This is a genomic window from Glutamicibacter sp. TV12E, from assembly GCF_052441935.1.
Lineage (GTDB): Bacteria > Actinomycetota > Actinomycetes > Actinomycetales > Micrococcaceae > Glutamicibacter.
Map to the genome: position 1 here is coordinate 3,428,911 of NZ_JBQVVF010000001.1, position 57,671 is coordinate 3,486,581.

At 56.2% G+C, this 57,671-nt stretch carries 48 protein-coding genes, 2 tRNA genes and 1 pseudogene (2 of these 51 only partly in view); 14 read left to right on the forward strand and 37 right to left on the reverse strand.

What is annotated here, in order from left to right; all coding sequences use genetic code 11:
* Positions 1-590 carry the beginning of a polysaccharide pyruvyl transferase family protein gene (locus ACT7DV_RS16345; RefSeq protein WP_444664162.1) on the reverse strand. The gene continues 634 nt to the left of window position 1, outside the view, so only the first 590 of its 1,224 coding nucleotides appear in the window; its start codon is at positions 588-590; its stop codon lies beyond the left edge, outside the window.
* 328 nt (positions 591-918) lie between these two features.
* On the opposite strand from ACT7DV_RS16345, the gene ACT7DV_RS16350 reads away from it, so the two are divergent.
* On the forward strand, positions 919-2,187 hold the full coding sequence (locus tag ACT7DV_RS16350) for an MFS transporter (RefSeq protein WP_444664164.1): 1,269 nt from the start codon (positions 919-921) through the stop codon (positions 2,185-2,187).
* 102 nt (positions 2,188-2,289) lie between these two features.
* Here the strand turns inward: ACT7DV_RS16350 and ACT7DV_RS16355 are convergent, their stop codons facing one another.
* Positions 2,290-3,750 carry a glycosyltransferase family 2 protein gene (locus ACT7DV_RS16355; protein WP_444664166.1) on the reverse strand — a complete coding sequence of 487 codons (1,461 nt, stop codon included), beginning with the start codon at positions 3,748-3,750 and terminating at the stop codon, positions 2,290-2,292.
* A 346-nt stretch (positions 3,751-4,096) separates the two neighbouring features.
* Between ACT7DV_RS16355 and ACT7DV_RS16360 the strand changes: the two genes are divergently transcribed.
* Positions 4,097-5,698 carry a tetratricopeptide repeat protein gene (locus ACT7DV_RS16360; RefSeq protein WP_444664168.1) on the forward strand — a complete coding sequence of 534 codons (1,602 nt, stop codon included), beginning with the start codon at positions 4,097-4,099 and terminating at the stop codon, positions 5,696-5,698.
* 100 nt (positions 5,699-5,798) lie between these two features.
* Here ACT7DV_RS16360 and smc read toward each other — a convergent pair whose 3' ends face one another.
* Positions 5,799-9,368, reverse strand: coding sequence for a chromosome segregation protein SMC (gene smc / locus ACT7DV_RS16365; protein ID WP_444664170.1), 3,570 nt, complete (start codon positions 9,366-9,368; stop codon positions 5,799-5,801).
* A 149-nt stretch (positions 9,369-9,517) separates the two neighbouring features.
* Here smc and ACT7DV_RS16370 point away from each other — a divergent pair, with 149 nt between their 5' ends.
* The 3 genes and pseudogenes from ACT7DV_RS16370 (at position 9,518) to ACT7DV_RS16380 (ending at position 11,321) form a co-directional block, all read left to right on the forward strand.
* Positions 9,518-10,333, forward strand: a complete 816-nt coding sequence (locus ACT7DV_RS16370; RefSeq protein WP_444664172.1) for a serine hydrolase domain-containing protein — start codon at positions 9,518-9,520, stop codon at positions 10,331-10,333.
* Positions 10,334-10,479: 146 nt separating this feature from the next.
* Positions 10,480-10,779, forward strand: a pseudogene (locus ACT7DV_RS16375) (sulfurtransferase); the annotation flags it as partial.
* A gap of 137 nt (positions 10,780-10,916) precedes the next feature.
* Positions 10,917-11,321, forward strand: a complete 405-nt coding sequence (locus ACT7DV_RS16380) for a sulfurtransferase (protein WP_444664174.1) — start codon at positions 10,917-10,919, stop codon at positions 11,319-11,321.
* A gap of 1,120 nt (positions 11,322-12,441) precedes the next feature.
* Here the strand turns inward: ACT7DV_RS16380 and ACT7DV_RS16385 are convergent.
* Both ACT7DV_RS16385 and ACT7DV_RS16390 read right to left on the reverse strand, forming a co-directional pair.
* Positions 12,442-13,410, reverse strand: a complete 969-nt coding sequence (locus ACT7DV_RS16385; RefSeq protein WP_444664176.1) for an alpha/beta fold hydrolase — start codon at positions 13,408-13,410, stop codon at positions 12,442-12,444.
* Positions 13,411-13,652: 242 nt separating this feature from the next.
* Positions 13,653-14,228 carry a DUF4190 domain-containing protein gene (locus ACT7DV_RS16390; protein WP_444664177.1) on the reverse strand — a complete coding sequence of 192 codons (576 nt, stop codon included), beginning with the start codon at positions 14,226-14,228 and terminating at the stop codon, positions 13,653-13,655.
* 398 nt (positions 14,229-14,626) lie between these two features.
* On the opposite strand from ACT7DV_RS16390, the gene ACT7DV_RS16395 reads away from it, so the two are divergent.
* Complete coding sequence (locus ACT7DV_RS16395) at positions 14,627-14,914, forward strand: helix-turn-helix domain-containing protein (protein ID WP_444664179.1); 288 nt, start codon at positions 14,627-14,629, stop codon at positions 14,912-14,914.
* Positions 14,911-16,161 carry a type II toxin-antitoxin system HipA family toxin gene (locus tag ACT7DV_RS16400; RefSeq protein ID WP_444664181.1) on the forward strand — a complete coding sequence of 417 codons (1,251 nt, stop codon included), beginning with the start codon at positions 14,911-14,913 and terminating at the stop codon, positions 16,159-16,161. Before ACT7DV_RS16395 ends, ACT7DV_RS16400 begins: the two co-directional genes overlap by 4 nt.
* Before the next feature lie 52 nt (positions 16,162-16,213).
* Here the strand turns inward: ACT7DV_RS16400 and ACT7DV_RS16405 are convergent, their stop codons facing one another.
* From ACT7DV_RS16405 to ACT7DV_RS16425, 5 genes are all read right to left on the reverse strand, one after another.
* Positions 16,214-16,363 (reverse strand): hypothetical protein, encoded by a 150-nt coding sequence (locus tag ACT7DV_RS16405; protein WP_444664183.1) that lies wholly within the window; start codon positions 16,361-16,363, stop codon positions 16,214-16,216.
* A gap of 252 nt (positions 16,364-16,615) precedes the next feature.
* Positions 16,616-17,536: a bifunctional DNA-formamidopyrimidine glycosylase/DNA-(apurinic or apyrimidinic site) lyase gene (gene mutM, locus ACT7DV_RS16410; RefSeq protein WP_444664185.1), complete on the reverse strand. Its 921-nt coding sequence runs from the start codon at positions 17,534-17,536 to the stop codon at positions 16,616-16,618.
* An 11-nt stretch (positions 17,537-17,547) separates the two neighbouring features.
* Positions 17,548-18,225 (reverse strand): ribonuclease III, encoded by a 678-nt coding sequence (gene rnc / locus ACT7DV_RS16415; protein WP_444664187.1) that lies wholly within the window; start codon positions 18,223-18,225, stop codon positions 17,548-17,550.
* Positions 18,226-18,249: 24 nt separating this feature from the next.
* Entirely contained in the window at positions 18,250-18,453 is a 204-nt protein-coding gene (gene rpmF, locus ACT7DV_RS16420; RefSeq protein ID WP_060701450.1) for a 50S ribosomal protein L32, read from the reverse strand.
* A 2-nt stretch (positions 18,454-18,455) separates the two neighbouring features.
* The gene (locus ACT7DV_RS16425; RefSeq protein WP_444664870.1) at positions 18,456-19,019 is read right to left on the reverse strand and encodes a YceD family protein; all 564 of its coding nucleotides are present in this window, start codon (positions 19,017-19,019) and stop codon (positions 18,456-18,458) included.
* Between the two features lie 390 nt (positions 19,020-19,409).
* Between ACT7DV_RS16425 and ACT7DV_RS16430 the strand changes: the two genes are divergently transcribed.
* On the forward strand, positions 19,410-20,645 hold the full coding sequence (locus ACT7DV_RS16430; protein WP_444664189.1) for a CDP-glycerol glycerophosphotransferase family protein: 1,236 nt from the start codon (positions 19,410-19,412) through the stop codon (positions 20,643-20,645).
* A 135-nt stretch (positions 20,646-20,780) separates the two neighbouring features.
* On the forward strand, positions 20,781-21,995 hold the full coding sequence (locus ACT7DV_RS16435; protein ID WP_444664191.1) for a CDP-glycerol glycerophosphotransferase family protein: 1,215 nt from the start codon (positions 20,781-20,783) through the stop codon (positions 21,993-21,995).
* A gap of 76 nt (positions 21,996-22,071) precedes the next feature.
* Here the strand turns inward: ACT7DV_RS16435 and ACT7DV_RS16440 are convergent, their stop codons facing one another.
* The 9 genes from ACT7DV_RS16440 to ACT7DV_RS16480 all read right to left on the reverse strand — a co-directional run bounded on the left by ACT7DV_RS16440 (position 22,072) and on the right by ACT7DV_RS16480 (position 33,696).
* Positions 22,072-25,596: a CDP-glycerol glycerophosphotransferase family protein gene (locus tag ACT7DV_RS16440; RefSeq protein WP_444664193.1), complete on the reverse strand. Its 3,525-nt coding sequence runs from the start codon at positions 25,594-25,596 to the stop codon at positions 22,072-22,074.
* A 297-nt stretch (positions 25,597-25,893) separates the two neighbouring features.
* On the reverse strand, positions 25,894-27,168 hold the full coding sequence (locus ACT7DV_RS16445; protein WP_444664195.1) for a CDP-glycerol glycerophosphotransferase family protein: 1,275 nt from the start codon (positions 27,166-27,168) through the stop codon (positions 25,894-25,896).
* Between the two features lie 48 nt (positions 27,169-27,216).
* Positions 27,217-27,678, reverse strand: coding sequence for an adenylyltransferase/cytidyltransferase family protein (locus ACT7DV_RS16450; RefSeq protein ID WP_022876671.1), 462 nt, complete (start codon positions 27,676-27,678; stop codon positions 27,217-27,219).
* 240 nt (positions 27,679-27,918) lie between these two features.
* Entirely contained in the window at positions 27,919-28,809 is an 891-nt protein-coding gene (locus ACT7DV_RS16455; RefSeq protein ID WP_444664197.1) for a glycosyltransferase family 2 protein, read from the reverse strand.
* Between the two features lie 40 nt (positions 28,810-28,849).
* Positions 28,850-29,671 carry a CDP-alcohol phosphatidyltransferase family protein gene (locus ACT7DV_RS16460; protein WP_444664199.1) on the reverse strand — a complete coding sequence of 274 codons (822 nt, stop codon included), beginning with the start codon at positions 29,669-29,671 and terminating at the stop codon, positions 28,850-28,852.
* Positions 29,668-30,705, reverse strand: a complete 1,038-nt coding sequence (locus ACT7DV_RS16465; protein WP_444664201.1) for a glycosyltransferase family 2 protein — start codon at positions 30,703-30,705, stop codon at positions 29,668-29,670. The genes ACT7DV_RS16460 and ACT7DV_RS16465 overlap by 4 nt, the downstream gene beginning before the upstream one ends.
* A 7-nt stretch (positions 30,706-30,712) precedes the next feature.
* A complete protein-coding gene (locus tag ACT7DV_RS16470; protein WP_444664872.1) occupies positions 30,713-31,570 on the reverse strand; it encodes an ABC transporter ATP-binding protein in 858 nt (285 codons plus the stop codon).
* 10 nt (positions 31,571-31,580) lie between these two features.
* Complete coding sequence (locus ACT7DV_RS16475; RefSeq protein WP_444664203.1) at positions 31,581-32,429, reverse strand: ABC transporter permease; 849 nt, start codon at positions 32,427-32,429, stop codon at positions 31,581-31,583.
* A 136-nt stretch (positions 32,430-32,565) separates the two neighbouring features.
* A complete protein-coding gene (locus ACT7DV_RS16480; RefSeq protein ID WP_444664205.1) occupies positions 32,566-33,696 on the reverse strand; it encodes an LCP family protein in 1,131 nt (376 codons plus the stop codon).
* Between the two features lie 552 nt (positions 33,697-34,248).
* On the opposite strand from ACT7DV_RS16480, the gene ACT7DV_RS16485 reads away from it, so the two are divergent.
* The gene (locus ACT7DV_RS16485) at positions 34,249-34,968 is read left to right on the forward strand and encodes an SGNH/GDSL hydrolase family protein (protein WP_444664207.1); all 720 of its coding nucleotides are present in this window, start codon (positions 34,249-34,251) and stop codon (positions 34,966-34,968) included.
* 188 nt (positions 34,969-35,156) lie between these two features.
* Here ACT7DV_RS16485 and galU read toward each other — a convergent pair whose 3' ends face one another.
* Both galU and coaD read right to left on the reverse strand, forming a co-directional pair.
* Complete coding sequence (galU, locus tag ACT7DV_RS16490; protein WP_444664209.1) at positions 35,157-36,056, reverse strand: UTP--glucose-1-phosphate uridylyltransferase GalU; 900 nt, start codon at positions 36,054-36,056, stop codon at positions 35,157-35,159.
* 92 nt (positions 36,057-36,148) lie between these two features.
* Complete coding sequence (coaD, locus tag ACT7DV_RS16495; RefSeq protein ID WP_146274992.1) at positions 36,149-36,616, reverse strand: pantetheine-phosphate adenylyltransferase; 468 nt, start codon at positions 36,614-36,616, stop codon at positions 36,149-36,151.
* A 112-nt stretch (positions 36,617-36,728) separates the two neighbouring features.
* On the opposite strand from coaD, the gene ACT7DV_RS16500 reads away from it, so the two are divergent.
* On the forward strand, positions 36,729-37,940 hold the full coding sequence (locus tag ACT7DV_RS16500; protein ID WP_444664211.1) for an aminotransferase class I/II-fold pyridoxal phosphate-dependent enzyme: 1,212 nt from the start codon (positions 36,729-36,731) through the stop codon (positions 37,938-37,940).
* Positions 37,937-38,719: a spermidine synthase gene (locus ACT7DV_RS16505; RefSeq protein ID WP_444664213.1), complete on the forward strand. Its 783-nt coding sequence runs from the start codon at positions 37,937-37,939 to the stop codon at positions 38,717-38,719. The genes ACT7DV_RS16500 and ACT7DV_RS16505 overlap by 4 nt, the downstream gene beginning before the upstream one ends.
* Here ACT7DV_RS16505 and rsmD read toward each other — a convergent pair.
* From rsmD to ACT7DV_RS16525, 4 genes are read right to left on the reverse strand one after another with little or no spacing between them, the layout of a single operon-like run.
* Positions 38,690-39,280, reverse strand: coding sequence for a 16S rRNA (guanine(966)-N(2))-methyltransferase RsmD (gene rsmD, locus ACT7DV_RS16510; protein WP_444664215.1), 591 nt, complete (start codon positions 39,278-39,280; stop codon positions 38,690-38,692). The genes ACT7DV_RS16505 and rsmD overlap by 30 nt on opposite strands.
* Positions 39,281-39,294: 14 nt before the next feature.
* Positions 39,295-41,481, reverse strand: a complete 2,187-nt coding sequence (locus ACT7DV_RS16515; protein ID WP_444664217.1) for an ATP-dependent DNA helicase RecG — start codon at positions 41,479-41,481, stop codon at positions 39,295-39,297.
* Positions 41,474-42,442 carry a DAK2 domain-containing protein gene (locus ACT7DV_RS16520; protein ID WP_444664219.1) on the reverse strand — a complete coding sequence of 323 codons (969 nt, stop codon included), beginning with the start codon at positions 42,440-42,442 and terminating at the stop codon, positions 41,474-41,476. Before ACT7DV_RS16520 ends, ACT7DV_RS16515 begins: the two co-directional genes overlap by 8 nt.
* 23 nt (positions 42,443-42,465) lie before the next feature.
* Entirely contained in the window at positions 42,466-43,437 is a 972-nt protein-coding gene (locus tag ACT7DV_RS16525) for an LCP family protein (protein ID WP_444664221.1), read from the reverse strand.
* 135 nt (positions 43,438-43,572) lie between these two features.
* On the opposite strand from ACT7DV_RS16525, the gene ACT7DV_RS16530 reads away from it, so the two are divergent.
* Positions 43,573-44,112 carry a DUF3515 family protein gene (locus ACT7DV_RS16530; protein WP_146274986.1) on the forward strand — a complete coding sequence of 180 codons (540 nt, stop codon included), beginning with the start codon at positions 43,573-43,575 and terminating at the stop codon, positions 44,110-44,112.
* A gap of 87 nt (positions 44,113-44,199) precedes the next feature.
* Here the strand turns inward: ACT7DV_RS16530 and ACT7DV_RS16535 are convergent, their stop codons facing one another.
* The 6 genes from ACT7DV_RS16535 to leuC form a co-directional block, all read right to left on the reverse strand.
* Entirely contained in the window at positions 44,200-45,312 is a 1,113-nt protein-coding gene (locus ACT7DV_RS16535; protein ID WP_444664223.1) for a D-alanine--D-alanine ligase family protein, read from the reverse strand.
* Positions 45,312-46,346 (reverse strand): NAD(P)H-dependent glycerol-3-phosphate dehydrogenase, encoded by a 1,035-nt coding sequence (locus tag ACT7DV_RS16540; RefSeq protein ID WP_253917366.1) that lies wholly within the window; start codon positions 46,344-46,346, stop codon positions 45,312-45,314. The genes ACT7DV_RS16535 and ACT7DV_RS16540 overlap by 1 nt, the downstream gene beginning before the upstream one ends.
* A 37-nt stretch (positions 46,347-46,383) precedes the next feature.
* Positions 46,384-47,148 carry a lysophospholipid acyltransferase family protein gene (locus ACT7DV_RS16545; RefSeq protein ID WP_444664226.1) on the reverse strand — a complete coding sequence of 255 codons (765 nt, stop codon included), beginning with the start codon at positions 47,146-47,148 and terminating at the stop codon, positions 46,384-46,386.
* 17 nt (positions 47,149-47,165) lie between these two features.
* The gene (murA, locus tag ACT7DV_RS16550) at positions 47,166-48,485 is read right to left on the reverse strand and encodes a UDP-N-acetylglucosamine 1-carboxyvinyltransferase (protein WP_444664228.1); all 1,320 of its coding nucleotides are present in this window, start codon (positions 48,483-48,485) and stop codon (positions 47,166-47,168) included.
* Positions 48,486-48,743: 258 nt separating this feature from the next.
* Complete coding sequence (gene leuD / locus ACT7DV_RS16555) at positions 48,744-49,349, reverse strand: 3-isopropylmalate dehydratase small subunit (protein ID WP_444664230.1); 606 nt, start codon at positions 49,347-49,349, stop codon at positions 48,744-48,746.
* A 14-nt stretch (positions 49,350-49,363) separates the two neighbouring features.
* Entirely contained in the window at positions 49,364-50,803 is a 1,440-nt protein-coding gene (gene leuC / locus ACT7DV_RS16560; protein WP_444664874.1) for a 3-isopropylmalate dehydratase large subunit, read from the reverse strand.
* 123 nt (positions 50,804-50,926) lie between these two features.
* Between leuC and ACT7DV_RS16565 the strand changes: the two genes are divergently transcribed.
* The gene (locus ACT7DV_RS16565) at positions 50,927-51,652 is read left to right on the forward strand and encodes an IclR family transcriptional regulator (protein WP_060701426.1); all 726 of its coding nucleotides are present in this window, start codon (positions 50,927-50,929) and stop codon (positions 51,650-51,652) included.
* 27 nt (positions 51,653-51,679) lie between these two features.
* Here ACT7DV_RS16565 and thiL read toward each other — a convergent pair whose 3' ends face one another.
* The 6 genes from thiL to gltX form a co-directional block, all read right to left on the reverse strand.
* On the reverse strand, positions 51,680-52,690 hold the full coding sequence (thiL, locus tag ACT7DV_RS16570) for a thiamine-phosphate kinase (RefSeq protein ID WP_444664232.1): 1,011 nt from the start codon (positions 52,688-52,690) through the stop codon (positions 51,680-51,682).
* Between the two features lie 6 nt (positions 52,691-52,696).
* On the reverse strand, positions 52,697-54,340 hold the full coding sequence (locus ACT7DV_RS16575; protein WP_444664234.1) for a GTPase: 1,644 nt from the start codon (positions 54,338-54,340) through the stop codon (positions 52,697-52,699).
* Positions 54,337-56,106 (reverse strand): ABC transporter, encoded by a 1,770-nt coding sequence (locus ACT7DV_RS16580; protein ID WP_444664236.1) that lies wholly within the window; start codon positions 56,104-56,106, stop codon positions 54,337-54,339. The genes ACT7DV_RS16575 and ACT7DV_RS16580 overlap by 4 nt, the downstream gene beginning before the upstream one ends.
* Before the next feature lie 100 nt (positions 56,107-56,206).
* Positions 56,207-56,282 (reverse strand) — tRNA-Glu (locus ACT7DV_RS16585).
* Positions 56,283-56,328: 46 nt separating this feature from the next.
* A tRNA-Gln gene (locus ACT7DV_RS16590) sits at positions 56,329-56,400 on the reverse strand.
* Between the two features lie 368 nt (positions 56,401-56,768).
* Positions 56,769-57,671 carry the 3' portion of a glutamate--tRNA ligase gene (gene gltX, locus ACT7DV_RS16595; protein ID WP_444664238.1) on the reverse strand. Its footprint extends 603 nt past the window's final position, so the window shows 903 of its 1,506 coding nt (coding positions 604-1,506); its start codon lies off the right edge, out of view; its stop codon occupies positions 56,769-56,771.

A 57,671-nucleotide genomic window follows, 5' to 3' on the forward strand; every position in this document is an offset into this window, starting at 1 on the left:
CGCATCAAGCCACTGCCCCAGACGTCAACATTGTTCCGGTTGATCTTGCCTGCAATCGAACCAACGCTGAATAAGGCCCGGGCATTGGTTCCGGGGCGGTTGAACTGAATAGGTTGACGACCCGAATATGCCTGGACCATTTGAGGCCCCACCCAGTCGCCAAAGTTGAGTTTCGCCGAATACCAATGCATGGGAATGTGGGTCCCCGGGTCGAAATCCCCAACTTCCTCTTGCCTGCGCAATGCCAACAATTTTTGTCCCGCGCGGATCATCTCCGCCGGGACATTTCCGGTTGGCACGCGGGTGGCTAGCGCATGCATTGGATTACCATGCACATCGAATTCCACCGATGCCTGCGTAATCAGCACGTCGTTAAGCCATTGGAGGGCAGCGGCATTAGTTCCGACGCATCCGACAATATATCCCTCGCTCGAAGGCACGCATCGGACTGCAACGGTCGACCCCAGGACAGGTACCGCGGCATGAATCTCGGTTTCGTCACTGGAGAACTTCGTAAAAATTGCGCTACCGATGGGGTCATTAGCCAATTCGGCAATAGCACAATGATGGGCGCTGGCCAGCTCTGCCAAGTTCTTCCTCCATGTAGTTCGACTTCGAATACGAATGAATTGGTTGTAGCTTCATCACGCTGTATAAGACAGAGCTCCGTCCTGCCCGAGGGATGCATGCCCGAATTCCACTCTAGCCAACCATATGCGTGCCCACTTTGCTCAATGTTCCGGCCCATTGTGAACTTGCAGCTGAATGGCCTGGACCAGCCTAGTGGTACCCACACCGAGCCATGATCATGTAGCCAAAATATGAAAGACCAAGAGGACATAGACTTAGTTTGGCCCTATCGCCCTCATCTATCCCGTAGAAAGGCTGGGAGGCCTGTTTAGCTCCAGGCCATCGGCAATGATCAAGTTTTTCAACCGCAAAGCGGCTTCACGCGCCCCGATCCCCCGCGAAATTGGCGTCCTTCTGGTGGCGGCATTCATTATCGCTTTGGGGTTTGGGCTCATCGCCCCGATCCTGCCGCAGTATGCGGTGAGTTTTGATGTGGGCGCGGCGGCGGCCAGTGTCATCGTGAGCATCTTTGCCTTTACCCGTTTGATTTTCGCTCCGGTGGCCGGCGCGTTGGTGGGCAAGCTCGGGGAACCGCGCATCTACGTCACAGGGGTCTTGCTGGTGGCCGTATCAACGCTGTTGTGCGGCATCGTCCAGGATTACACCCAGTTGCTGATCGCTCGCGGGCTCGGTGGATTCGGCTCAACCATGTTCACCATTTCCGCTATGGCCTTGATAGCGAGGCTTTCACCCGAAGAGTCCCGCGGCCGCATTTCCGGGCTGTACGCCGGCGCCTTCTTGCTGGGCAACGTTGCCGGTCCAGTGCTCGGAAGCTTCTTGGCGCCGCTGGGCATGCGCCTGCCGTTCTTCATTTACGGCACCGCCCTGGTCATTGCTGCAGCCGTGGTCTACTTCGCGCTGGGCCGCCGCCGCGACCTGGACCGGGATGCCGAGGATTCTGCCAAGACCCGACAAGCCATTGAAGTAGTCACGACCCGGGAGGCGCTGAGCTCCCCGGCCTATCGCGCGGCGCTGTTCTCCGGTTTCAGCTATGGATGGCTGGCCTTCGGTATTCGAAACAGCATGATTCCGCTCTTTGCCTTATCCGTTTTCGGGCAGGGCTTGGGCACCACGATTGCCGGATTGTCGATGGCGCTGTTTGCCATTGGCAATGGCTGCGCACTGCTTTTCTCCGGGAAGCTGACCGATAAGGTGGGCCGCAAGATGCCGGTCATGATTGGCTTGGCCCTCTTGCTGCTGTCCATCGGATCTATGGGGATTTTCACCTCGGGCGCCGGCTTCGTCATTTGCTCGATTTTCGCCGGCTTCGGCGGCGGCATCCTCGGACCGGCGCAGCAGGCGTCGGTTTCCGATGTCATCGGCACAGGACGCAACGGCGGCAAGGCATTGGCCGGGTTCCAGATGTGCCAGGACTTCGGAGCGATTATCGGTCCACTGCTTGCAGGGTTCCTGGCTGACGCGCTGAACTATGAAATTGCCTTTGGAATCTCAGCTCTGGTTGCGCTGGTGGGCTTGATTGGTTGGGCGATGGTCCCCCGCACGATCCGCCCCGTGGCGTTGGACGTGGACTCCGCAGCTCCAAAGAATCCGAGCTAGTCCCCGGCGGCGGGCAGCAACGCTCGGCACCGGAACCCGGTTTTAAAACGATGGAGTGAATGCCAATTATTGGCATTCACTCCATCGTTTTCTTGTGCGCGCTCAGACGAGCTTTGCCTTGCGCAGATCGATGCTCAACGCACCAGTGACTGTCCGGAACACAATCGCACCGGCATAAGTTGCTTCCTTGACGTTGGCCGGCATGCGAATACGCCGGGTTTCTGCGTGGTCGTACCTGACGTGTATGTCTGCTTTGCCCTTGAGGCTGGCGCCCAACGTTGCATAGGAAATCTTGGCTATGTACTGCCCGGAATCTTGATCCACGATAGGGAACTGCAGACGACGATCGGTTTCGCGTTCGTCAATATAGACTCCACGAGGAGCCGGCCCAATGGCAGGGCTGGCGAAGCGCAGTTCGAAATGATCGCTCTTGCTGGTGGCCTTGATCAGCTCCGGGCGCCCAGCAACGTCATCATCCTTCGCCGCCAGCCGCTTCAGTTCTTCGTAGTCCCCTGCAATAATTGCCGCGGCCTTGGCAGCATCGTGATCGCTGAGCACTTCATTGGTGCGCTCGGCCAGGAATTCCTGGACGTACGGGCCAAATGCCGCCGTCCACAACTTGGCACGGGCTTCACGGTATTTCAAGAACCGCTCCCCGGTGAAGAACTTCAAGCCCTTGCGCTTGAATAGGCCGGCAATCAGGCGGCGGCCCAGCTCTGGATCGTCAAGGGTGTTGCTGCGAATCGTATTGCTGATGTGCGTCATGGATTCGACGTAGCCCATTGGCTCAAAAGGCTGGGCACTGATGTTGTTCCCGTCCCCGCGTTCACGAATGTAGTAGTAGTCGTAATCGCCAAGGACGCTCACGCGCTTGGCATGCAGGTAGCATCCTGCCAGCACCATCCCATCTTCGAGGCGGACTTTTTCCTCAGCAAAGCGCAGGCCGTGATCGAGGATCATCTGGCGCCGAATGAGCTTCTGCGGCATCAAAGTCGCAAAGATCTGTTCGAGTGGCACATCGATCTGGGTTGAGGAGAACAGCGAAGTGCGGATCACTCGACCGCCAACGGGAACGAGTTTTGGGGCGAGGACATCTACATCATGTTCCAAGGCGAAATCGCGCATGCGCCGCAGCGCTTCAGTTCCCAAGGTGTCATCAGAATCCGCGTAGAAAACATACTCGCCCTTGGCTAGTGCAGTTCCGACATTGCGAGGCTTGCCGGGCCACCCGCTGTTTTCCTGATGCACGACGGTGAAGTTGTCGTTGCGCTTGGCATAGACGTCCAGGATCTCACCGCCGAAATCAGTGGATCCGTCATTAACTGCAATGACCTCGTAAAGGCTCTTGTCCAAATCCTGCAGTTCCAGGGAGTTGAGCAATTCAGTTAGGTAGGGCATTGAGTTGTAAACAGGAATGATGACGCTGACGAAAACTCCGACCGCTTTCGGCTCAGCAGTCTTTTCCACCGCTTGAGAATCATCGGAAGTTTGCGGGGCCATGGCCTTGGCGGGCCTCGCGGGGATCACTGGTGCCGCAGGCTCGCCCTGATCCGGCGGGGACACCTCGTGCGAAACATTGCCACTTGAAGCTTTACTGCGCCTTCTAAACAGAGCCATCAATTTCCCAAATTTCAGAACCCTTCCGGGTTCGATGTATGTCTACCCTAATTATATACAGAGAAGCAACACTAGATGCGACCACCTAGGAGGTGCTATTTCCCACCTGATTAGTAATGTTACAAATTCATAACGATCGCTCCGATTGGGCTTTGACCACTCTAATCCTCTCGATGGAAGATCGCGAACCCTCTCCCATCGGCCACCACGGTCCGCTTCACCTCGATAGAAATCGACGCGACACCTCGGTAATGTATTGAACCCGTCATCCTCGCGAAGCTAGGGTTTACCCGTGCTAAAGAATTCCGTTATCCACGAAGAGCTGTTTGTCGGCCACGACCTCGCCCTCGACTATCACGACGGCGGTTTTCCCATATCAATCGTCACTTTCGAGGCGAGGAACAAGTATATTGACGCCATTGAGCCCAGCCCCTTCGAGGGCGGCTATGGGCGTGGCATATTTGCACAACTTGGCATGAATGAATTCCTGGTTAAGCGCAGCAGAAACCACTGGTACCAAACAGATGAAATCGAACAAGTCGTCGACATCATCAAGCAACGTGCCGAGGGGACCACTTTAATCACCTACGGCGGGAGCATGGGTGGCATGGCTGCCATCAGCCTCGCGACGAAACTTGGCGCGAAAACGTTCATTGCCCTTTCGCCGTTGTACGATATCGCCACTGACGGCGAGGTCAAGGACGATCGATGGGGCGATGAAGGACATCTTTTTGACTTCAAGCATAATTACATCCGTTCAGGAGACTGCAAGGACGCCCAAGGCTACGTCTTCTATTGCCCAGATACGGTAGACGTTGAACATGCCCAAGGCATCGAGCGCATGACCAAGGGAACACTGGTTCCATTGGAATATGGCGGGCATCCGGTTTCGTTCTTTTTGAATGACACCTACAAGCTCAAGCGCCTCGTCAGCGAGATTGCCCACGGCGAATTTGACCTGGACAACTTCTATAAAGTAGTGAGAACCAACACCGAGCTCACGCACTATCCGCACGAAAAGCAAGCTGCCGAGTTTTCCCGGCAAGGAAATAGCGCCGCCGCCATTAAGGCCATGCGCACCGCTGAGTCCATGAATCCAAAAATCGCGCGGCTGCCCTATCGGCTTGGCGAAATGCTGCTCACCGCCGGCGAATACGAGGAAGCCAAATTGGCGTTTCAAAGGTCCGTGGCCATTGACCCGTCATTGGCCCGTGCACATGCGCGCCTCAGCAGGATTCACGAAAAACAAGGGAACCTGTCGGATGCCATCCGGGCCATTCGCCAGGCAGTCAAAGCGGCGCCGTCGAAAGCAGATGCCCGCTTGCGCCTAGGAGAGCTGCTGCTGAAGGCTGGCAGATCAAAAGAGGCAGAAGCCTCCATCGGCCGCTCCCTGCAGATCAATGCCAACCAACCGGCGGCGCACGTCCGCTTGAGCTATGCGTACGCAGATCAAAACCACTGGTCCGATGCCGTAGATGAAATGAAGCGCGCCGTCGCGCTGGCACCCGAGAAATCGGAATATTACCTTCGACTGGGTGAATGGCAGCTGAAAGCACAGGACTACCGTTCTGCTCAAGTCTCGATGCAACGGGCCATCGATATGTCCCCCGGGAATTCGCACTACCACGTACGCCTCAGCTACGCCCATGCCGCGCAAAAGGACTACCAGCAGGCGGCAAGCGCCATGGAACTGGCCTGCCGCATTTCACCGGACAAGCCAGCAGCGCATCTGCGCTTGGGCGAATGCCTGATCAAGGCTGGTGACCTCTCCGGAGCAGAAGCCGCCATGGGTGAAGCCGTTCGGCTGGATCCGCAATGGGAGCGAGCCCAAGAACGCTTGGCAGCTGTGCAAACAGCCATCGCTCGGCGCCATTTGGCCAGCGCCGGCCAGTAGGCGCGGTGCTGTTCGCCTATATCCCTAATGCGCTTTTCACTGCAGGAAGGCTCCTCCCCCGTGGCCATGTGATGGCATGGGGCGAGGAGCGGCGACCCCGCTAAGTGAGGGTTCGTTCCATCTTCTGGCTGATGACCGTGGTGACACCGTCACCACGCATGGTGACGCCATAAAGCGCATCGGCCACCTCCATGGTCTTCTTCTGGTGGGTAATGACGATCAGCTGGGAGGACTCGCGAAGCTCCTCGAAAATCGTGATCAGGCGGCCCAGGTTCATGTCATCAAGTGCCGCCTCGACCTCGTCCATGACATAGAAGGGCGAAGGGCGCGCCTTGAAGATGGCAACGAGCAGGGCCACTGCCGTCAGTGACCGCTCGCCACCGGAGAGCAACGACAGGCGCTTGATTTTCTTGCCGGCGGGACGCGCTTCGACTTCGATGCCCGTGGTCAGCATGTGTTCTGGATCGGTGAGCACAAGTTGGCCCTCGCCGCCGGGGAACAGCCGGTCAAAGATCCGCTTGAACTGAACCGCGGTGTCGTTATAGGCCTCGGTGAAGACCCGCTCCACGTGGGCATCCACATCGGCAATGATCTGCTCCAGGTCTCCCCGGGACTTCTTCAGGTCTTCAAGCTGGCCCGAAAGGAACTTGTGCCGTTCTTCAAGGGCCGCAAATTCCTCGAGCGCGAGGGGATTGACCTTGCCCAAGGCCGATAGATCCCGCTCCGCTTTCTTCAGGCGCTTTTCCTGTTCAACGCGGTCAAAGGGCTTGGTTCCAACGGGGTTGCCGTCTTCGTCGACATTTTGGCGCAGGCTCCCCCATTTATCATCTTCATCGATGGCTTCAGGGATCAGTTGATCCGGGCCATAGTTGGCAATCAGGTGATCGGGAGTGAATCCCAGTTCTTCCAGGGCCTTGGTTTCCAGATTCTCGATGCGCAGGCGCAATTCGGCTCGGGCCATCTCATCGCGGTGCACCGCGTCGGCCAGCCTGGCCAGTTCGGCACTGAGCTGCTCGGCCTCGGTGCGCTGGTTGCCGAGCATCTGGTCGAGTTCGGCTTTTTTGGAAGCAAGTTCTTCACGTTCCTGCCCGGCCATGGACACCGAGACTTCGATGAAGCGCAAAACCCGTTCGGCGGCCTGTTCGACACGGCTCGCGTTGGCAGCCTGCGCCTTGCGCTGTTCGGCCCGGCGGGCTGCGACTTCGCGGTGATTGCGTTCTGCAGCTGCGGTACGGCGAAGACCCTCGATCCGCGAGCGCAGCGCCGATACTCGCTCCTCGCTGCTGCGCAATGCCAGGCGGGCTTCTAGTTCCTGCTGGCGCGCGGCAGCGGCGGCATCGGCGAGCGCGGCACGCGCTGCGTCATCGATGGTTTCTTCTTCCTGGTCCGTGGATGCAAGCTCCATGCGCTCGGTGATCTCTTCAAGGGATTCCTGCTCGATTTCCAGCTTCTCGTTCGAGGTTTCCAGACGCTCGATGAGCTTGAGCTTGTCAGCCTGCGCGCTGCGCAGCTTTTGTCCCAGTCGCGCCAGATATGAACTGAGCTCATCGATCGTGGCGTCCGATTCGGTCAGCGCCGAGAGCGCATCTTCCCGTTGCTGCTGGGCGACGGAGAGCTGCGGTGCACGCGCGGCAATGCGCTCCTCGACCAGTCCGAGTTCGCCCTGGCATTCGTTCAGTTCGGCCTCGGTTTGCTCCACCATGGCCTGTTGGGCAATCAGCGACGCTCCGGCGGCATCACCCACGGAGCTGCGCAGGGACGAGAACGTGGTCCCGTCCAAGGTGGTCACCTTCGCCTTTGGATATTCAGCCAGCACGCTGCGTGCTTGGCCGAGTTCTTCAACGACGTAGTGGTCTTCGAACAGCTGATCCAGCAGCGCGGAGACCTTGTTCTCCGAACTGACGACTTCGCGGGCGCTAATGGCGTTGTGGAGCTTTGGCGATGGCGCGGCGGTTTGGCCGATATCCGCGTGCAGGAAGACGGCGCTGGACTCCTCGGACTGGAGCTGCTCCAGCAGACCGGCTGCCGATCGGGCGTCAATTGCCACGAGCGATTCCGCGTTGTCCCGAAGGATCGCTGCGACCGCTTGCTCGTAGCCGGGGTTCACGGTCATCAGCTCGCCTAGGCGCCCGAGCAGCGCAGTCGAAGCCGACTGCAGCAGCTGCGAGGACTGGTCATCGGGCTTGGTATTGAGCTTCAGCGCTTCAAGCCTTGAGCGCAAGCCGGAGACGCGCACCGACAGTTCGCGTTCCCGTTGGGTATCGGCCTGCTGGGCTTGGGCCAGAGCGGAGAATTTCTTGTCCGCCAGCTCAAATTCCTCGTTCAGCTCTGTTTCGCCGGCAAGTTGGGATTCCAGCTCGGCAGAGACTTCATCATGGGAACGCTGATCGAGCTGCAGCTCCGAGTCAAAGGATTGAACGCTTTCCTGCAGCCGGATAATCTCTGCCCGGGTCACGTCCACCCGGCTGCGCGCCGAGGCGACTTGCGAGGCCAGGCGGGAGATTCCTTCGCGGCGGTCTGCCGCGGCACGGAGCATGGCCGCCATGCGCTGCTGCTCGGCCCGGGACTGTTCTTCAGCCTCTTCCTTGGCCTCCACGGCTTCGGCGAGGATTTCGTGCCGGTCTTCCAGCGCTAGTTCAAGCTCTTCGAGTTCTTCGCCCAGGCGTTCGGCCTGGGATTCGAGCCGTTCAGGATCACGGCTGGAATCAAAGTGGGTTTCATTGCTTTCCAGCAGTTTGCTGCGTTCGCGGGCCAAGGCCGCCAAGGAGCGGAACCGTTCGGCCTGGGTGCTCAGTGCCACCCAGGTATCTTGCATCTGCCCCAAGCGCGGGGTGACATTTTCGACCTGGGCGCCAAGTTCGGCGATATGCCTTTTGACCCGTTCGAGCCGATCTGAGGCTTCTTGCTGCTGCGCCTGGATCTTGGACTCGTCATCGATGTCCTGGGCAAGCCGGTTATTGAGGGTCACCAGGTCATCAGCGAGCAGGCGCGACTTGGCATCACGCACATCATGCTGCACGCTTTGGGCGCGGCGCGCGATCTTTGCTTGCCGTCCCAAGGGGGCCAGCTGGCGGCGGACCTCGGCATTGAGGTCTTCAAGACGGTCGAGGTTGCCCTGCATGGCCTGCAGCTTGCGCAGGGTTTTTTCTTTCCTGCGGCGGTGCTTGAGCACCCCGGCGGCTTCTTCGATGAATCCCCGGCGGTCCTCGGCGGTAGCGTGCAGGATGCGGTCCAGCTGCCCCTGGCCGACGATGACGTGCATTTCCCGGCCAAGTCCTGAATCCGAGAGCAGCTCTTGGATATCAAGCAGGCGGCAGGAGTTCCCGTTGATGGCGTATTCAGAGCCGCCGGCGCGGAACAGCGTGCGGGAAATGGTCACTTCAGCATAGTCAATGGGAAGCTGGCCATCTGCATTGTCAATGGTCAGCGAAACGTGGGCGCGGCCCAAGGGCGGGCGTCCGGACGTGCCGGCGAAGATGACGTCTTCCATCTTCCCGCCGCGAAGCGTCTTCGCTCCCTGCTCCCCCATCACCCAGGCGAGCGCATCAACGACATTGGATTTGCCGGAGCCGTTGGGGCCAACCACTGCGGTGACGCCGGGTTCGAACTCGAACGTTGTTGCCGACGCGAAAGACTTGAATCCGCGAACGGTAAGAGTCTTTAGATGCACGGCGTGAAGTTCCTAAGTTTGGGTCGGATCGCTAAGGTTGGTTTGGGCAGTAGCACTCAATCCTTCACGCAATTCTAGCGAAGCGTGTTCGGGTTTTTCTGATTCTGCTCGCACATACCATCAAGAAATATCGAGGGATAGATCATTCCATGAGCATTCTGAGCCAGATTGACCAGTGGCCTTCCGCGAACGCAGTTTCCGTCGTCATCGATGGCCATGGTGGCGTGGTCGACCAGCACGGTGAGCTGAACCGCGTGTATTCGCTGGCCTCGGTCACCAAGCTGCTCAGCGCCTACACTTTCTTGGTAGCACTGGAAGAAGAAGCGATCAGCCTCGACGATCCCGCCGGCCCGGAAGGGTCCACGGTCCATCATCTGCTGGCCCACACCGCCGGCTACGACTTTGATTCCGAGACCATCCGCTTTGCGCCAGGTGCCAAGCGCGGCTACTCCAATACCGGTTTCGAGAAGCTTGCCGCCCACCTTGAGGCACAGACCTCAATCAGCATGGCCGAGTACGCCGAAGAGGCGGTTTTCGCGCCGCTGGGCATGGCCAGCACCCAGATCGCGGGAAGCTGCGCCAAGGATGGCCGGTCCACGGCCGCGGACCTGGCCAAGTTCGCCGCCGAATTGCTCAACCCCACCATCGTGGCCCGGGAAACACTGGAGAATGCCACCCGGGTTCATTTTGAAAACCTGGCCGGCATCCTGCCCGGTTACGGGCGGCAGAATCCCAACGACTGGGGCCTGGGCTTTGAGATTCGTTCCACCAAGAATCCGCACTGGACCGGCAAAGACCATCCGGCCAGCACCTTCGGGCACTTTGGCCAGTCCGGCACCTTCCTGTGGGTCGATCCGGAGCATCGCCTGGCGTGCGTGACGCTGACCGATAAGAATTTCGGCCAGTGGGCGGTGGACGCCTGGGCGCCATTCAACGAGCAGGTCCTGGCCTCGCAGTTGTCCTGACGCAATTCAAGGAACGCCTTTCCCTGCTGAATTCACTGGGTCTCCACTCGCCACATGGTGGACATGGCTTGGCGAGGTACACAAAATGGGCCGAATATGGACAACAGCAGCACTATCCATAGTCCTATCGTCATTTGTGAGGCCGCATGGAACCGTTTGTCACCTGGCAATGGTGCAAAAATCATGTCCAAGAAATCGTCCTGGTCGATGCCCGCTGGTACTGGGATCGCCCGGGTCTTGATGCCTACCTGACGGGGCATGTGCCCGGTGCGGTATTTGTCGATCTCGATGCCGACCTCACCGGAGAAATCACTTCGGACTCCGGACGGGGCCCCTTCCCGGCACCGGAGGATTTCGCCCGGGCCATGTCCCGAGCCGGGATTGACGGTTCCAGGCCGGTGGCCGCCTACGATGACGCGGGCGGGGTCATCGCTGCGCGCCTGGCATGGATGCTGCGGCTGCTCAAGGTTCCTGCCGCCGTGGTTTCCGGCGGAATCCAAGCCTATCCAGGCGCTCTGGACTCCTCACTGGTTCATCCGAGGCCAGCTGCTTTCCTCCCCAGCCGTGGCCTGCAGGATCCCCATTGTCCACCCGGGACGTGGCAGCCCTCTCGGAAGCCGTGCTGGTCGATGCCAGGCCAAATAACCGGTATCGAGGCGAGGAACCCGAAACCGATCCGCGGCTGGGCAAGGTTCCCGAAGCCGACCCTCGCCGAGGGCATATCCCGAACGCGATCAATGTTCCGTGCCGGGAACATCTCGAGGCCGACGGATTGATCAAGCCGCCCCAGGCCATTCGCGACAGGTTCGCAGCCAAGGGCATTGTCGATGCCTCCGGCGTGGTCAGCTACTGCGGGGCCGGAGTGACAGCCTGCCACAATCTGCTGGCCATGGAATACGCCGGGCTTGGACAGGGCAGGCTCTATCCAGGAAGCTGGAGCGCATGGAGCCGGAACGCTGAGCTTCCTGCAGCGATCGGTCACTGCTAGGCTCGCTGGCCGCTTTGGCCGGGCTTCGTGCCAGCGCCAGCAACCTGGTTCACCTCCCAGAACTCCTATGAAGACAAGCCACCCGCCGCCGAAACCCATGTCGGAGAACATGCCTTAACAAGTCGCATCCATCCTGGCGAGGCCAGCGAGGTCGTTCGGCATAGTCTGATACAGGGCAGTCGGCGGCGCCGCCCGCGGGTACAGACTTCAAGGTTGTTCTCGTTTCCTCAAACGCCTGAGCCATTTTCCCTCTAGGGGAGGATTGAGGAGCCAATTCGCTATCGTTGAAAGATTCGTGGCATTGAGCCCGGCATTCATCCCGGGCACCGTCCCGCTGTCTTGTATATTTTCGATTCCCCAGCCAGGGAAAACGGCTGACGAATATCAAGCGCTGAACGGTCGCCATCAATGCCGCGAGGTGTTTCTCGGCAATCCCCTCTAACCCCGGCCAAGCTGCGCTACGAGTCCACTTCGGCGATCGCCACGGCGTACATTCTTCAATGGTCGACACGTCCTCGAACACGCCCGCGGACTTCGAGCAAGCCCACGGAAAGGGCTTCCGTGCCTCTCCCTTCGCAGCCGCCAACTGACTTGGTGGCCTAGGTGTAATACCCACGGACGCTGAATACACGCGGCGGCCCAACCCCTCCTAGCGCCGAGTGTGGTGGTTAATTCATTATGCAGGCAACTCTCCGACATTTGGAATTCCTAGCCGGCTCACCAGTACGAATTCATTCTTGGGGGCGCGAATTTGCGGATTGACCGGTGATGTTTTGGAGTGGCATATTGCCAACCAACCTTTGTTCTACCTCGCCTAGAGACAAAGATATTTCTCCCAACTCACTCACTATTCGGCCAAAGGGGCCTATGGCTACTCACGCCGAAAGTGGACTTACCCGTGTAATGCGTAGCTGAGTTTGGATTCGAGGGGTAGTCTTTGTCTAATGTTTCACGCCGGACTTCCATTTTTGGGGGAAACGGAGGTTCAGAGGAACTGGGAGAAATCCTACTCTTGGCGCAAAACTCGCAGCCAGCCCTCACACGATTGATCTTCGGTGAGGGCTGGACAATTTTAAGTGACTGCTAGTCGCTTGTTCTCAAGCGAGTCAGAATAGTGAGGCTAGGCAGAAAGACCAAGGTTATCCGTCGAATGATAGCGGTGCAGGAAGGCAAGAATCGCCTGCGAGCTTTCGATGGGTTCTTGTTCCAGGGGGTAGTGCCCAGAGCTATTGAAAACGAGACCGTTTACATTTGTGGCCAGCAATCGCATGCCTTCGGCAACGGCAGATCCCATCGCATATCTTCCTCCTATGGCGAGTACCGGAGCCTTCATCAAAGGGCCGGTCAACAACCCTCGGACGTCGGCGACGTCACCGTTCCGGGTGCGGTAGTAGCTGAGACCCGCTTCCAGGACGCCCGATCGAGAATAGGCCTGGATGTATGAATCAACTGCTTCGTCGTCCAGCCTTCGAGGCCCTGCGCTTTGCGCAAGAAACTTTCCGTAAAAGACAGCTTCGTTTGCGGGCACAAGGTGCTCGGCAAGTCCAGGCACACTGTTAAATGAGCCGTGCCATGTCGGGTAGTATTCTCGCCCTGGGGCGGGGATGCCGATGTCGATTCCCGGTAGGATTTCTTCTTCGACGACGAGCGCGGTGACCGCGGATCCAAGTTGCACAGTAAGTAGTGCGGCCACCGTGGCACCCCAGTCGTGCCCAACCAGGGCGAAACGTGTGATCCCTCGTCGTGCGAGTTCGTTACGAACCCACATGGCGAGGTCTGTTTTTCGGAAACTCTGAGATCCTTCTGGCGCAGCTCCGAGGCCAGGCAAAGTGATTGGGATAACGCTGTAACCTGCATTGCCGAGAACTGGCACCAGGTGCCGCCAGTGATTCTCCGTAACTGGCCAGCCATGTAACAGGACTACGGGCGAGGAATCGGGCATAACGGTCATTTTTGAAATGCTAGCATCCGTCATATTTGCACAATGAGATTGGCGCGGTTTCCTGCCTGAATGCCATTCCGCGCTGACGCCGATAATAATCCTGACTGCGCCCGCTAATAGAAATACCAGCATTCCGGGCAGCATCATTGTTGATCCTTTGCTGACACATAAATTGCCCGGATACAGGCGGATAATTGTAACAAGCATTCCTATCAAAGCTAATCCAACGAGTCCTACATTTTCGCTTGCTTGGATTCGCCAAGCAAGTGATGCACCGGGATTTTGCACCGAATATCAAAGTTCTACGCAACTTAGACGAGACAGACATAAGCAGCCCGATCCTATTCGGGAAGTCCTGAATAGGATCGGACTGCTTTTCGTTGGTGCTGTTACTTGGAGATGGTATCCTCCGTGCAGCTGACATTGTCGGTGCCGGACTGCTTAGCAACGCTCTTTCCATCAATGATGATCTCGCAGGATACCTTTTGCGATGTAGTGTAATCGCCACTGGTTACTATGAGGGAAGTTGCGTCCCACCCGGTGACGGTGGTTTCTTGCTCCCATTTACCCTTGAAATCCTCGTTGGACGTACCGCTGGTCGCCCCGAGCATGGCTGTCGCATTATTTTCTGAAGTTGCTTTGTATACAACTGTGGCTTCTATGTTCATTTCCTCATCAACACTGCTGACAAATGCAGCAGTTGTCGCGGTGACAATGCCGGCAATGATGATTCCTACAGCCCCGAGGATTAGACCTGCAATAGACAGCCCTTTCGCACGGTTCTTTCGCGTGAGACCAATGACGCCGAAGATTACGGCTAGTCCGCCAACGAAGAAGGAGACTATTCCCACGAGAGGAATGAATGAGAAAATAACGGCGATGATTCCGAGGACAAGAGCTGTAACGCCGAATCCATTACGCGGATATACTTGCGCAGAGCCAGATGGTCTTGGTGCTGCAGTCATGTCACTCTGCCATGGAGGACACGTCGAGAAGTTCATTTTCTGGTGTCGAATCTCCTCCATAAAGTGATTCGACAACGCTGAATCCGTCGAGCGCTCGCAGCAAAGGGCTTGCGGCTCGAACGTTTTGTTTCGCATGACGAGGATTCGATGCAACCTCCCGACATCCGATTAAGGCGCAACCTGGCTATATCTGCCTCAAGAGATGTCTACGAGACTTTCGTGTAGCTCCCCGAGTCTTGACCGACACGCCTGTCGAGATGCTGTGATTACCCCTGAGCCCGCGCGGCTCGCTCGCCGACAGGTTCGAATCGACAAAATCTCCGAATAGATATGACGAGGTTTATCGTCATATCGATGCGATAAGCCGTGTATTATCGTCTTATACGAAAGGATTCGTGATGGCCGGATACAAGATCGGCGGGCAACTGAACACCTTCGGCGAGCACGTGCACGGCTGGCGCATGGTGCTGGGCCTCACAGCCCAGCAGGTCGCCGAGCGCGCCGGGATCACGCGCGACACCCTGCGCAAGATCGAGACCGGGGACCCGGGGGTGCGCTTCGGCAGCGTGATGCAGGTCCTGCGCGCACTTGGAGCGCTCGACCAGGCAGTCGACGCAATCGATCCGCTCAGCAGCGATATCGGTCGGCTGCGGGCCGGGCGACTCGCCAAGAAGAGGGCACGATGACCACCGTTGAGGTCCTCGCCGGCGGCGAGGACGACGCCAGGCTGGTCGGCCAGGCGCACTTCACCCGGACGCGCAACCAGATCTCCACGACATTCCTGTACGACCCTGGCTACCTCGCCGGCGACGGGACGAGCATCGACCCCGCACTCCCCCTGGTCTCCGGCGCCCAGCACCAGACGGGTCTCGTGCGCGCCTTCGCCGACAGCGCCCCGGACCGCTGGGGCCGGAACCTGATCGAGAAGGCCGAGCGCGCACGGGCGCGCGCCGAGAGCAGAGCGCCCCGTCGGCTGGACGACCTCGACTTCCTGCTTGGGGTCAGTGACGACACGCGCCAGGGGGCGCTGCGCTTCAGGCTTCCCGGGGACGGAAAATTCCTCGGCAAGCCCTCCAGCGTGCCCCAGCTGGTTTCGCTGCCCGAGCTGCTGCGCGCGGCCGACGAAGTCGCCTCCGACGATGACCCGGGCCGGGCGCTCAAGCAGCTTCTGGACACGGGAACGACGGGACTGGGCGGCGCGCGGCCCAAGGCCTCGGTGCGCCTCGAGGACGGATCGCTGGCCATCGCGAAATTCCCGCACGGCAGCGACCAGTGGGACGTCATGGCTTGGGAGGCTACAGCACTGGACCTTATGCAGGCCGCAGGAATCGGGACGCCCCGCAGACGGCTCGCCCGCGTCGGCGGGCGCAGTGTGCTGATCCTGCGCCGATTCGACAGGACCGAGATGGGGGCCAGGATCGGCTACATTAGCGCGATGACGGCGCTTGGCGCGTCCGATGGAGACCACCGCGACTACGCCGAAGTCGCTGAAGCGATCCGCGATCTGTCCTTGTCCCCCAGGTCCGACCACCATGAGCTGTTCGATCGCGTCGTCGCCAGCGTCGCGCTCGGCAACACCGACGACCACCTGCGCAACCACGGATTCCTTGCCGATCACGGCTCCTGGGCACTCAGCCCGGCCTTCGATGTGAACCCGAACCCGGATCCGTGGCGGGCCCGCTCAACGTCGATCATGGGTGCCGATGCCCTCCCCGACGAGGCCGGCGCCCTGCTAGCTCTCGCGGAGGACTGCAGCCTGGACACGATGCGGGCCCGCGAAAGGATGGGCCGTGTCATCGCAGCACTGACCGGCTGGCGTGCCGCGGCGCAGCGCAATGGGGTCCGTGCGCAGGAGATCACGATGATGGCTGAGGCCATCGAGCCACGTCTGGAAGCGGTCCTCGCCGCTGCGAGCGCGGGAACAGGCACGTGAGCGCTTGACTTCGGCTGCGGCTTCACCGTCCTGTAGACCGGCACGTCCTCGATCACTCGACGGACAAGAAGACCGCGCCCGGCGTCGTGAAAGCCAACGATTCCTGCTCCCCCGGCTCGCCGACCAAGAAGTTCTCGGCCGCGTGCGTGCGGCCAGCTCCGAGCTCACCCGTCACTAGCAAGATGACAAACCCGCGTCCCATCGAGAGAAGCAAGCCTGTCGTGGTGGCTTGAGGATACCGATTTCGTGTTGAAGGGACAGTCGCTCGCCGTAATTCACATAGGGCGCTCGAGAAACCAGCCTTGCTCCCCGTTACGGCTGGCACGGCCATGATGTTCTAAAGCATGAGATACGAGTTATCGATATCGGCACGAGAAGAGATCACAAAATGGCCCAGTCCTATGCTCCCTGGCTACCGCCGTGCACACGCCGCCGCATCCAATTCGGATCCTGATTAGCGCCGCGGACGTGGCTGGCACACTGGGCAAGTGTAGGACGAACGCCCCATGAACGCGTCCCGGCGGATCACCGAGGCCACCCCGTTTTCGGCGCAGCGCAGGCAGGGTTTGCCCTCGCGTCCGTAGGCGTTGAGCGAGCGGGCAAAATAGCCGCTGGCCCCGTTGACATTCACGTATAAGGAATCAAAGCTTGTGCCGCCGGCAGCCAGCGCGCGGGTCATGACATCGATTAGTGCATCGTTAAGCCGCTGCACTTCAGGACGCCTGATCGTGGCAGTTTTCCGGGATCCCGACAGCTTGGCCTGCCATAGCGCCTCATCAGCGTAGATGTTGCCCACCCCGGAAATGACAGTCTGGTCCAGAATGGCGCGCTTAAGGTCGGTATTACGGTGGCGCAGGGCCAGATAGAGGTCCTCGGCGCTGCGATTCGGGTCAAGTACATCGCGGGCAATGTGCGCGGCGGCCTGGGGTATGGCGGGTTCGGTGGATCCTTGTCCGGCCGGCAGCCCGTCGGAGGTTGCTACCAGTGGCGAGAGGAACATCCCGCCGAATATCCGTTGATCAACAAATCTGAGTTCATCTGGATAATCCAGATGCTCCCCCAGAGACAACCTGACTTTGAGGTGTTTTTCGTCTGCCGCTTGTGGCTGCTCAACCAGTAGTTGGCCGCTCATTCCCAGGTGCGCGACGAGGACCGCCGGCACATCCAGCCCATCAAGTCCTAGCCAGAGAAATTTTCCTCGGCGCACCACCGAGGAGATGGTGCAGCCTGTCAAAGTTTGCTCGAAATCGAGCGGGCCATCAAGGTGCCGCCTGACCGAACGCGGATCCAGCACCTGTACGGCTTCGATCCTTCGCGCGCGCACCCATTTTTCCAGCCCTCGACGGACCACTTCCACTTCTGGCAGTTCAGGCATCTGCGTGGCGCCTAGCTTTTGGGTACTTGCTCGCCAGGATTGAACTGCAACCACGTTTGGTGGGCAGCTTCCTGCTCAGCTTCTTTTTTCGAGGGACCATGTCCCTGGCCGTAGCCCTTGTCGCCAATATGCAGTACAGCAATGTAGGTGCGGGCGTGGTCCGGGCCGGATCCGGTGACCTGGTAACGAAGCTCGCCAAGTTTGCGGGAGGCGACAACTTCCTGGATAACAGTCTTCCAGTCGGTCGTGGCTCCAATCAGCCGGGGATCCTCTAGCAGTGGGGTGACAAAGCGCAGCACAAAGGCTCGTGCGGCGTCCATCCCTTGCACCAGGTAGGTGGCACCAAGAATCGACTCCATGGTGTCAGCCAAAATGGAGGACTTGTTGGCACCGTTGGACTGGGCTTCCCCGCGTCCAAGCAGCAGGTGCTCTCCAACTTCCAGATCACGAGCGATCATCGCCAGGGCACGGGTGCTGACAATGGCAGCACGGCGCTTCGCGAGATCGCCTTCGGGCAGATCCGGGAATTTTGCGTAAAGGTATTCTGCAACGCAGAAGCCAAGGATCGAGTCGCCAAGGAATTCAAGGCGTTCGTTCGTTGGAATGCCACCGTTCTCGTATGAGTACGAGCGATGGGTGAATGCAAGACGAAACGTCTCGGAATCAATATCGATTCCGAGACGTTTCATAAGTTCTTCTTTAGAAGACATGTCTTAGACGTCTGCGACCTTGCGACCCTTGTACTCAAGGAACAATTCGGTACCAGCCGAGTCGGTGACAACCTTAGCCTGGTGAGGCAGGCTGTAGGTTACGCGACCGTTTTCAACGGTCTTCACCAAGCTCGGTGCGGTAGCCTTCCACTGAGAACGGCGGGCACGAGTATTCGCACGGGACATCTTCCGCTTTGGAACAGCCACGACTACTTCTCTTCTCTCTTGTCTGACGTTTTATTTGTTGTCGCATCCTCTGCGACATTGTCGGACAGCTGCGCTAGCGCTGCCCAACGTGGATCCAGAATCTCATGGTGATGCTCAGGGTCTTCGTTGAGGTTGATTCCGCATTCATTGCAGAGCCCCAAGCAATCTTCCCGGCAAACCGGCTGGAACGGCAGGGCGGTAACCACTGCGCTCCGTAATACCGGATCGATGTCAATCAAGTCACCGATTACCCAATACTGATCCACATCATCATCGTCTTCGAATTCTTCGCTCTCTTCATAGTAGAAGAGCTCCTGAATATCAGCCTCGTAGTCGTACTCGATGGAATCCAGGCATCGTCCACATTCCCCAGCAATTTGCGCTGTAGCGGTACCCGATACCAAAATTCCTTCATGCACGGCTTCAAGGCGAAGATCTAAGTCAAGCTCAGATCCTCCACGAATGCCGATGAGTGCATTTCCCACATCTGCGGGTGCCGGAACCTGCTCGTTGAGAATCTCCATTGAGCCCGGCGAACGGCCGAGATCCCTGGTTGAAAAAACCAGAGGCGAGTTGCGATCGAGTGCGCCATGTGACGATCGATCAGAACGCTTTTCGCTAATGATGACTCCTACTAAAACATAGTCCGACATTTCATCTTAGCTTGCCGCAACCCAAGATCCCAAACTGAAACCAGCCATCGATCCCTCAAGTTGGTGTTGCACTCACCACAACATATCGTAGCGTGATTCAAAATGAAGTTCACGCGCATCTGGCTTGAAGGGCCAAAAAACTGTTTTTGACCCCCTGCCAGTAGCCTTACCTGTGCGAATTTAGGTCATAACCTTAAAATTACCTAGGTTCATGGGCGTTTCAAGTCATGTAAACAGCCCTTAACTAGATCTTGATCTTATGCTTGTGAGAACGGTGCAGTTACTATCGGCAAAGGATCTGAGATGAAGCTATTGAATACCCTGCAAAGGGTGGCAAATCGTGCCCGTCAAAGTCTTGCTGATAAGCAGCAGCGTCAATTCATCGAGCGTCATGCTACAGATCTAATCCATGCTCCGGTTGGCGAAGACCGCTATAAGGCCGCCTTGTACTTCGCAGATGAGATGGTCAACGCTTATCAAATTCGCCAGTGGTACGAACCGATGAAGCAACTGGCCGATTTCATGCCAATAGCTGTCATCACTCGTCGCCCGGAAACCGCTTTGGCTTTGCGCGATGAATGCCCGTTGCCTGTGTACTACGCCCCAACGGTTGAAGATCTTGAGCGTCTCGTTGACTCCCAAGACTTGCGCCTGCTGTTCTATGTCAACCAGAACATTCATAATTTCCAGATGTTGCGCTTCAATGAACCTAAGCATGTCTTTATCTGCCACGGTGAGAGTGAAAAGTCCTACATGTGGTCCAACCAGCTGAAGGCGTATGACTTCGTATTTTCCGCTGGTCAGGCTGCACGTGACCGCCTCTCCTCGCAATTGCATAATTTCGATGCCCATGAACGAACCCGTCTCATTGGACGTCCGCAGATTGACGTTTCATACGCGGCTCCTTTTTCTCCAGACCCTGCCTTACCCACGGTGCTCTATGCGCCAACGTGGGAGGGCGACCGCCCGTCAATGCAGTACGGATCTGTAATTTCGCACGGCGAGCAACTGGTCGATGCACTCATCAGTGACGGGGAGTTCAATTTGATTTTCCGTCCTCACCCTCGGTCTGGCAAGAACTCTGCAGCGTACGGGAAGGCTGTAGAAAGAATTCGCCGTAAGCTGGCAGAGGCCAATGCTTCTTCGAGCGCACAGTTGTTCTTTGACGACACCACTGATTGGGGTTGGCAATGGAGCACATCAGATTTTTGCGTCACCGACATCTCGGCAGTCGCTTACGACTTCTTGGCAACGGGCAAGCCGATGTTTGTCACCCGACCAGCTTCTCGCGAAGCCACGGTTCAGGGTTCACCGGCCCTGGCCAGGGTGCCCTCTCTGAGCGCAGAGGCCTCAGAAAATGCGCCATCGCTCATTCGTTCCGCTCTCACGGAACATAATACGGACTTGCGCGAACTCGTTGAATACTACTTTGGGGATGTGACTGCAGGCGCCAGCATGCGCCGATTCATCACCGAGTCCCTCAAGCTAGTTGTAGGAGATGTACAGGCAGAACAGCTACCGCTCAAAAAAGCCGCTTAATCCTAAGACCTCATTGGCGATTAGAAATATTGACAAGGCCGCACCCGACGCAAGTGCTGAGAACATGGGCCCTGGGAAAAAGATCCGGCAAATCATGCCTAGTCTTGCGTCAGATTTGGTGGTGAAGGAACTTTTATGAACGTAAATCGAACCGTCAATAGGGTCATCAGTAAAATCCATACGAGCCTTGCTACCCGAAAACATCTAGAATTCATTCGCGATCACGCCGCAGAGCTGCGCAAGCTACCTGGTGGTGCGGACAGGTACAAAGTTGCGTTGCACTTTCCCGATGCGATGGTCAATGCATATCAGATCAGGCAGTGGTATGAACCGCTTCTCGCTCTAGCTGAGTTTGTTCGTGTAGTAATCGTCGTGCGAAATCCTGACGCCGCCATGCATTTATATAAAGAATGCCCTCTGCCGATTCACTATGCGCCAAAAATTGAGGATGTTGAGCGACTAGTACAGTCCCAGGATCTGCGAGTTGTGTTCTATGTGAATCAAAATATCCGCAATTTCCAGATCATGCGTTTCAATGATCTTGACCATGTATTCATTTGCCATGGTGAAAGCGAAAAAGCGTACATGTGGTCCAACCAACTCAAGGCCTACGACTATGTTTTTTCTGCTGGCCAGGCTGCCCAAGACCGCCTGCAAAAGCACTTGCGAAATTTCGACGCGTCGACGCGCTGCCGCCTAGTTGGCCGTCCACAAATTGATGTTCACTATGCGTCACCAATAGATATGAACAACGAACTGCCGACGATACTCTACGCTCCAACCTGGGAAGGCGACAGGCCGTCCATGAATTACGGATCGGTGCTTTCTCATGGAGAACAGCTGATTGACGCGCTGATCAGAGACGGCGGGTTTAACATTATTTTTCGTCCGCACCCACGTTCGGGCCAAAACTCAAAGGCTTACCGACAAGCTCTAGAACGAATAAAAATGCAACTGAGCACAACTAACGAAGACTCAGAAGCTCAGTTCGTTTTCGACGATTCTGCCCACTGGGGTTGGCAATGGTCGGTTGCCGATGCCTGCGTCACAGATATATCCGCCATTGCTTATGACTTTTTGGCCACGGGAAAACTACTGTATGTAACGAAACCCGTGTCAGAGGAAGCCAGCATCGTTGACTCTCCGGCGCTCGCACAAGTCCCAACGTTGAAGGCGAATGAAATAAAAGATTTCGCCAGCTCGGCACGCGAAGCCTTAGCCGACGAAAGCTTGCGGCAACCGGACTTGGTCAACTACTACTTTGGCGACATTTCTCCAGGTGCCAGCATGCAAAGATTCATTTCCGAATCTCTTGCATTAGTTGAAAAGCATAGCGAAGGTGGCCGCTAGTCGGCTTTAGCACGAAGTGGTGCCGGACCTTAGAGAGGTCCGGCACCACTTCGTTTTGGCAGTTGGCCAAGCCCTCCTATTTAAAGAAACGTTCCACGACCCGCTGCGATGCAAATCCGTCATCATGAGGAGCAAATTTCTTAATGAACTCCTCACGGTCCACACCGGCTAGGGGTTCACCGGCCAAGGCCGAGGATAATGTCGCCCAAAGGTCACTTTCGTTTTCAACGATTGGCCCCGGCAGAGCACTTTCGTAATCCAAATAGAAACCGCGAAGATTGTCCCGGTAGTTCTCCAAATCGTATGCGTAGAAGATAATTGGTCGACGCAACAACGAGTAGTCAAAAAACACCGATGAATAATCCGTTATGAGCACATCGGATGCCAAGTACAGTTCCTGGATATCTGGATGCCGCGAAACATCGATGATACGATGCCTCAGGCGTTCCGGAATAGTAACTGCGTTCGATACCAACACATGCATACGCAGCAAGAGGATCGTGTCTTCGCCGAAGCGCAAATCAAACTCATCCAAGTCCATCGGCAAATCAAACCTGAATTTGCCACGGCCTGAGGCAGCGTCGTCGCGGAACGTCGGAGCGTACAGAACGGTTTTGACCCCGGGCGGTATTGCGAGCTCATCGCGAATATTTTTCTCACGGTCCACAACGTCTTGGCTTGTCAAGATATCGTTTCGAGGATACCCAACCTCCACAGCTTCACCTGAGAAAGCATATGCAGATCGCATGATATCGCTGGTGTACCTTGAGGGTGAAATGAGATGCGTCCATTGACGCGTTGCTCTTGTAACTCGCTCCAGGTACCCTTCGTCGCGACCATGAACTTCTCGAATATCGAGGGCCATCTGCTTGAGTGGAGTTCCATGCCAAGTTTGCAAGAACACTCCCTTGGAACGACGCTGCACGTAATGCGGAAAGCTCTGGTTGTTTACCCAGTATTTTGCCCTGGCTAGGTACCAGAAGTATTCGGGTGACAGTCGCTTGACGGTGGTGGTCAAGGGATCCGTGAATCGGTGACTTCCTGAATAAACCCAGACCTTACGACGAGTATCGCCTTGTCGAATCAATTCCTCGTAAATGTATCGCGGTGAGTCCCCATACTGTCGCCCAAGTCCTGACTCAAATACGATCAGATCGTCTTCCATGGGAGCAAGCTTGTAGAGCTTGAATAGCTTGCGCATGACGTCGAAGTAGCGCTTGTTTCGTCGGAACTTGTTTTTCAACTTCACCGGTAATTCGGCGCGCCAGCCGACGCCAGTCTTTTTCCGCAACTCTGCTTTCTCAATTTCCTCTGTTACCCGTTGCGAATTATTTTGATCCCGATGCGTCATGAAGACGTCTGCACGATTGCGGTATTTGTCTTCCATGCTCTTGCCGCGTTGCAAGGTTTGCGCAAGATCCTCCAACAACGTCTCAGCGTCAAAGGCAATACGTCCTGGCAATTCTTCGTCAAGATTCAAGTGGGAACCTTTCGGCCCGAGGAACCGCGCACGATCAAATTGGAAGTAGTGAACCGGCTTATGCAGGAAACTGAAGTCAAAATTCACCGACGAATAATCGGTAATCATAATCGCAGAAGTTTTAATAAGCTCCTGAACGTCAATCTCGCCCTGGACTATCAATCGAGCCGGGGCACCCTCGAAATGGTCCCTGAATTGCATCATATTAGGGTGCAAGCAAAAGACGACTTCTAATCCATGCTTTTCAACAAGTGCCTGAAGCTCCGGCGAATTCAGTAAGTTTTTCCATTGTTCTAGATACTCTGATTCAAGGAAAACTTCTTCATTCTGCAACCAATCGCGCCACGTCGGAATTATCAGCAGCATGTTTTCGTTGATCGCAAGGTCGTTGGCAAGCAACGCGTCAAAGCGGGACAGCCCCGTAACTTTGACTTCGTCCGGCGAGTACAGGAAATCATTGACAATGTATTGCTTTTCGCGTTCCGACGAGACCATGAAGAGGTCGGTGGCAAAACCAGGAGAGTTCTTGCCGTAGTTGGGAACCATCCATTTAGTCCCCATGACGCCATGCTGCAAAAATACTCGTGTGGCCCTGCAACGTGAAGAGAAGCTGTGGTGCCTAGTTGGGAACAGGTAATCCGCGTGATGCGTCCCAATAAAACGCTGGCAACGAATAGCTAGTTCAAAATGCTCCTTGCTGCCATGGAATACGACGTGGTCCAAAGTGTCAAAATTCCGCAGATCCGGAGCATTTTCATCGATCACGTAGTAAGCATCAATGTCTTTACGCTCGCTTCGCAGATACTTAAATAAGTGCAGTCCGTTATCCTGCGCTTTATAGGACAGTTCGCCAACGATCCATATTGGCTTGGAGCCTACGCTCTGGTCATCTGGGAAACTACGTTGCTTGGTCTCGGCAAGCACTGCGAAGGCATCCTTGTCGAACACTTCCAGAATGAGTGATGTCGATTTGGCCTTGAAGGTGAAATATGGAGATATGGCTAGTGTCTTGTCACCAATTGTCAAAGTATCGGCACGCGTTGTAGACCGTACGCCAAACGGAGTTCGCGTCACGCGCATTCGCGAGACTTCACTGCTTGAATTGGATGACACCAAAAGATAGAGGTCGTAGTTATCTCCGCGGTCGATCTTGCTCCAGTCGACCGACTTGAAATCCACAGATGCAGACCAATTATAGATAGCACGCCCAAAGCGCTTTGTTGCAAGCTTCTCGTCAAGAGACAGCATAACCGGGGTCTCAACGGCGAAGTCCGATTTACGCCCAACAAGCTGTAGGGTCACCTCAGCCAGGCGATCGCTCTGGGTTTCCAAAACGCCGCCCAATGACAACTTGCCATCTCGAACCTGTGTGATGTCAGTGCGGATACGGTGCTTGAACCTCAGTGGACGGTTCAGCCCCAAAGCCACTTCGGCTTTCTTATTGATATATAGCCCTACACTGCGTTTGCCCGAGACGTATACCGAGCTTTCGCTAAGCGTGGTTGATGAGAATCGCCCCAATATTCGATGAGCAATTACCGGGCCGTTGAGAGTGACCTCGCCGGCTTCAATTTGCCTCCGAACTTCTCTGCGGCGAACTAGTTCTCCGCCTTCAGACAGCTGCAACCATGCTATGCCTGTTGGCAAAGCATCAAAATCCACATTAAAGGTAAGAGCAAGGCGAACCGTACCGGAATACTGGTCATCTTCTAAAGTAACCGAGTTGTCTTCGGCTTCGTCCTCATCAGTGTCGGCATCAGTCTCGGTGAATTCAGGCTCTTCGTAGACAGAAGAACGTTCACGATATTCATGCCATTGTTCAAGAAGCGAGGCCAGATCCAGTTCTGCGTGGATCTGGCGCAATTCGCCGTCCGCTTTGTTGACTAAAGCCGATGAAAGTGGTTGCACAGAAGAAACAATGTGGTTGCCGTGCAGTACGGATACCGATCGCACTTGATGCTCGACACGCGCGCCGATATGAAGTGTTCCCCCTCGAACCGAGAGATCCAGTTGTTGGTATCCGGGATAGTAGCGGTACTTCTTGCGCTTCAACCGACGGGTACGCAAACTTTGCATTGCAGACTGCGCTAGATCTTGTACAGATCGAATCTCAACTGGCACGAATAAGTCCTTCATTATTTTAGCCATTCTTTCCCGGATGACCTTCGGGAAGACGCTTAGCGTTCTTGCGCGAATGCCATGGGAAAGTCACCAACGACGTAGTGCGTTGGCTACCGGCCCATGTGATCCACTGAACAAGGTTACCCCTCGTCATCACTCAAACAGTGTTGAAATGCCACTGCTAACCTGAAAATAGTCTTGGAGTCGACTTCAGGGATACTTGACTAAACGGAGTAGCGATCCAATAGCTGCGGAAGTGAAATCATCATCGGCCTGGGCGGTAGTACAGAGGGCGAACTAGCTATGCCAACCCCGGAAGCTCTGCAGCTTCCCCTGGCGTTCACTGATCAATTCTTGAATCATGTTTTGGAAGCGCGTCGTTGAATCGCCTCGATTAAGATCTCCAAAATAGAACTGGCGCATCTTCAGGCGCTGTTCCTTATGCACGTCATGCGTCAGCGCACTGGTCAGCAGGTCTTGAATATTTTTAACGCTATCTGCATCTACAACATGGCACGACTGGGCGACAGGAGCATCGCGGTGAAGAATTTCCCGGTTGGTACGACGATCGGAAATGACCAAGGGGTTGTCCGGGTGAAGATAAAGATAGTCCAGGCCCACGCTTGAAACATCGGTAATCAATGCATCAGTCGAGTCGAACATGGCCAAGATATTGCCCTGTTCAGAAATTACGTGTTTCGCCCCAGCATCATTCGCATTCTTGAGCAGCTCCAGAATGCGTGTATGCGCTTGAGCAATATCCGGGGTAGTACTGGACTGAATGCGAGGGTGCGGTTTGTAAATGACCCGCCACAGTGGGTTTTCAAGCAGCGCCTCGACTATAGCGACACCGTATTTATCCAACGAAGTATAGTTATTATCTTCGTTTTCGCCTTCCCATGTCGGCGCATACATGACATCCAGTTTATCGCTTGGCGATAGCTCCAACTTGAAGTCGATATCTAGTTGCGGGCGCCCTGTCACTAGCAACTTGTTGTAATCGAAATCAATCAGCATGGTCTGATGCCGTTTGATGGCTGCCGGGCCAGCGACAAATACCTTGTCATAAGCCTTGGCCTTATTGGAGACCATCGAAAGCTTGTCGCTCTCGCCATGGTTTACGTGAACATGGACCAGTCGCGGGTGATCCAAGGACTGGAAATTACTGCGAGAGTTGTTAACGTAAATGACAAGCTTTAATTCATTGTCATCATAAACGTCCATGAGGTCCGAGAATCGGCGAACGAAGACCTTTGGAAGAGCAGTCAGCTTTCCAGCAGCCTTAAATGCGCCGAGCGTGCGGAACACCAGTAAGACTTCTTCTTTTTGATGCAGTTCTTCTAGAACGGGCAGCCACTGGGCAACCTGATAAATCTTATCGGCACCGTCTCCGAAGTACACGGCAACAGATCCAGGAAGCTGGATGTTGGACACGCCAACGTTTGCTCCAACGGGTCGGTTGACAAAGCCCATGGCCCGGTTAAGTCGCTTAGCTCCGGGCTGACGCCCAACCATGCGCAATAGGGACTTAATGCTGCCTTTGATTGAACTGCTGAAGTACTCGTTGGACATGAGATCTTTCAATAAGGTATTACAAATGCTTGCAGTCAGAAACTTCGCTTAGCTCAGTTCCTTGACAATCTGGCTCAGCGTATCCAACGTGCTCTTCAAGGACTGGACATGACGTTCATCAAATTCGCTCAGGACGCGCTTCATCTCGGTCGTTGAGATTCCCGAAGTACGCGGAAGGTAGACGACCTCCACTTCGTCACCGAGGTCATCGAATTTGCCCTTCCAGTCTTCACCAATTCCGAAGACCTTGGCATCGTACTTCTTGATATCAAGGCGCTTCTGCTCCCAGTTCTCTTCCGGGATGGCAAGGTCAACGTACTCGATGGCCTGGACGATTTCACGACGCTGCTCGAAAGGTACAACTGGCTTTTTGCCCTTGATCGCGTTGAATTCGTCGGTGGAGACACCAACTATCAAGCGGTCACCTTTGGCTTTCAAACGCTTCAAGATGTTCAGGTGCCCAATGTGGAACAAGTCGAAGGTTCCGTAGGTCAACACGGTCTTAGTCATTTAAATTTCCTTCTGCAAAGTCTATGTCTGGCAATTGAACGGGCGCGCTAGCTGGTGTGCTGGAAGAACAAGGCACGCGCTGTTCTTTGTGGATACACATTAATTATCGCGCCAGTAGTCCGATAAGCGTTAATCTTCTATTTACCTACCAGCTAGCCTAGCGGTAGTCCACTCGATCGGCTAAACCGATTCCGACCGACCGATACCCGGCGTTTATCCCATCCGCCTGATCAGCAGCGGTCAAATAATCGGTGGACGTCCCGAAAGTGTCATTCGAAGAAGCGTTATCCAACGCAGCTTCGAGCGTGGTTCGCGGTACCACGGGCTTCCCTTCCATCCTGCTTTCCAACCAGCCAAGTACTGTTTGACGGCGTTGGGTTTCTTGCGCATTCGCAGGCATTCAATGAGCATCCACGTTGTCGGGTAGATCCAGGTGAACGGCGCAGGCAAATTCCTGCGAGCAAGCCATACACGGTTGCGGGCGTTAAGGCGATAAAACTCTTCATGCCGGCGCGGGTCCACTACAGGGTGCCCGATGCGCATGTCGCCGGCATACCAGACGTACGTTCCGGTGTCCCAGATACGCCAGGCCAGTTCGATACCTTCGTGCGCGTACCAGAACCCGCCGGCCCAACCACCGGTGAGGTCAAAGAGCTCGCGGGTTGTCACGAGGCAGGTCTCCCCGACGTGGAAGACGCGGCTTGGTTCTTCCGCGGTGCGCTTCTTCAGTCGGGGAATCCAGCGCGTCGGATTCTGGTCACTGTGTTCAGGATCGGTGATACGAGGCTGGAGCAGGCCCATCCTCGGGTACTTCTTAAAGCGGTTTACCGCAGTAATCAAGAAATCGTCGTCCAGGAACCATGAATCATCATCGAGGAAGCAAAGGTACTCCCCCTCGACTTGAGCCACACCGGCATTTCGCCCGGCCGGAATGCCGAGGTTTTCCGGCAGGAAATGGGTCTTGATTCCTTCAGGAATGCCGGTTGGATCCCAACCGTTGCCAACAACCACCGCATTGATGACGACGTCCCGTTGCGCGAGCAACGAATCCAATGCACGACGCAGCTCTACCGGGCGGTTGCCCATGGTCAATACGACAACGCCGATGGTTGGAGCGAGTCGATTATCCATGCTCTGCCCTTTCCGTTTGTTTAGTTGCGGTAGCGAAGATTTACGCTTTCAACCGCGAGGACACCATATTTGATAAGAAGTGCCCGATATTCACCAATACGCAGGCAGGAAGCAGAATCCATATCATCCACTTTTCCGCCAGCCCTGGCATTCCTGCAATCGCCGAAATGATGGAGCACAGGAGAATGAGCAAGCTCAGCTCCACAGCATGCAGCAAACGGTGGAAGGGAAGGAAACGCGCCATTGCGCGCATGCGGCCAATGGCCGTTGCAGTAGAGACAGCTCGCGCGGCAGCAGTATCCGGTAGCTTTGGCAAACCGGCCATGCCCCGAGCAGCGTGGACCATCAAGGACTGCGAGCGATTGAGCACCAGCAGAACAGACAAGCATGCACCCATGAACAGGACGGGCCATGCCTGTGCGTTCATCGCGCCGTCAACTGAGAGTTCTTTGAACACCCGGTAACCCAGCGCAATGGGAATCAAGGCTTCTGTCGTATGGTGCCCCACCATATCGATGAAGATTCCACGTGGCGACTGGGAGGCGCGCCAGCGCGCCACCTCGCCATCAGAGCAATCGAAATACAGCTGGACTTGCGACAAGACGACCGCGAGAATCGGCCCCCAAATACCCGGTATGAGCAGCGCAAGCGACATGCACCAGCCGGCAAGAATCATCAAACCTGTGACTCCATTAGCCGTGATGCGTGTTCTGACCAAGACGGCCGTCAGGTAAATGGAGATATGGCGAAGATAGAGCTCGGCGGTCCAGTGTTCAGCGTTCTTCCGAGCTTTCACCTCAGGTGGCTGGCAGACAGCTCGGAGCTGGTCCAGCGTCGGATTCTTTGGGCGGTCGATAGTCACTTGACCCGGCCTTTGTCCAAAGTTCCACCGGCGCCAAAGATGCGTCCCTTGAGGTACCCGGCCGCCCACGGAAGATGAATGGACTGGAACGCGCCAGCGGTAAGGAGTTTCTCCTTGAGCCCTTCGCCCTTGGAAGCAAAGCCAGCAGCCATCGTTGCCGCCACATAGACCAGCGGCGCCGAAGCGGCAACATTGATCAGTGATTGAAGGGCACGGGGTGCGCGATCCTTGGTCAAGGGCGCAACGATCAAGGCAATCGACCCGAGACCCACTCCGGCAAGAAGCAGGGGCGGAATATCATGTCGCAGCGATTTGCCCTCCGGGAATCGACGTGCGATTTCACCGCGCCACGTGCCAGAAGCATAGGACTGCCGCGCCAAGGCCTTGAAGTTCTCGCGCGGGTAGTAACCGACCTTCAGTTCAGGGTCGAACCACACCTTGTGGCCAGCCTGGCGAATACGAAGGCAGAGTTCCCAGTCCTGGGCACGCCACATGTTCTCGTCGTAAAAGCCGACCTCGTCAAACACTTCGCGGCGAAAGATTCCGAGATAAGCGGACTCAGCTTCGCCCTCGGGAGCACCCGAATGATACGCGGGGCCACCAAAACCGAATTTGGAGTGGTAGGCCGCTGCGATGGCCCGTTGTACTGTTGTACGGCCCTGAGCGTCCATCAGCCCGCCAACGTCGTGGGCGCCGACGCGATACAGCGTCTCGACTCCACGACGGGTGTAGTTGGATGGAAGCTCGCTGTGCGCATCTACGCGCATGATGATCGGATGTATTGACTCCTTGATTGCCAAATTCAGTGCAATCGGCGTACGGCCTTTCGGGTTGTCAACCAGGGTGATGCGGGAGTCCGCTTCAGCCAGGCGGCGCGCAACAACATCGGTGTCGTCGGTACTCGGACCGAGCGCAATAACCAGCTCCTTCTCTCCGTCATAGTCCTGGGTGAGAATCGAGTTGACAGCCTCTTCAAGGTAGTCGGCCTCGTTCAGCACTGGCATGACGTAGGATACGCCGGGAAATTCAGTCATTCGTCTCTTACTTCTTGTGCTGCTGGTAGGCCTTGATCACGGTGTCCGGGTCGCCGTCCATTTTCTGGACACCCTTTTCAATCCAGATGCACCGATTGCAGGTTTCCTTGATTGAATTCATTGAGTGCGAAACCAGGAACACGGTGCCGGCATTTTCGCGAATTTCACGGATCTTGGCTTCACTGCGCTTGCGGAACTTCGCGTCGCCCACTGCCAAGGCTTCATCGACAATAAGGATGTCGTGTTCCTTTGAAGCGGCGATGGCGAATTTCAGTCGTGCGGCCATTCCTGAGGAATAGGTCCTCATGGGAAGATCGATAAATTCTTCCAGCTCGGCAAACTTGGTGATTTCCTCACGCATGTGTTCGACCTGCTCGCGGTTGTATCCCAAAGCCAGGCCGCCCAAGGTGATGTTCTTGTCACCAGAGAGGTCAGGAATCAGTGCAGCTCCGACACCCAGAAGGCTCGGGCGCGAACGCGCGTAGACCGATCCAGCCGCAGGTGGCGTCAGGCCGGTGATCGCACGCAAAAGTGTCGACTTACCCGAGCCGTTGGAACCGATGATGCCAATGGATTCATTTTCATAGGCAACGAAGGAAATGCCCTTGAGCGCGTGTACTGTACGCACGCCCCGCATCTTTGGCTGCAATAGCCTCCGCGCACCTGCGTTGCCCAGCGCTTTGCCACTGGAGAACACCTGGTATTTAACATGCAGGTTATCCACCATGACTACCGGCGTACGGGATTCGTCAACGGTCAGCGTGGAAGACTTGATGTCTTCCGGCTTAACGACATCGATGAAGGACGTATCGTCAGAAAAAATCGGTGCGGGTTCATACTCCGGGTGCAACTCCGGGTTGATCAGATCATCAAAACTAATTGGCACGGCCGTAACGCTCCTCAGCCTTCCAGAAGAAAATAAGTCCCACGACGAGCATCACGAGAGCCCAGACACCCACGACGACCCAACCCATCGGATCATAGTCGGCAGTGTCCATGATCATCGCTCGCGCTAGCTGCAGCGTCTGATACAACGGGTGGTAATCAAAGACAGTTACCAGCCAAGGCCAATGGCTGAGGATGCGATCGACACTGAAGAGGACACCGGAGGTGTAGAAGAGCATGCGTGTGACCAGCGGAAGAATCTGCGTGAAGTCCCGCACATGAACAGTGATCCTGGCGCAAATGAGCGCAACACCCATGTTGAAGACACTGAAAAGTGCGATGAGCGGAATGATCCCGAACCATGACCATTTCGGTGACGTTCCCAGGATCATCGAATAAATGAACATGATGGCCACCATTGGCATCAGCGTCAGCAGGTTCTGCGTAATCTGTGCAACCGGCAAGCTTAGGCGCGGAAAGGAAAGGGATTGGACCAAGGCAGAGTTGCCGGTGATCGACTTTGCCCCGCCGTTCATCGAGCTGGTGAAGAACTCAAAAAGGAAGACGCCGATAACCACGAAAACCGGGAAATCCGCAGCTTTTTTGTCACCTTGCAAGACACCAAAAATCACGCCGTACATGATTGCATTCATGGTTGGCTTCAGGACTACCCAGAGCATTCCCAAACGGTTTTGCTGATTCTGCTTCTGAACTCGAGCCTTCGCTAATTCATAAATGAACTCACGACGCTCCCAAGTTTGCCTCAGATAGTCGCCCAACGAAGGACGCGCACCTACACGGTGCAAGCCGAACTTGTCGGCCTCCTCTGCAACTGTCATGCTCAAAAGTCCTCATTCTCGAATGCCAACTGTCGCTTGGTTAGCAAGCACAGATGTTCAAAGTCTAGTAGATAGGATCCGTCATCCACGTGATTCGACAGGTGCATCCACGCATTTGTCACACCGATCACAGGGTTTACTCTGTTTCGGGAGGATTCTCTTCCAGATACTTCTGCATCGTGTCTGTCCGCAGCGCTTCACCAATTTGGGCAATCGCCAATTCGCTGGCCAATTCAATGGACTGCCCGTCAGCGCTGACCGATGTACCCGCGGTGGGCATGGTAAACATTGCCATGTTCTGAGTATCGACATTTTTGAGCTGCATCCCGAGCCCGACAAGGGTCGCTGCATCGAAGTCTTCATCGAATGTCAGATATGGCGACACGGTGTCGACAATGTCGTACAGCTTCACCGGGTTCGTGAGGGTGTCGGAGGAGAGAAGTTTGTTTGCAGCGGCGGCGATGAACTTACGCTGGTTGGCCACTCGCTGGTAATCGCCATTCGTGAAGGACTTGCGCTCGCGAACGAAGCGCAAAGCACGGTCGCCTTCGAGGTCAATTTTTCCTTCTGGGTAAAAATAGTCGGTGTCGTGGGCAGTGAACGGGATGTCGTTCTCGACGGTAACTCCCCCAAGCGCAGTTGATAATTCCTTAAACCCCTCAAAATCGACCATGGCGACATGATCAATTTTGGTGTCAAAGAGGCCCTCAACCGTTCGCATCAATAGCGGGACCCCGCCCAGGGATACAGCCGCGTTTAACTTGTTGCTCCCGTATCCAGGAATATCCACGTACATGTCGCGGACCATGGACATCACGTATACCTGTGAGCGGTCTTCCGGGATATGAACCAGCATCATCGAATCACTTCGCTGTTCCACTGCTCCGCTCAATGCGGCAGAACCGTCGCTGTCATCCGCTGCATGGTCAACACCAAGCATCAGAATGTTCATCGACTTGTCGTCTGGGTCTTTCACTGGGCGCGCTTCCTGATCAGCGTCAGAAAAGCCAAGCGCCAGCGAATTGGATTTGGAGTTGAACTGCCGCTGAAGGTCAAAGACGAAATAACCCGCGCCAAGTACGCAAACCAGCATTGCCGCCACAACGGCGACAACTATGTTTCTCGTTCGCTTCTTCCTCTTTCGCTCAACTTCATTGCGCGCGCTTCGGGACGCAAATAAGAATTCTTCAGGTTCTTCGTGTTTCAAATCATCTCCACCCGGGCTACCAAACTGAAGCCAACGGACCATCCGGGAGACTTCACGCAAAGAGCAAGCATACATAAGCTACTTGTGATTATGCTGAGTGCATTGACCGGGACCAAGAGTGATAAATGCCACTCCATTCGTGGCGTTCAAAATTAGAATAGATGAATCCGCTAAATTCGATGAAAATATTCAGAAATCTTTTCCCGAGTAAAATCCGGAATTGATTCAGTGCACATAGACCTGGCCAAATTCTTCAATCCGTTCCCATGCCGAGTGTTCGGATTCCAAACTCGGATCTGCAATTTCCACTTCACGTGGATTTCAACGGGGTGTACCTATGCTGTCCTGCAGGCGTCAAGCCGTGCACCGCGAGCACACCATTCGGGCTCCATGCAGCAGACCAATCGACAACTTCGGCAAGGACCGAATCCCAGTCTGGCGAATCAGATTCGCGAATATGCAGTAACCCTCGACAGCGGTAGGACTCACACTTGAAGCTTCTCCGTAAGCCATGGGCTGGCAGATTCCCCCGATAAACTTTGAGTAATCGACGAACTACTAAACCTCTCGAAGCGAGACCAGAACGTGCCTGACGCAAATAGGGATAGCAAGATGTCACTGCGGCAAAAAGCAGCTTTATCATTAGCACTGCTCGTAGTATTAGCTGTCGCTCTGGTACCCGCTATCCAAGGTATCGTCTCGACGCACAGCCATGCGGATGAGTCCTCCCCCAGCGCGATGCCCACGCCCACTTCCAGGACTCAGGGCTACGACCGGGTGCTGTTTGCGGGCGACTCCATCAGTGTTGGCCGAGACGCACGGCTACTACCTGAAAGCTTCCGCGCCATCACCTCGCGGAGGCTCAAGGCGACCGGAACACAGTCTATTACGACCATTGCCAAATCTGGGGCGAAGTTAAACTACATCGCCCAAAGCAAAACCATGCCCAAGGACCTTGATCTCGCAATCATCGAGTTGGGCACCAATGACGCTGGGGGCAAGACGCCAACCGATACCTTTCGCAAGGAGTACCAGAATTATCTGAAGCGGATCCGGGCCCACTCCCCTTCCGTAGACTTCGTCTGCTTGGGTGTCTGGTACCGTTCCGAAACTAGGATTGCGAAAGCTCTGGATACCGTCATTAGCGAAACTTGCGCACAAAACGGTGGGATCTTCATTCCGCTGTCCGACCTTTACGCAATCACGCAGAACCGCGGGCCACGAGGAACGAAGACGTGGAAGGGAAAGTCCGACTTGTTCCACCCCAACACGCAAGGGCATCTGGCAATAGCCAACAGACTCATCAAGGAATTATCCCTGCCATCAACTTAGGGTGACGACAAGGAGCGTGCTGATTTCAGCCGGCGGGCATTCCGCCACTAGGAGCCGGGTCCCGGCACCCCGAATTAAGACAGCAATGGCGGCCTAGTTCATACTAGGCCGCCATCACTTTGCGCATTCTGGATTCCCACCCTGGCGACGACGCTGTGTGAGATTCTATCGAGGTGGCCCTCGCCTAATTAGTCCTCTATTTTGGCAACGAACTCTTTCAGCCAAGTCTTCAGTCCCGGGCCAAGGTCGTCGTGATCTACAGCGAGGGTGATGTTGGCCTGCAGGTAGCTGAGCTTGTCACCCGTGTCGTAACGGCGACCGCGGAATACAACTGCGTGAACGCCCGAGCCTTCGCCTTCAGCCGAAGCCAAGACCTGCAAGGCGTCAGTGAGCTGAATTTCGTTGCCACGACCTGGGGCGGTGTGCTCCAAGACTTCAAAGACGCGCGGGTGAAGCAAGTAGCGGCCGATAATTGCCAAATTGCTAGGCGCCTCGTCTACGGCAGGCTTTTCTACCAGACCATTGACCTTGACGAATTCTTCGCCTTCGACAGCTGAAACATCAGCGCAACCATAGGCGCTGATCTGCTGCGGCTCCACCTCCATCAATGCGATGACCGAGCCACCCGTCTTCCGCTGCACGTCAGCCATGATCGAAAGAAGCTCATCGCGCTCGTCGATCAGGTCGTCACCGAGCAGTACTGCAAACGGCTCGTTTCCTACGTGCTGCTTGGCGCAAAGGACTGCGTGACCGAGCCCCTTGGGATCTCCCTGGCGAACGTAGTGAATATCGCCGAGGTGGGTAGCTTCGTGGATTGCGTCCAGTTTCTTCTTGTCGCCCTTGGCTTCCAGCGAGTACTCCAGCGAAGGAACACGGTCAAAGTGGTCTTCCAATGCTCGCTTGCTACGGCCCGTAACCATGAGCAAGTCAGTGAATCCTGCCTTTACTGCCTCGGACACGACGTACTGAATTGCAGGTTTATCGACTACCGGCAGCATTTCTTTCGGCATTGCCTTGGTTGCTGGCAGGAATCGAGTTCCGAGTCCTGCGGCTGGAATGACTGCCTTGGTGATGGCCCGTTGATTCATATTAGGAAAACCGTCCGAGTTGGTTTGAGGGAACTTTCAAGGGTCTCATCTTATATCTACCCTGTGTAATTACAAATTACATTGAGATGCGATCAGCGCAGCAGCCTTTTCATGACGGCGCGCGGAAAGTACTCCGCGACATCTCCGCCCAGCGATTGCACTTCCTTGAGAAGCGACGACGACAAGTGCGTATACCGGGAATCAGCCTGCAGAAATACGGTTTCGACACCGGTCAAGTGCCGATTCATCGTGGCCATTGGGATTTCGTAAGCATAGTCGACCGTGCTTCGAAGCCCCTTCACGATTGCCTCGGCTCCGTGCTCTTTGCAAAACTCGGCCAATAGTCCTTGGTCCATCGGAATTGCGCTGACGCCGCGCAGTCCGCCTACAGTTTCCTCGACCATGGCCACTCTCTCATCTTCGCTAAAGCGGTATTTCTTAGAGTAGTTGGTGGATACCGCTACGATCACCTCGTCAAAAAGGCTGGCCGCGCGCGCGATGATTTCGACATGACCATTGTGAATCGGGTCAAAGGAACCGGGACATACTGCTCTTCGCATGAATTGAACTTATCAAGGATTGGCGCCGATTGTTGGAACTTCGGTGAATGTCCCGTAACGATTCGTCGACTCAATGAATAACATTTAACTGTGGCACGTCCATAATGAACCTATGAGCATTTCCATGACTCCTTGGCAGAGAACAGCACATGGCGCGAATTTGCTAGACGCATCCGGCCAGCCCGGGGTGACCATCTTTGAAGAGATTACAGCTCTTGCCAATCAGCATGAAGCCATCAACCTGGGTCAAGGATTTCCGGATACGGAGGGCCCAGCCGAGATTCGGCAAATCGCCGTTGACGCAATACTTTCCGGCGCAAATCAATATGCGCCCGGTTCCGGAATCCTCCAACTGCGCCAAGCCATCTCGGAGCACCAGAACCGTTTCTACTCATTAGATATTGATCCCGAGACAGAAGTAGTCGTCTCCACCGGCGCAACCGAAGCCATCGCGGCGGCGTTGCTGGCCTTCTTGGAACCCGGCGATGAAGTGGTGACCTTCGAACCGTACTATGACTCTTATGCAGCGATGATCGGCTTGGCCAATGCGCAACACAAAGTCGTTCAGTTGAAAGCTCCGGCTTTTGAGCCGAGCATAGAGGAACTGCGTCAAGCCGTCACAGACAAAACGCGGGTCATACTCATCAACAATCCGCATAACCCAACAGGAACGGTGTTCTCAACACAGGTCCTAAATGAAGTCATTGCCCTGGCGCACAGGCATGACTGCATCATTGTTGCCGACGAAGTCTATGAACATCTGACGTTCGGTACCAAACATGTGCCAATCGCCAGCTTGCCCGGCGGCTTCGAACGCACAATTACAATTTCTTCCGCCGGCAAGTCGTTTTCATTTACCGGCTGGAAAGTCGGTTGGGCAACCGGTCCAAAGAACTTGATCACCGCGGTTCGCACCGTGAAGCAATTCCTCACGTATTCTTCAGGCCCGGCTTTTCAACCGGCTGTCGCCAAGGCCCTGGACCTGCCGGTGGCTTTCTTCGAAGGTTTCGCCTCTGAACTGGCAGATGGCGCGCAAATTCTTGCCGACGGACTTGAAAACGCGGGTATTCCGGTGATTAGGCCCAAAGGCACGTACTTTCTTGTGGCAGATATCAATGGCTTCAGGCATAGCGACGCCATTGAGGTGGCTCGCAAGATGCCGGCATCGGTGGGAGTTGCTGCTATTCCCTTGTCAGTTTTCGTGCATCCGGAAAACGTATCCAGCTACCAGGGGTTGCTGCGCTTCGCATTCTGCAAGAAACCCGAGGTCCTCTCCGCTGCGGTTGGGAAACTGCAGCTGCTTCCCGAGGTCCTGAACCGATGAGCAATAAGACACCAAAACGCTGGCTGGGATTCGTGCAGGAACATGCCACGATCTACGATGACGACCTGATCCCTGGCTCAAAAATCCTGGCCATTGGCGACGCCCCGCAATCACACGTCAATTTGGCGCACCCTGGGGAAGTCTTCTACGAATATTTGGCTCGCATTGCCAATCACCTGCAGGTTTTGCGGAGTCCCGATAAACCGTTGAGAATGCTTCATCTTGGTGCAGGAGCATTAACACTGGCGCGCTGGGCCAGCATTGCTTACCCAGCGAGCAGCCACGTGGCGGTCGATATTGAACGAGAACTTCTCGATTTTGTCCTCACGCAATTGCCCCTGCCTGCCAACTGCAAGCTCACGCCATTCGTGGCAGATGCCCGATCGGTTTTGACTGAGGAACTTGCCGGAGAAAAATTCGATGTCATCGTTCTCGACATCTTTTCCGGGCCGGAGGCGCCCGAGCATCTAACAGTCCCCGAGTACTACACCGAACTCAGGGAATCACTGGCTGCCGACGGGTTGCTCTTCGTCAACATCGGCGACGATCCCCCCTTGCGATTCACAAAATCACAAGTTGCAGCGGCAAGCTCTGCCTTTAACTTCGTGATGCTCAGTTCAACCCCGGAGATGTTTACGCAGAGATACCCGGGCAATCTCATCCTCACCGCTTCAAGGCAAGAGATTTCCGAGGATTTGGTCCAGCGTTGCCAAGACGCCGGACCCTATCCTGCAGAAGTCCGCTCTGGACTAGACCTCGACAGGTTCAGCAAACCATAGGTGAGTTTCTCCGTACTTCTTGTCGGAGAAATTCACCAACTGGCTTGGCCATTCCGGTTCTGGCGAGCGGCTCGACCGTTCAATGACGATGGTCGCGTCCTCGGCCAGAATTTTTGAGATTTTCTGCAAAGTTACCGCGAGCTCAGATTCGGTCAGCGGATACGGCGGATCCAGCAGGACCAAGTCAAAGGTCTTGCTGGGCAGACCAGAAGCAGCATTCACATAGCTGTCCAATACGGCATCAACCGAGCCTCGCTGAACTGAAACCGCCGTCGTTTTCAGCACATTATTGACTAGTGCCGCGTTTTGCTGGCAGACACTTGCCGCTTTGGGCGCCTTCTCAACGAGAACTACCTGTCGAGCTCCCCTGCTAGCGGCTTCAATTCCCAATGCGCCCGACCCCGCGAAGAGGTCCAAAACCCGTGCCCCGGCAAGAAGGTCCCAGCTTTCAAGGCGGGAAAAAAGCGCCTCCTTGACCCGGTCCGTTGTTGGCCGAGTCGCGTCCCCGGGAACCGATTTCAGCGGCTGACCGCCAGCTGCACCAGCAATAATTCGGCTCATTCCACTCTCTCCTGCTAATTCTTGTTCAAGAATTCTTTGGTTGACTCGTCAGCCCATGCTCCGGCTATTTCCACAAGACGCGGATACTTTTCTTCCCACAACGGCATCTTCATCAGCGCATCGACATGGTTGCGTGCTTGCTCGATAACCGTACGATCCTTGATGATGCTCAGTTCCTTCAGGGACGATTGGCTGCCTGACTGCTGGACGCCCAGGATGTTCCCTTCCCGCCGTTCGGCCAAGTCCGCCTCGGCCAGTTCAAAACCATCCATCGTGGACTCAATCGTTTTCAACCGCGAGACGGAAGCATGGTCAGCATCGAGCCAGGTCGTCATCAGGCAGGTCCCCGGCAACCCGCCTCGTCCTACACGCCCGCGCAACTGATGAAGTTGCGAGATCCCGAATCGTTCAGCGTCCATGATGACCATCAGTGTCGCGTTGTGCACGTCAACGCCAACTTCAATCACCGTTGTCGAAACGAGTATCTCAATTTCGCCTCGGGCAAAGGAATCCATGACTTGTTGTTTCTGCACGGAATCAAGTTGTGAATGCAAGGCCTCTATGCGGATACCAGCAAACTCAGGCATGCCAGCCAGCTGCTCTGTCATCGCCTCGACGCTCATGGTTTGGCCAGATGGCTCATCATAGGTTGAAAGTAGCACGCCTTGCTCTGCTGCAGTATCCGTAATCCGCGGGCACACCACATAGACCTGATGCCCCTTGGAAACTTCTTCGGTCATCCGCGAAAATAACCGCTGGCGATACCCGGAAAGCTGCATGGGAACAATATGCGTTTGAATCGGGGCCCGGCCAGCGGGCAGGCGCTTGATAGTTGATGTATCCAAATCGCCGAAGACCGTCATGGCGACCGTTCGAGGGATCGGGGTCGCGGTCATCACCAGCGTGTGCGGGAGGGCATCGCCTGATTTCGCCCGCAAGGCATCGCGCTGTTCCACCCCGAATCGGTGCTGTTCGTCGACAACGACGAGCCCGAGTTCGGCAAATTGGACTTGGTCGCCTAATAGGGCATGAGTACCGATGATCAGTCCGGTTTCCCCGCTGGCTATGCCCAGTAGTGCCTCGCGTCGTTGAGCTGTTTTTGCCGAACCCGTCAGCAGGGCAACTCCGGTGCCTTCGCCTTCGCCGAATAAGCCTGGTTCCGCCAGCGTACCGAGCATTTTCCTGATGGACGCAAAGTGCTGTGCGGCGAGCACTTCGGTGGGGGCCAAGAGGGCTGCCTGGCCGCCGGCATCAATGACCTGGAGTATGGCCCGCAACGCAACGATGGTCTTTCCCGAACCCACTTCGCCTTGCAGCAGCCGGTGCATCGGGTGGGCCTGTGACAAATCAGCAGCGATTTGATCCCCTACTTGGAGCTGATCCACGGTCAGATCGAAGGGCAGCTGGCTTTCGAATTTATCGGCCAGCCGCCCGGCGACCCGGGGACGGGCAATCGCTGGTTGTGTGCCCAGCTGGCGGCTGCGCTCAGCCAGTGAAAGCTGGAGAATGAATGCTTCTTCAAAGGCAAATCGCTGCCTGGCGTTGTAGGCCTGCTTGATCTCACGAGGTGAGTGGCGTTCTAAAAAGGCCCTGTGGCGTTCGGGATAGCGATGGGAGCCCAGGACTTCTTCAGGAAGGAACTCAGGCAGGTTGTCTTCTGAAAGGTGTGGGAGCAGCAGGCCCACCAAATCGCGGATTCGCTTATTCGGCATCTTCGCTGAAGCCGGATAAATCGGGATTGGACGAGGATCAGCTTGCGAGGCTTCGTCAAGAACCGCGTAATCCGGCTGGCTCAGCTGGAGGTGGTCTTGGTACCAGCCCACTTTTCCGCTGAACATGGCGATAGTTCCAACGGTCAAGTCCGTACGTGCTTGGTAGCCGTTGAAGAACGTCATTTTCAGTTCTTGCCCGCCTGCGCTGAGCTCATCGCTGACCGTCACCTCGAAAATGAATCCGCGGCGGGAGTGCATCTGTCGTTGGCTGACATCGACTACTTGCGCGACGACGGTGACATGTTCATCGAAAGGCAGTTCGGCTATGGGGGTAAGTTCGCCCACTTCGACGTAGCGACGCGGAAAGTGCCAGAGGAAATCCCCCATCGTTTTGTAGCCAAAAGCCTTTTCCAAGGCTTGGGCATTCTTGCTGCCCAAGTAGCTGGCAAGCTCTGAATCCTCGAATCGCACAGAACCCTGATCAGTCATCGTGAGTGCAAAGGTCGGTTACGCTGACATTTACCGGTTCACCATACTTGCCAATGAGTTCAAGCGCGGGCTGGGCTTCATCGACATGCACGTGCACACGCCATCGATATGTATCTTCTTCCAACTGATTCACCGGAGACATGATCACCGAGTTGCCCATGGCATCCAGCTGACCGCGCAAGGTCGCTGCGCCCAGCGCGTCCAGCGAAACGGTGCACATGACTTCGACGCCCGACTCTGCCTCGCGATTCATATGCACGTGGGGATCTTGGATCTTATAGCCGTGGAAATCCTCATAAGAGGTAAAGTCGGTGTCCGCGTTGCGGATTGCAGCGCATAATTCATCAATGATGATCAGCATGCCCACAGCGCCGGCATCTACAACCCCCGCTTCAAGCAGTGGCGCAAGCTCGGTTTCGGTACCTTTGACCGCCAGTCGCGCGGCCTGCTTCATCTGCACCAATAGCGTGTCTAAAGCGGCACGGCTTTCATGGTCGGTTTTGATATGGGCCAGTGTAGACCCTGCGGCCAAGGCGATCGCATTGATCACCGAAAGCATGGTGCCTTCAACCGGTTCACTCAGCGCGGACCAGGAACGGACTTTCGCCCGCTCCAAGCCGAGGGCAAGCAGTGGAGCAGTCAAGCGCTCGTGCCCAATCCACGGTTCGCTCAGACCGCTGAGGAATACGGCGAATAGGGTGCCGGAGTTGCCGCGCGCTGACTCCATTGAGGCACGCGCGGCAACTTCGAGAAAACCACCGATATCGTCACTTTCCAATTCGCTGACAGCATCATGCCCGGCCCGCGCAGTGAGGTAGAGATTGCTCCCTGTATCGCCGTCGGCCACCGGGAAAACATTGATGGCATTGAGCCGGTCAGAATGGTTCCCGAGACTCTTGACGCTCCGCGCAAGCCATTCGTTAATGGCACGCGCGGAAGTATCGAGCTTCTGGGGGGTCATGGAAAGTTGGTCCTTAGGTGGTATTACTGTGACAGGTCTGTTGACGCTACGAACTCGTCTACCGTGTCATTCTGAAGTGCTTCGCCGAACTTGTTGATGGTTTCCATATCTGGAACCACGATCGACTGGCCATCAGCGGAACGTCCCGGACCATTGTTCGGAAGGGTGAAGAACGTCATGTCGTCAGAGCGGATATTAAGCATTGACGAGGCGATTCCCGCAATCTTGGCCGAATCCAGCGTGTCATCAACGGCCACATACGGCGCGATTTCGCTAACAACATTCTGGATTTTTGACGGGCTTGTCAAAGTTTCCTTCGACAGGATCTGCCCGATCAGGGCCTTGACGAACAGCTGCTGGTTTTTCACGCGGCGGTAATCGCTGCCGCCGGCGCCGGTGAAGGCCTTGCGCTCGCGAACAAAGGCGAGGGCGTTATCGCCATCCAGCTTTTGAACGCCCTGCGGGAAGTAGTATCCCTTGGCGTGTACCGGAGTGAAGGCGATCGGATTGTCGATAGTCACGCCGCCAACGGCGTCAGTCAGTCCCTTGAATCCTTCGAAGTCAATCGAAGCCACATGGTTGATGCGGATGCCAAAAAGCCCCTCGAGAGTCTCGACGGCCTTGGGCACGCCGCCGCTGGCAAAGGCACGGTTGATCTTGGCCGTACCGACGCCCGGAATGTCCAGCCAGGTATCGCGCATGATCGAAGTGACAAAGACGTTCTTTCGATCCGACGGGATGTGAACCAGCATCATCGTGTCGGAGCGGCCGCCGTTGGGAAGCGTTGCAAAATCATCGCCTTGCTCATCATCGGAGCGCTCTTCACGAGTGTCGGTTCCGAGCAAAAGAATGTTGATAGCGTCCTTGGATTCGTCCTTGACCTCGGGGCGAGTTTCCTCAGCCGGGAAAGCATCAGCAAGCTTGTTGCTGTTTTCATCAAAGGTGCGTGCCAGGTTCCAGGCGTAGAGCCCGGCAACCAACGCTGCGATCACCATTACGGATAGAACACTAAAAAGTACTACACGCCCAGTGCGCTTCTTCTTTGTATGCTGCCTTGCTGGCTGCTCTTCGAAGGACATATGCTACCTTTCACAGTTTCAACTCAATACATCTTATCTTTCAGATAGCCGATGTACGCTTATAACGTGTCTAAAATCAGTGTCACAGCCCGACTGTCACCAAAACTTAATCCAAAAGCAGGCCAATTAGTCCGAAGCGCCATAGTTGGAGCGCTATTTTTGCCTCTTCTCACCGCCTGCTCATCTGTGGCAGCTGTGGACGCAGCTCCGGATGCTTCCAATCCGCTCTGCGCGGACATGATGGTAGTTCTTCCAGACGTTATCGGTGATGCTGATCGCCGTACCACTACATCGCAGTCGACCTCCGCGTGGGGCGATCCTTCCAAAGTGGTTTTGCGTTGTGGTGTTCAAGTGCCGACACCCACCTCTGACCCGTGTGTTTCGGTCAATGATGTTGATTGGGTTGCCCACGAAGATGACAAGACCGGAATATGGACGCTGACGACTTACGGTCGCACCCCGGCGACCGAAGTAGTGCTTGATCCGAATGTCATTCCTTCAAGCACGGTGCTCGCGTCACTCGCTGATGCCGCAGCAAAAATTCCAGCACAGAAGGCCTGCGTCAGCGTAGATAAATCAGAGCAGCTGTAGGCCGCAGACTGCGCAACAACCCAAAAATGGTGTGGTGCTCCGAATGCATTCGGAGCACCACACCATTTTTGGTTGCCTATCGAAAACTTACCTTAGCCCGACGTTTCGTTCAGTTGCCAGGGCAATGAGCTCATTGATCAGCTCACGGTAGTCAATGCCGGTTTTTCCCCACATCTGTGGGTACATGCTTGAAGGCGTAAAGCCAGGCATCGTGTTGATTTCGTTGATGATCCACTGGCCATCGGGCGTGTAGAAGAAATCAACACGCGAAAGGCCCTCGGCATCCAAAGAGTCAAAAGCCTTGACTGCAAGCTCGCGAATTTCCGCGGTGGCCTCTTCGCTGAGTTCTGCAGGACAGCTCAGTTGCGCGGCGGCGCCATCTACATATTTAGCTTCAAAATCATAGAATGTGTGGCCGTTATCCGCTACGACAATCTCGCCTGGCAAAGAGGCTCGCGCAGTAGAACTGCCGCGGCCTTCCAGCACTCCGCATTCAATTTCACGACCGGCGATTCCCTGCTCGACAATCACCTTGGGATCTTCGGCGCGTGCAAGCTCCACGGCGGCTCGAAGCCCGGAAGGAACGTCGACCTTGGTGATGCCGACGGACGAACCGGCACGGGCTGGCTTTACGAACAGCGGGTATTCCAGATGCTGGCAACGGGCCAGGGCCGCATCGCTGTCCCGTAGCCACTGCTTGTTGGTGATGACTTCGTACGGGCCGACGTTGAAGCCGGCTTGTTCAAAAATCACCTTCATGAAGTGCTTATCCATGCCCATGGCGCTAGCGGCGATGCCCGAGCCGACATAGGGAACTCCGGCGGTTTCCAACATGCCCTGGATCGAGCCGTCCTCGCCGAAGGGCCCATGAAGCAGCGGGAAGACGACATCTACTTCTGAAATCTCAGAAATCTTTGCATTGCCGAAGGCCTGGAGCGATGTCTTGTTCGGGTCGGGAGACAGTTGAACAGGGTGGTCAATGGAAGAAATCTCGGGAAGCTGCCCGGAGTCCAGGGCCCATCCTTCCGGATCCTTGTCCAACAGGGTCCATCCGCCATCGCGGGTGATACCGACGGGAATGACGTCAAAGCGTTCACGATCAATGGCGTGCATGACGCCGGCCGCAGTGACGCAGGATACCGAGTGCTCGGAAGAGCGTCCGCCAAAGAGGAGCAGAACACGAAGCTTGCGATCAGTCATCAGTTCAGTTCCCCTTCGGATTTCAGTTCACGTGACAGCAGGCGCGCTGCCATGTTTTCGACGCTCAATGAACCTTCAAGCACCATGACAACGGCTTCGGTGATTGGCATTTCCACTTCATGCGCACGAGCCAGATCAAATACTGCACGGGCTGACTTGATGCCTTCGGCAGTTTGGGACATGCGGTCATTGACTTCATCAAGGAATAGCCCCTGCCCCAGCAACCGTCCGGCGGTGTTGTTGCGCGAGAGAGAAGAAGAACACGTTGCCACCAGGTCGCCGAGGCCCGACAGACCAGCCAAGGTATCCAATCGTCCGCCAAGCGAGAGCACAAGCCTGGTGGTCTCGGCCAAGCCACGGGTGATCACCGTGGACTTGGTGTTGTCTCCCATGCCCATGCCATCGCACATGCCGACAGCGAGGGCAATGATGTTCTTGACGATGCCGCCAAGCTCCACGCCCAGCACATCGTCGTTGGTGTAGGGACGGAAATATGGTGCCGAGCAAAGCTCAGCGATCCACTGTGCCGTTTCCGGATCGGTACAGGCTACCACCGAAGCCGTTGGCTGCTCGCGGGCGATTTCCATGGCTAGGTTCGGTCCGGACAGCACCGCTACGCGTTCCTCGGGGAACTGGGTAACTTCGGCAATCACTTCACTCATGCGCTGATCGGTACCGCGTTCAAGGCCCTTCATCAGCGAGAGCAGCACGGCTTCCGGCTCAAAGTACTTCTTGAAGACGGCCAATTCGCGGCGCAGCGACTGCGATGGGATGGCCAGCACAACCAGGTCCGCGCCCTCCAGGACTTCGCGCTGATTCGAAGAAGCCGAAATGTTGGCAGGGAGCTTGGTTTCGCGAAGGTACCGGGAATTAGTGTGGCGTTCATTGATCTCGTTGGCGGCGTCATCCCGGCGCGCCCAGATCTGCACTGGAATGCCCTGGTCCGCAACGGAGTCTGCCAACACCTTGGCAAAGGTGGTACCCCAGCTGCCGGCACCCATCACGGCGATCTTACGTGGAAGCGGCTTTGTCATTATCAGTCCTCTGGAAAGTGATGATGTGGAGTAATGATTAATTATCCGGTTTTTCGAAGCTGCGGCCAGTTTGCGCCTGGCCGTGCTCGCTGGGATCCCAGCGCTTGGCTGGCGGTTCTTCTTCGCGCAATTCAGCCTGCAAACCAGTGATCGCATCCATGATGCGGTTGGTGGCCTCCTGGAGCACGGTGCGAGTACGAGGTCCTTCCCGCAAGTCATCCAAGTTTACCGGCGTCCCAACAGATACGGTGACGTGCTTGCGCGGGAAGAGATACATCTTCTTGGAATATCTCGGCAATAGCTCCTGATCGCCCCAATGGGCCATGGGCACAACCGGCGCGCCAGTCTGCAAGGCAAGACGTGCAGCACCGGTGCGGCCAATCATTGGCCACAGGTGTGGATCCCTGGTGAGCGTGCCTTCGGGATAGATCACGATTACTCCACCGGCGTCCAGAACCTTCTGGGCCTGCCTCAGGGATTCTGCAGCGCTAGCTGAACTCCGGGAAACCGGAACCTGTCCGGTGGTGCGCAAGAACCAGCCGAGTACCGGCGGCTTGAAGAGCGACTCCTTGGCAAGCCAACGGGGAAGCCTGCCATTGCTGTAAATCGCGTGTCCAACTACCAGCGGATCAATTTCAGTCAGGTGATTGGGGCAGACGATGTAGCCGCCTTGCGGAAGGTTTTCAAAACCCTTCCAAGACCGGCCAATCAGCCCGTTCATCACTGGCCGGACAATTCCGGCCAAGACTGAAAAGACTCGTTTAGTTTTTGCAGACTCCCCCGGAGCCAGGATCTTAACCACGAACAAGATCCCCTTTTTTAGTTGCTCAACTCAACATTGGCGCCCAAGCTCTGCAGCTTGTCCATGAAGTGCTCGTATCCGCGGTTGATGATTTCTATTCCGGTGACACGGCTGGTTCCCTCGGCAGCTAGTGCTGCAATCAGGTGGGAGAATCCGCCACGAAGGTCTGGAACGTCAATGTCGGCGCCGGTGAGCTTGGCAGGGCCGACGACAACAGCGGAGTGCTTGAAGTTGCGCTGCCCAAACCGGCAAGGAGTGGAGCCGAGGCAGTCGGTGTGCACCTGGACCGTGGAGCCCATGCGCACGAGTGCGTCAGTGAATCCAAAACGGTTCTCGTAGACGGTTTCGTGGATCACTGAAACGCCCTTGGCCTGGGTCAGCGCAACGACCAGCGGCTGCTGCCAGTCGGTCATGAAGCCCGGGTGGACGTCTGTTTCCAGGATCAGCGGGTTGAGGTCTCCACCCGGGTGGTAGAAGCGAATGCCGTTTGACTTGACCTCGAATTCGCCACCGATCTGGCGGTAAACGTGGAGGAAGGCAGTCAGGTCGCGCTGCTGCGCATCCTGTACGAAAATATCTCCCTTGGTGACCAGTGCCGCTGAAGCCCACGATGCGGCCTCATTGCGGTCTGGCAGGGCGGTGTGGTCAAAACCGGTGAGCTGGTCAACGCCCTGGATGCGGATGACGCGGTCACGGTGCACGGAAATGATGGCGCCCATCTTCTGCAGCAGCGAGATGAGATCCAGGATTTCCGGCTCAATGGCGGCGTTGCTGACTTCCGTGACGCCCTTGGCGCGAACGGCCGAGAGCAGTACCTGTTCGGTGGTGCCGACGCTTGGGTACTGCAAGGAGAGCTTGGCACCGGTCAATCCGTTGGGAGCCGAGATGCGGATGCCGTCTGGAGCCTTGTCCACCACGGCACCGAATTCGCGCAGGACCTCCAGGTGGAAGTCGATTGGACGGTCGCCGATGCGGCAGCCGCCAAGATCAGGGATGAATGCTTCGCCCAACGAGTGGATCAGCGGCCCGCAGAAAAGAATGGGAATGCGGGAGTCGCCCGCGTGGGCATCAATGGCCTGGTTTGAGGCGGTCTTGACTTCGGTTGGATCCATGGTGAGGTCACCCGTGGCTGGGTCTTGTTCAACCTTGACACCATGTATTTCAAGCAAGCTTCGTACTACGACGACGTCCTTGATTTCCGGCACATTGCGCAGAACCGAAGGAGTGCCACCAAGCAGAGCTGCGACCATTGCTTTTGGCACAAGGTTCTTTGCTCCGCCGACTCGTACGGTGCCCTCAAGTGGAACACCACCATGGATCGTCAAGATCTTACCCATGTATGAATTACCTCATCGCGTAGTCGTTATCGCCCGCCGAAGCTTCTGAGCTTTCGAACTGGCAGGACTAAGCAAGCATACCGCTTATATACCGGCTGGTATGTCCAGTTCATCCCGTGGCGCACACATTGTGAGCATGCTTTCAGCCACGTCACGACACCGGGCGGCGCCTGCGTCCCAGGAAGAGCAGAAGGCCCGCTCTCCCGCTATAAGAACGGGGAAGAGCGGGCCTATTATTCCGGCTTGGAGAAGAATCTCTTAATCAGCAGTCTGCGCAGGCAGGGTCAGGGGCTTGTGTGCCGGACGCCGGGCTTCGTAGGCCGTGATGGCCTCTTCCTGCTGCAGGGTCAGGCCAATGTCGTCCAGGCCCTCCATCAGGCGCCAGCGGGTGTAGTCGTCGATCTGGAAGGGTGCCGAAATCGAACCGCAGGCAACGGTGCGGGATTCAAGATCCACGGTCACGGTAGTGCCTGGATTGTTCTCCAGCTCCTTCCAGATCAATTCGATGTCGCTTTGCGCCACCTCGGCGGCCACCAATCCCTGTTTGCCGGAGTTGCCACGGAAGATGTCGGCAAATCGAGCGGAAATCACGGCTTTGAAGCCGTAGTCTTTCAGTGCCCAGACGGCGTGTTCGCGCGATGACCCCGTGCCGAAGTCAGGGCCGGCAACCAGCACCGATCCAGCATTGAACGGCTCCTTGTTGAGGATGAAGTTCTCGTCGCGGCGCCAGCCGGCAAACAAGGCGTCTTCGAAACCAGTGCGGGTGATGCGCTTGAGGTACACGGCAGGAATGATCTGATCCGTGTCCACGTTGCTCTGCCGCAGCGGAACACCAATGCCTGTGTGGGTAATAATCTTTTCCATCGTGGTATTCCTTTCTAGACTGCGGCCGGAGTGTTGGCCAGGTCGCTTGGCGAGGACAAGGTTCCACGCACTGCGGTTGCTGCCGCGACCAGCGGCGAAACCAGGTGGGTGCGCCCGCCCTTGCCCTGTCGACCTTCAAAGTTGCGGTTGGAGGTCGAGGCGCAGCGCTCCCCCTCATCCAGCTGGTCAGGATTCATGCCGAGGCACATGGAGCAGCCGGCAAATCGCCATTCGGCCCCGAAGTCCTTGAACACCTGATCCAGTCCTTCAGCTTCCGCTTCCAGGCGGACTCGCGCGGATCCTGGCACTACAATCATCCGGATCTCCGGATCCTTGACCTTGCCCTTGATGACTTCCGCTGCGGCACGCAGGTCTTCCATCCGGGAGTTGGTGCAAGAACCCAAGAAGACGGTATCCACACGGATATCCTTCATCGGGGTACCGCCGGTCAGTCCCATGTAGTTCAGCGCACGCTCACAGGCCTTGCGGTCGTTTTCGTCTTCGAAGTCTTCGGGCGAAGGAACGCTCTGGGACAGCGAGACTCCCTGGCCCGGGTTGGTCCCCCAGGTGACAAATGGCTCGAGTTCATCGGCGTTCAAGAAGACTTCTGCGTCGAACTGCGCTCCTTCGTCGGAGTGCAGCTTCTTCCAGTCCGCTACTGCCGCGTCCCAATCCTCGCCCTTGGGCGCGTGCGGGCGGCCCTTGACGTACTCAAAGGTCGTCTCGTCCGGGGCGATCATTCCGGCGCGGGCGCCGGCCTCAATGGACATGTTGCAGATGGTCATGCGTGCGTCCATGGACAGCGAGCGGATTGCCGAACCCCGGTATTCAAGCACATAGCCCTGGCCGCCGCCGGTGCCAATCTTGGCGATGACAGCCAAGATGATGTCCTTGGAAGTCACCCCCGGCTTCAGCGTGCCTTCGACGTTGATGGCCATGGTCTTGAAAGGCTTCAGGCTCAAGGACTGGGTGGCCATGACATGCTCAACCTCTGAGGTGCCAATGCCAAAGGCCAAGGCGCCGAAGGCGCCATGCGTTGAGGTGTGGGAGTCGCCGCAGACCACGGTCATGCCCGGCTGGGTCAGGCCCAGCTGCGGACCGACCACGTGGACGATGCCCTGCTCCTTGTCGCCCAGGGAGTGCAGGCGAACACCGAATTCCTTGCAGTTTTCGCGCAGGGTATTAATCTGGGTGCGGCTGGTCAAGTCGGCAATGGGCTTGTCGATTTCGAGCGTGGGAGTGTTGTGGTCTTCCGTCGCGATGGTCAGGTCTGGACGGCGCAGCTGACGACCGGCCAGGCGCAGGCCTTCGAAGGCCTGCGGGGAGGTCACCTCGTGTAGGAGGTGAAGGTCAATGTAAATCAAGTCCGGCTGACGGGACTCTCCATTCCCTTCACCTTGGCGCACAACATGTGCGCTCCAAACTTTTTCTGCCAATGTCTGGGGCGACTGCATGGCGGACATGCGACACACTCCTCAAGCTACGTAAATTGTGGTAGTTCAACTTTGACACTTCACAGATAGTCATTTCCAGTATGCGGACTTGAATCTCAAATAATGAGACGTGATACTGGAATCATGACTATAGGTAGCGGTGTAGGTGTTCTCGATAAAGCGGCGGCCATCCTCAATGCACTGGAAAACGGTCCAACATCCCTGTCCCAGCTGGTGGAGTTGACCGACATTTCGCGCCCCACGGTGCACCGCATCGCGCAGTCCCTTGTTCACCACGGGCTAGTGGGCAGGGATATGCATGGCCGCTTTGAACTCGGAAACCGTCTCGTGGAATTGGCAAGCGCTGCCGGCGAGGACCGGTTGGTCAGCGCGGCAGGACCGATCCTCATCAAGCTCCGCGACCTCACGGGCGAGAGCACCCAGATTTTCCGCAAGCAGGGCGACTTCCGCGTCTGCATTGCCAGCGCCGAGCGCCCCATTGGCTTGCGCGACACCATTCCGGTTGGAACTCAGCTGTCAATGAAGGCAGGTTCCGCTGCGCAGGTCCTTCTGGCATGGGAAGACAATGAGCGCATGGTCGAAGGGCTGCACCACGCCCGTTTCACGCCAACGATCTTGGCCGGCGTGCGCCGACGCGGATGGGCACAGTCCCTGGGAGAACGCGAACCTGGCGTCGCTTCCGTCTCCGCTCCAGTGCGCGGGCAGTCTGGCCGCGTCATCGCCGCGCTCTCGCTATCCGGACCCATTGAACGCCTCACCCGGCAGCCCGGAAAGATCCATCATGAAGCCGTCACGAGCGCAGCCCATGAACTATCCGAGCTGCTTCGGGTCCAGAACGATCACGCCTAGAAAGCGGGCGGCACCTTCAGCAACCGGCTAGTTGAAGTGGTCAAAGCCGGCGTTCACCGTAACGGTTTTCCCATCAACCGTGACCAAGGAGCGTCGGCCGATGCGTGCCTTGGCTACACCGACAACGGTGAACTCTTCAGGCACCTCAGCATCTGCCGGGAAAGCGGCAAGAAGTCCGAAGTCTTCACCGCCATGGAGCACCCAATCCATCGGGTCGGTCTTGGTCAGTTGTGCGGCAGGGGCTAGCCGAGCAGCAAATTTCTGCAGTATCTGGCGTTCGAAATCGATGCTGACACCGCTGCTCTTGGCAAGTCGCGCTGTGTCGCGCACGAGGCCATCAGAGATGTCCATCATGGCGTGGGCGCCTGCTTCTGCGGCACGAGGTCCAGAGCCAAGAGGCGGTACCGGCTTGCATTGCGCTTCAGCTATGCGGCGCACCGCCCTGCTCCACGTGCTTGCGCTGCTGCCATGCTCCAAAACCGACAGGCCAGCTCCGGCATCACCCAGGCGCCCCGCCACGGCGATCAAGTCGCCTGGCTTGGCACCGCTGCGCAGAACCTTTCCATGCGCAGTTTCTCCCAGTACGGTAGTCGTCACCGAGATTTCCGTTGACTTTCCGAGGTCTCCACCGAGAATAGTCAACTCCTTGGCACCCAGCGAATTGATTGCGTCGGCAATCCCCTGGGCGAAATCCTTGACCCATTCCAGAGACGTTGTTGGAGGCAGCGACAAGGAAATCACCGCACCGGTGGATCGGCCACCCATCGCGTTGATGTCCGAAACGTTCTGGGCAATGGATTTCCAGCCAATGTCGTACGCACGGTGTTCAAGACCGCTAGGCCAGACCAACCTGAAGTCCTGGTTTTCAACGAGGGTATCGACCGAAACGAGGATTTCTGTTCCTTGGACACTCAGTGCGCCAGCATCATCGCCTGGACCAAGGTTAGCCGCGCGCGAGTCTAGGAGCGGAAGAATAGTATCAAGTATTCCTTGCTCGCCAAGGTCTCCGACGTTTGCTTCAGGCTGATTAATAGTCACAGAGTTCTATTCGGCTTTCTTTGCTGCTGAGGTAATAATGGCGGCATAGCTGTTGTAGGTATTCAGATACTGGTCAACCGGTTCAACCACGGCGGAGCGGACTTGCCCGGATACTGAACGTTCTATATTTCTTAATGCCTTCCTACGCTTAACTTTAGCCACTATTCGATTGACGAATGAACACGCAATTCCCAGCACGATACCCAGCAGCACCCCGATGGCCAAAACTAGGGTGGGAGCGGCTATGCCCTCGACACGAGGGGCTGCGGGCAGATCGAATTGGAAGTATCCGGCCACAGGGTAGGCAGCCAGCCACAGCGCCCCGGCCAGTGCTGCCAGCAAAGAGACCCACTGGACAAATTTGACTGCCGGCCACCACCAGGAAGACTTTTCAACACCCAAGTCTGTGCCAGCAATGGCGGCGTCAACGGCACCCTCCAGTTGCTGCACGTTGCTGCCGACTTCTTTCCGGACCGGTTCAATCCAGCTGTCGGGCAGTTCCTCCGTGGCATCCCGGACGTAGTTATCGATGGCATGGTCGATGGCCGCGGCCTCGGCAACCGAAAGTTCGGGACGCGAGGTGATGGACAGTTCGGCTGCTTCCCTCTTTCTTCCCAAGTTCATTCGCTGAAGCGGATCGTTGCGCAATCGAATCAGCCAAGTAGTCACCGGCCAGCCCGTGCGACGCGCGGCGCGGAGCTTGTAGGAAGTCTCTACGGCATCTGCAATGTATTGCGCCCCATGCGCATTGGCTATAGCCCTCTCCAGCTCAGACTGTTGCATCTGATCCGGGAGACGCACTTTTTCAGCATTAAGCTCGGCTTTGAGATGGTGAACCACTTGATCAACGTCTGCCCGCAACCTGCGGGTAGAGATCGCCTTGTTTTTCGCGGCCGTAGCAATTTGCCGTTGGACTTCCTCCAGCCCTTCTCCCGTGGAAGCCGAAGCGCACACCACCGGAAGTCGTTCCAACCCCGAGGAAGCCAGGATCTCGCGCAAGGAATTAACGATGCTACTTCTATCGGACGCGGCGACTCGATCCATCTGATTCAGAACAATCAAGATGTTCCCCTTCTGGCTGCGCAAGGAGTTCAAATATCCATGATGAATAGACGCGTCAGCATACTTTTGAGGATCGAGAACCCAGACGAGGAAATCTACTTGGCCAACAAGCCGGGTAGCAATCTGGTGGTGTTCCACCCGCGTTGAGTCCATGTCCGGCAAATCCAAGAGCAGCAAACCAGAATCAAAGTCCTTTTTCGAGGATCCCCGCTTCGGTTCCGCTGTTGCTTCGATGACATGTCGGTCGTTGACTTGGAGCCAATCCAGAAGTTCGTTGGCGCCCGACGTATCCCAGATCGCGGCCACAGTGTCCGTGGTCGTTGGGCGTATCACCCCTGTGGATGCCAGTTCCCGCCCAACTAAAGCGTTGAATAGTGTCGATTTTCCGCTTCCCGTGGCACCAAAAAGCCCGACAACCACATGTTCCGAAGACAGCTTTCGCCGTGATGCAGATTTTCTGATGACCGATGCTGCCAAGTCGATGCTTTCTGAATCCAAATACGGCTCCGCAAGCTGCATGGCTTCAACAACACTGTCAATCTGCTGGTTCAGGCCATTAACAGCACGGACGACTTTTCGTTCTGTCATTTCTTGGCCCCTTTGCTGTTCAGTCCTTCAGTGACGCGGTTCAATGCCTGTGCCACCTCGGGTTGGGCCGCACGGCCAATTCCGTTGGCGTACGGCTCCGAGGTCTTGGCAATCAATGCCTGGGCACGCGCATCCAGCATTTTCCGGGCTCTCATCGCCATTCTGCGCACTGCGTCCTCGCCGAATATCGCTTCCAGAAGCTTCTGCCCAACCACGGCGGATCCGCCAGCGATGCCAATTTCCAGACCAGTTAGTCCTGCGGTAGAGGCGAATACGACAACCATCAAGATGACCGCGACTCCGTTGATTCCGAAAGCAGCCATACGGGCGGTTTTGCGTTTGCCAGCGCCTTCTTCGCGAATCATCTCAAGAATGTCTTTCTGCCACAGACGGATGCTTTCTGCAGCTTGCTCGCTGAGATCATTGGAAGGCCTCGGTGCTTCGAGCCCATCTCGAAGCACCTGCCCGAGCGGAGTATTCTTCCACGACCTGTCCACGTCATGGCAGGCCTTGGTGATCTCGGCGATGAAGACCGTATGCAACCCTGATTCGATGGCCTGTTCCACGCGATGCGTGGCTGGCGGGCGCCCCGAGAAGAACGCTCCGACTCGATCTCTTACCCGGCCGATGGCGCCCTCAATACCCCGGAGCAGTTCTCCAGCACCGACAAAATCCTGCCATCGCGACAAGATTTCCCCACGGAGCAAGGAGCCATCATTGAGTGCGGCGTTGATCCGTTCATGGGCTTGGGCAAACCGTTCATTGGTCAACCGGCGCAACTCGTCGAGCTGTGTTTCCTGGTCCTGCAATTCAGCCAGCAGCTCGCCTACATCGGCAGTAGTTCGCCTCAAAGCTCCAGCAAGAGTCTGCGCCGCCACCTGCTGGCGCTTAGTTGAATCTGCGGCCAGGGAGTGGAGCCAAGCAGTGAGCGGTTCGAGGTGCTCCCCCGGCAATAAGTCTTGTTCATTGAGCTGCGTCTCATTGAGGACATGCAATAAAGCAGGATCCAGGTCCTTTGCAATGAGCAGGCGGCGCAGGTCTGGGACGATGTCGCGCTCGGCACCTGGAGGAACCCGATTGAGGACGACGCATACAGTAATGTCCCGGACGCCCGCGTCCGTTAGCAGCTCCCATGGCAGGGCGTCTGCATATCGGTTGGCTGTTGTCACGAAAATCCATAAATCAGCGGCGTTGAGCAGCTGTCCTGCCAGAGCCCTATTGTCGTCTGAAACAGAGTCGATGTCTGGCGCATCAAGGATTGCCAGCCCTTGAGGCACGTTCCCATGGGGCTTCATGACCAGCGCATCGTGACGGGAAGAATCTGCCGCCACTGCAAACCCGCCGCCGGAAACGCGACTTAGTTCGGGCAGGACACGGTCGGATTCGAAAAATGGTTGATCCACGGGATTAAAGGCGAGAACTGGCGTTCTGGTTGTCGGCCTGACAGCACCCGAAATGCTGATTTGCTCACCGACCAGCGAGTTAACAAGTGTGGACTTGCCAGATCCAGTGGATCCGCCTATCACCGCCAGCAGCGGTGCTCCGAGGTTGGAGAGCCTTGGTATCAGATAATCGGATATCTGATGCAATGTCTTTTCCCGCAACTGATCACTTTCATATGCCGCGCGAGACGAATGGCCGACGAAAACTAGATCGCTGAGAATGCCGCGCAATTCCTTGAGGCTCTCGATGGTGGTGTTGCTGACCTGCCCGTCACCAGCAGCCTCGCTCAATGCAGGCTTGATCTGATCTGAGTTCGACTCCATGTGCACCATCTTGCCTTATGGCGACCGCGATTGCTGAGAGATAGCGGCACATTTTCCATGCAAAAGAAAAAACCACGGATCTCTCCGTGGTTTTTTCATGTGGTGACCCCAACGGGATTCGAACCCGTGTTGCCGCCGTGAGAGGGCGGAGTACTAGGCCGCTATACGATGGGGCCGTACGCCAAGTTTCACCTTGGCTCACCGGATGAATCCGATGAAGCGCTGGGATACCAGGACTCGAACCTAGAATGACGGAACCAGAAACCGTTGTGTTGCCAATTACACCATATCCCACTGTGACTTGGGAGTTTAGGAATTTTGTCAAGCATTATTCCAGGCCACTTCCGTAGCACGAGATAAAACTATACCGCCCAGCAAAGAACTATACAAATCGAGGGAATTGCACATGGCTACGCCCAATTTCCGCGCAGAATCGTTGAAAAATAGCATTTTGGTCCAGCTGGGGTTCCGCTTCCATCGCAAATAGCCACTGTGAATTGACGCACCCCATCTATCAGCCTGAATTGCGGCTGCTTCCCTTGGGCTCTCCCTCAGGCACGCTCACCAACAGGCAAAAGGAAGAGCACCTTGGATGCCAACATCGTTCAATGTTGCAAACATCCAAGGTGCTCTGCATGTACCGCTGATGCTAGGGAATGACCCTACCGGGATTCGCCAAAAGCACGAAGGCGGTTCAAGCTCGACTCGCGGCCCAGGATTTCCATGGACTCGAAGAGCGGTGGCGATACGCGCTTACCTGAAATTGCTACACGGGCAGGGCCGAAGGCCTGGCGCGGCTTGAGCTCCAACTCGTCAACCAATTTGGCGCGAAGCGCTGCCTGGATGGTCTCTGCGTTCCAGTCCGACAAGCCTTCCAACGCCTGAACCGATGCATCAACCACCTCTGCGAGGTTCGCCGGCATGCCCTTGAGGGCGTTGTCAGCGACGACAATCTCATCGTCCGACTTGAAAAGGAACTCCAGCATGTCGGTGGCTTCGCCCAAGAGCGCGATACGCTCCTGTACCAGTGGAGCAGCCTGATCTAGGATTTCGTTTTCGCGAGCGGTCAGCTCGGCACCAACAAGTTCAGCGGCCTGGAGATATGGAACCAAGCGATCCCGGAAGTCCTTCGGTTCCAGCATGCGCACATGCGTACCGTTGATGGCTTCTGCCTTTTTGACATCAAATCGTGCCGGGTTAGACAGGACATCGGTAACGTCAAAGGCTTCAACGAGTTGCTCGCTGGAGAAGATGTCTTCATCGGCGCTCAATGACCAGCCGAGCAATGCCAGATAGTTGAGCAGGCCCTCTGGGATGAACCCGTTGTCACGGTGCAGGAACAAGCTTGATTCTGGATCGCGCTTGGAAAGCTTCTTGTTTCCCTGGCCCATCACGTATGGCAAGTGGCCGAAGCGCGGCATGTACTTTGCAACGCCGATATCGTGCAGGAGCGCATACAAGACAACCTGGCGTGGCGTGGAAGACAGCAGGTCCTCACCGCGAAGCACATGGGTGATGCCCATCAAGGCGTCGTCAACGGGGTTGACCAGCGTGTACAGGGGCTG

Coding starts and splice junctions, on each gene's coding strand:
- ACT7DV_RS16520 (WP_444664219.1), bottom strand. CDS start 42,442: ATGACCCCCCAGAAGCTCGATACTTCCGCGCGTGCCATTAACGAATGG.
- ACT7DV_RS16400 (WP_444664181.1), top strand. CDS start 14,911: ATGACCACCGTTGAGGTCCTCGCCGGCGGCGAGGACGACGCCAGGCTG.
- ACT7DV_RS16485 (WP_444664207.1), top strand. CDS start 34,249: ATGTCACTGCGGCAAAAAGCAGCTTTATCATTAGCACTGCTCGTAGTA.
- ACT7DV_RS16445 (WP_444664195.1), bottom strand. CDS start 27,168: ATGTCCAACGAGTACTTCAGCAGTTCAATCAAAGGCAGCATTAAGTCC.
- rnc (WP_444664187.1), bottom strand. CDS start 18,225: ATGAAACGTCTCGGAATCGATATTGATTCCGAGACGTTTCGTCTTGCA.
- ACT7DV_RS16540 (WP_253917366.1), bottom strand. CDS start 46,346: ATGACAAAGCCGCTTCCACGTAAGATCGCCGTGATGGGTGCCGGCAGC.
- ACT7DV_RS16390 (WP_444664177.1), bottom strand. CDS start 14,228: ATGACTGCAGCACCAAGACCATCTGGCTCTGCGCAAGTATATCCGCGT.
- ACT7DV_RS16435 (WP_444664191.1), top strand. CDS start 20,781: ATGAACGTAAATCGAACCGTCAATAGGGTCATCAGTAAAATCCATACG.
- ACT7DV_RS16350 (WP_444664164.1), top strand. CDS start 919: ATGATCAAGTTTTTCAACCGCAAAGCGGCTTCACGCGCCCCGATCCCC.
- ACT7DV_RS16370 (WP_444664172.1), top strand. CDS start 9,518: ATGAGCATTCTGAGCCAGATTGACCAGTGGCCTTCCGCGAACGCAGTT.
- ACT7DV_RS16465 (WP_444664201.1), bottom strand. CDS start 30,705: ATGACTGAATTTCCCGGCGTATCCTACGTCATGCCAGTGCTGAACGAG.
- murA (WP_444664228.1), bottom strand. CDS start 48,485: ATGGGTAAGATCTTGACGATCCATGGTGGTGTTCCACTTGAGGGCACC.
- ACT7DV_RS16505 (WP_444664213.1), top strand. CDS start 37,937: ATGAGCAATAAGACACCAAAACGCTGGCTGGGATTCGTGCAGGAACAT.
- ACT7DV_RS16535 (WP_444664223.1), bottom strand. CDS start 45,312: ATGACTGATCGCAAGCTTCGTGTTCTGCTCCTCTTTGGCGGACGCTCT.
- mutM (WP_444664185.1), bottom strand. CDS start 17,536: ATGCCTGAACTGCCAGAAGTGGAAGTGGTCCGTCGAGGGCTGGAAAAA.
- ACT7DV_RS16565 (WP_060701426.1), top strand. CDS start 50,927: ATGACTATAGGTAGCGGTGTAGGTGTTCTCGATAAAGCGGCGGCCATC.
- ACT7DV_RS16450 (WP_022876671.1), bottom strand. CDS start 27,678: ATGACTAAGACCGTGTTGACCTACGGAACCTTCGACTTGTTCCACATT.
- ACT7DV_RS16530 (WP_146274986.1), top strand. CDS start 43,573: ATGTACGCTTATAACGTGTCTAAAATCAGTGTCACAGCCCGACTGTCA.
- ACT7DV_RS16405 (WP_444664183.1), bottom strand. CDS start 16,363: ATGGGACGCGGGTTTGTCATCTTGCTAGTGACGGGTGAGCTCGGAGCT.
- ACT7DV_RS16455 (WP_444664197.1), bottom strand. CDS start 28,809: ATGGATAATCGACTCGCTCCAACCATCGGCGTTGTCGTATTGACCATG.
- ACT7DV_RS16475 (WP_444664203.1), bottom strand. CDS start 32,429: ATGACAGTTGCAGAGGAGGCCGACAAGTTCGGCTTGCACCGTGTAGGT.
- leuD (WP_444664230.1), bottom strand. CDS start 49,349: ATGGAAAAGATTATTACCCACACAGGCATTGGTGTTCCGCTGCGGCAG.
- coaD (WP_146274992.1), bottom strand. CDS start 36,616: ATGCGAAGAGCAGTATGTCCCGGTTCCTTTGACCCGATTCACAATGGT.
- ACT7DV_RS16575 (WP_444664234.1), bottom strand. CDS start 54,340: ATGACAGAACGAAAAGTCGTCCGTGCTGTTAATGGCCTGAACCAGCAG.
- galU (WP_444664209.1), bottom strand. CDS start 36,056: ATGAATCAACGGGCCATCACCAAGGCAGTCATTCCAGCCGCAGGACTC.
- leuC (WP_444664874.1), bottom strand. CDS start 50,803: ATGCAGTCGCCCCAGACATTGGCAGAAAAAGTTTGGAGCGCACATGTT.
- ACT7DV_RS16580 (WP_444664236.1), bottom strand. CDS start 56,106: ATGGAGTCGAACTCAGATCAGATCAAGCCTGCATTGAGCGAGGCTGCT.
- ACT7DV_RS16395 (WP_444664179.1), top strand. CDS start 14,627: ATGGCCGGATACAAGATCGGCGGGCAACTGAACACCTTCGGCGAGCAC.
- ACT7DV_RS16385 (WP_444664176.1), bottom strand. CDS start 13,410: ATGATGCTGCCCGGAATGCTGGTATTTCTATTAGCGGGCGCAGTCAGG.
- ACT7DV_RS16525 (WP_444664221.1), bottom strand. CDS start 43,437: ATGGTGATCGCAGCGTTGGTTGCCGGGCTCTACGCCTGGAACCTGGCA.
- rsmD (WP_444664215.1), bottom strand. CDS start 39,280: ATGAGCCGAATTATTGCTGGTGCAGCTGGCGGTCAGCCGCTGAAATCG.
- ACT7DV_RS16430 (WP_444664189.1), top strand. CDS start 19,410: ATGAAGCTATTGAATACCCTGCAAAGGGTGGCAAATCGTGCCCGTCAA.
- ACT7DV_RS16515 (WP_444664217.1), bottom strand. CDS start 41,481: ATGACTGATCAGGGTTCTGTGCGATTCGAGGATTCAGAGCTTGCCAGC.
- ACT7DV_RS16500 (WP_444664211.1), top strand. CDS start 36,729: ATGAGCATTTCCATGACTCCTTGGCAGAGAACAGCACATGGCGCGAAT.